Here is a 57,671-nt window from a genome sequence, read left to right as displayed (position 1 = left end):
TCGGGACAAGAACAAGAAATCCGTAGTATTAGCATCCGATGTGCCAGCGGGGTAGAAATAGAAATACCTGTTTAAATGTTTGGATTAGGAACTTCGCACCATTTTCAGCTATATAACCATCCAACGGATATGCACTAGAGCTTTGATAGCCTTTATGAGCTTTAAAAGGGGATTTGGCTCAGGATCCTACGGGTGGCACAGTATATATCTTTATCAACAAGGTTAGAAACAGGGCAAAAATCTGGCACTGGCAATCTGATGGATTTGCCTTGTACTACAAGAGGCTAAAATCTGGCACTTTTGAACTGCCAAAATATGATTTGAAAGTAGGAAGTCTGCGTTTAAGCTATGCCCATCTGATCTTACGGGTTGGCGGCATCGCCATTACCAACATCACAAGGAGAAAACGTTACAAAAAACGTGATTTTGGGTTGCTTTTTTACAAGATAGTTTTTATTTTAGCTTTACAATGACCTATAATGAACTACTTGTCGAGAATCAAAATTTTCATCCACTATTAGGTGGTCACAAGAAATTATTGGATCACTTGTCAAAAGAAGGACCATTCGTCCAAAATATGCCAAAGCAGATGGCGATCGGCGGAAAGAATTATCTGTTCTGCGGCTCACACAGAGCAGTACAAAATGCTTCCATGCCATATTCATTCTTTGGCAACTGCAAAAGGCAGCACATAAATCCAAGGGAATGGCCTGCCAATACACTTAACAGAATACCAGATCATAGCATCCGAAAACTGGAAAAGCTATTGCCTGGCCATCAAAACAACCCATAATAGCACTCCTTATGACCAAAAATGAAATCAAAGAAAAACAGAATCAATTAATAGAACTAACGGGAGCGTTTTGTTCCCAAAAACTTAATGATGAATACTTTGAGCTTTGCGAGAAACTCATCAACAAAATGGGAAGAAAAAGAGAAGCACCTTTTAAAAGAGGTAAACTCGAAATATGGGCAGCCGCAGTAGTACAAACAATAGGCTCTATCAACTTCCTATTTGATAAATCTTTTGAACCTTACATTAACTCAAAGCAGATCAATGACTATTTTGGAACCAAAGCCACAACAGTATCCAATAAAACTCGAATCATAAAGGATATGTTTGACTTAGGGTATTATAGCCCAGAATTCTCTACCGCAACAATGCAACAAAATAATCCGTTTAATAATATTGTAATGGTCGATGAGATGTTCGTACCCCTAGATACTCTTCCAACAGAAATGCAACAAATGGTACATCAAGCCAGAAATGAAGGAAAAGATATCACATTTACTACAACATATGATGATGAATAACTAAATGTAGTTACTGGGATGCTTGCAGATGTTTTTTAACTGAATAATGATTCAGTCCTTCAATATTAATATTGAAGTGATTTAATCTTTTTTAAAAAAGTAAGACATGGCTGGACTGTTTCACAAAGCACCTTCAAGGGCACAAGGGCGAACCCGATCTTTCCAGTGTCCACCTCGACGGAAGCCATACCCCAGTGATAAGGGGCGGCCAGTGCGCCGGGTACAAAGGGCGGAAAAAGCGCAAAACCACCAATGCCCTCTATTTTTCCGACAGACAGGGACTGCCCCTTGCAATGTCAGAGCCCGTAGTGGGCAACCACAATGACCTTTACAATATCGAGGTTCAGTTTGAGATAGTAATGGCTATCCCTGAAAAGGCAGATATTTCTGTGACGGGATTGTTTTGGAATGCTGACGCAGGGTTTGATTCCAAAGAATTCAACAAAGCTTGCTTCAAAAAGGAAATTAACGGGAACATCTGCTTCAACAAACGCAACGGAAGTGCTGATAGGGCCGAATATTTTGACCAAGAACTATATAGAGAGAGATATTCCATAGAGCCAACAAATGCCTAGATAGACAGTTTCCGTTGATTGCTTAACCGATGTGATACAACAACACAGAGCTAGAAAGGATTTAATTACTTGGCTTTCATCGTTATTGCACTCAAAAGATCCAAGAAGAACCTAAAACAAAAGCTGAAACCAGTTCAGGTTATTATAATGAATCAATTTATATAATTATGATGTTTTACGGACAATCAATATAATGAATTATGGTTACGAGACTATTGTTGTTCATCAGATTATATTTAGAGTCCTAAAATTAGTTTATTTTAATAATGAATGAATAAAAAACCCCAACCGCCAACAAACCCAATGCTATCGCCACAATGGCAGAAATGTCGTAGGATTGGCATAGCAATGACGCAACACCTTAAAACACATCAATCTATCTTTACTGAGTAATCATTAAAACATATTGAAATGAATAATCAGAACTTATCAATTAAAATAAAAGACCTACGAAACCGAAAAGGCTTTTCCCAAGAACAATTAGCTGAAGAATCAAAATTGAGTCTCAGAACCATTCAACGAATTGAAAAGGGCGAATCCACTCCCAGAGGAGATACATTACTAAAATTAACACAAGCACTTGGAGTAACGCCCGACGACCTATTAGAGTGGACCGATATTGAGGACAAGGGCTATTTAACGCTTCTGAACTTAAGTGCTATGAGCATTTTAATTCATCCTTTATTGGGGATCATAATTCCACTTGTCATGTGGGTTTTAAAAAGGGAAAAGATAAAATTTGTAGATGATACCGGCAAAAAACTAATAAGCTTTCAAATTACCTGGATACTGACAGTCTACACTGTCTTGATTATAGCCTTTAAAGGAGCCTTTTTACCATTTAATTTTAGTATATTAAATGCCTTTTTTAACTTCATCACCCAATTCTCATTTATAGGTTTGGCACTTTTAATTTTGTATCTATATAATATAGTTTTTATTATTGTCAATATTAGAAAAAGTCACAAGGGATTAAAAAACATATATGTCCCTGCAATACCATTTTTAAAATAAAAAACCGTCATATGGCCAGGTATATAAAAAAAGTGCTTATTTTACCTAAACAAAATTGCGAATGATGCTTGCTTGGGTTTTTATAATGTACTGTAAAAACACATTCAAACAGCAACCAACGTATAAAAAACTATAGATATTACGCCAAAAGAAACTTTCAAAACAAACCCCATATCAACACAATGAAAAAATTAATTATAATATCAGCCCTCATTTTAGGGTCATTCAATGCCATTGGTCAAATAACCAATGTTGAAGAAAAATTTCCATTACCGGAAGTTTTGAACGAATCCTCGGGTACAATATTTTTTAATGATAAACTTATTATCCATAATGATTCAGGTAATGAAAATAAACTTTATGAGTTGGACACAATTTCTGGGTTAGTAAGCAGAACAGTTACTGTTGCCAACGCCACTAATGTAGATTGGGAAGATATTACACAAGACAGTACCTCAATTTATATTGGCGATATAGGTAATAACAACGGCAATAGAACCGATTTAAAAATCTACAAAATTATTAAAAGTGATTATCTGAGTTCTACCAATATAAATGCAGAAGTGATAAACTTTAGCTATTCAGATCAAACAGATTTTACCACTAGCCCAAATACTACAGAATGGGACGCTGAAGCTCTCATATCTTTGGATGCCGATAACTTGATCTTATTCACTAAAAATTGGGTTAACGGAACTACAAAAGCGTACGCCATTCCGCCAAATGCCGGAACCTATAGTGTAGATCCATTACCAACAACTTTAACTAGTGGAGGATTGATAACTGGGGCCACCTACAATCCATCAACAAAAAAAGTATATTTAATAGGTTACACTAACATATTACAACCCTTTGTATGGGCGAGTGAAAATTTTACAAGTAATGATATCTTTTCAGGCACCAACACACAAACATTGCTTCCAAGCCTAGGGTTTGAACAAGCAGAGTCTATAAGCCATATTGGAGCCAACAAGTATTTTATAACGTCCGAATCCTTTACTATTCCTCCGATATCTGATTATGCTAAATTAGTTTCATTTACAACCAATGACAAAATTTTATCACTAATAGAACCAACCATCAACACTGTTGGTTTATACCCAAACCCCGTTAAAAATATCTTTTACATTGATGTGCAACAATTTGCGTCAGTTGAAATGTATGATATCAAATCTAAACTCGTGTATCGAGGAAATAAGCAAGAAATAGATGTTTCAAAATTTAATAGCGGTTTATATTTGCTTAAGATTTATTTAAACGATCATACCCATATTGTCAAGAAAATAATTAAGAACTGATGCGCCATTGTTTTAAGGAGCAACTCCTACTCTTGATTAATTCTTACAAACAGGCAGTTCTGCATATATTTCCACTAGAGAAAATAGGAGACACAAAAATGGGTTTCAGGAGAGATTAGGGACTTAAAATTGTCCTACATCAGTCTTCATGAGGCCAAATTTACATATGGTTTATAGTAGCTTAGTTGCTTAATAATTCTTAAAACATTACCGTTGCCAATCATGATGCAACGTACTCTCAACGCCTAATTAAATGATTAAAAAACTTTTGGGAATTGACTTTTTATTAGTCGCATCCTATTTTACAATAGCCATTCTTTATAAGGTTTTCACTTATCAACATTGGTCGCCATTAATTACAAACTTTTTTAGTGGCTATTTTGGAACCGCATTTAGCATCATTATAGTAGGAATCAATCTAGCCTATGTGTTGGGTATTGGCTTACTATTTAAATATGGAATAAAATGGACGAAAAGCTTTTAAAGAGATGTTACAACCAAAAATAATTAGATTAATTAGCTACTTTTATGTAGGTTTTCAACCTATTTAAGGCATCTAAAAACCAAAGCCTCTACATTTCTGTAAAGGCCGTGTATAATTATGTTCTTTCATATTAAGTGAAGAGTGTCATCGGAGCTAAGAATAAAAGTAATCTAAATTAAGATGTTAAATGCTCGCACATCTATTTTAAGACACTCCTTCTAAACTATAGGGTAATAGTTTTATAGCCGCTTTCCTGCAAACCAAACATATAGACAAACCCATCAGGTGTAAACGTGATCGTAGCGTCATAATCGGTTTGTTTCAATTTAAAGTGATTCATAGCCGCTTCACAAACTACAATCCTGATTCCTGATGCCTCACTAGTTTTTATAGAAGACTTCAAACTCTCATCAGTAGCCAAATCTTTAACTACGGGACCTACCAATACCACTTCAAAATCCATTTCAGGAGACTTGGCTTTTAGTCCTTCTCCGGTTCTTACGGCTGCTTCAAAGTAGCGCGCATTTGAAACAAGAATGGCATATTTTCCGTCCTTTTTAACAGAATTTTCAATAGCTGAAACACTTAAGGATTGTGCCGTAGCTGGAGTATACATAACAGATCCTACAAAAACAAAAAGGATCATTAAAAATTGGTTTTTCATACTTTTAAAAAATTTGGATTATTGATTATTACTGGGTGAATTGATATCACCAAAGATACATAATCCATATTGTTCCAACTGTAACCTAGGTTACCGTTTAAACTTTAAAAGTAAAAGCCATGAAAGTAGATTTAGAATACTAAATTTGAAGGAGAACATTCAATTGGTATATAAGTAGATGGGGAGTCTATTTCAAAATAAAGCACATCCCAGTAAAAGAAATTCCCTTATAAAAAAAACATTTCACTATTATAATTTGATTAATGCATTAGGATGAGTACTTTGATCGCTTAGGTTATACTGACCTGTCTTGGATTATTGTCATAATTAGATTTTTGAAAAAAACAGTAGACCCTAAATTAGAAAAAAGTCTTAGCAATACAATACATATGATGCACACTAACAAAAAGATAACTATAGAAAGGCCAGATAATCTTGTTGAACTCTTTGAGGCATCAACAGCAAAGTTTACCAACAACAGACTTTTTGGAACTATGGATCCACAATCTGGAGCGTTTAAATGGGTCACGTATGGTGATGTTCGTACACGCGTCAATCATTTCAGAAGTGGTTTAGCACACCTTGACATCCAAAAAGGAGATGCGGTGGGCATTATTTCTAGCAACCGCGTGGAATGGGCTGTAGCAGCTTTTGCTACTTACGGATTGGGCGCCCGATTTGTACCGATGTACGAAAGTGAAAATTACAGAACTTGGGAGTATATTATTAAAGATGCCGGAATTAAATTTTTACTCGTCTCCTCCCCTGCTATTTATGAGCAAATCAAACCCTTAAAAGATAAAATCCCTTCCTTAGAACATATTTACATTATTGATACCACTGGCGCGCAAAGCATGAGCCTTTTAGAATCTGTAGGCGAACAACATTTGGTTGCGTCTAAGATTCCTGCCGCTACAGATATTGCAGCACTCATCTATACATCTGGCACAACCTCAGAGCCAAAAGGTGTATTGCTTACCCACGGTAATTTTGTTTCAAATGCAAGAGCCGGTTACCGCCGTTACAGTAATCACCTCGACCAAAATTCAGTTAGTCTGTCCATTTTACCTTGGGCACACAGTTACGGGCAAACGGCCGAGCTTTACAATTGGTTCTTTGTTGGAGGCTCCATTGGTTTTATGCAACGCATGGAAACGCTTGCCGATGATTTTATAAACGTAAAGCCCACATTTCTCATTGCGGTACCGCGCGTCTTCAACAAAATTTATGCTGGTATTCATCAAAAAATGGAAGATGAAGGTGGTTTTAAGTTGAAGCTTTTTAAAAGTTCTTTAAAAGCTGCCCGTAAATACCGTCTTAACAATGGCAAAGTGGATCTCGGCACAAAATTGAGATATTGGATAGGCTCCAAACTCGTGTTCTCTAAAATTAAAGAGCGCTTTGGAGGCCAATTAATAGGAAGCATTACCGGCAGTGCTCAAATGAATGAAGAAGTGACAAGCTTTTTTGCAGACATTGGTATTTTTGTATACAATTGCTATGGATTGAGTGAAACATCGCCTGCAATAACCATGAACAGTCCTGAGTTAAACAGACAAGGCAGTGTGGGGAGTGCGCTGGAATTTATTAAAATCCGCATCGATAAATCGGTAGTTGATGACCATAGTGACGATGGAGAAATTCAAGTCATGGGCCCCAACCTTATGGTAGGCTATCACAACAAACCCGAGATTACCAAACAAGTGTTTACGAAAGATGGTTGGTTGAGAACTGGAGATCGCGGAAAATTGGATGCCGATGGATTTCTGTACATCACTGGCCGATTAAAAGAGCAGTTTAAATTGGAGAACGGTAAATACGTTTTTCCGTCGGCTATTGAAGAAGACATTGTTTTATTGCCTTATATAGAAACCGCAATGATTTATGGTGATGGCAAACCGTATAACATTTGCATTGTGGTACCCGATCAGGATGTTTTGCGTAAAACCGCCCAACATCTCCATCTTAAAACAGAGGTTGAGAAGTTGATCCATTCGCCACTTGTTCAGGAATTTGTAGGGATTGAAATTAGAAAAAGTTTGAAGGAGAAATATGGCGGATATGAAATTCCGAAGAAATTTATCTTCTCTGAGGAACCTTTTACGGTCGAAAACGGATTTTTAACCCAAACCTTAAAACTAAAAAGACGCTTGGTGATTGAAAAATTTAAAGATCAGATGGACGCTTTATATCAGGACTAAGAAACCACAATGAAGATGGCAAACTGAAAAAGTTGCGCAACCCTCTTTAATTGTAACGGCATTTTAAAGTACGGAAACACCTATGGTTCTAAAATTGCCTGAGATTTGTAGAATAACACTACACTCCTTCTCTTAGTGCTCTTGATCAAATTCTAAAATATCTTTGGAGTTGAACCCAATATAGATGGTATCTGCAATGTTTTTATCTTGGGTCATTACGGTCAGCTGCTCTCCTGATTCAAGCTTTAGTAGCAACTGAATGGAATCTCCAAGTTCAATTTTTTTGATGACTTGGGCTGCTGTGAGATATTCACAATCAGAATCGACAGACGAAGGACTCACTTTAATCTTCTCGTTCCTGATGGCATGGCAACAAGTTTCCTTTAGTGGACACCTGAACGCATTTTGTAGGTTTTTATTAATATGCACGGTGCTTCCAAATAATGAAGCAACATATAAAGTGTTGGGGTTTACATATAAATTTGCAGCCACATCTTTTTGAATGACTTTACCATTTTGTAAAATCAAAATTTCATCGGCTACAGAAAGCGCATCTTGTGTATCGTGGGTAACGAATAACACGGTAACTTCTGTTTTTTTTATAATATCGAACACTTCATTTCGCAGCTGCGTACGCAACATGGTATCGAGGTTACTAAAGGGCTCATCTAAAATTAACAAAGAAGGTTCTGGCGCAAGGGCCCTCGCTAAGGCAACACGCTGCTGCTGTCCACCCGAGAGCTGGTGCGGGTAACGCTTGCCCAAATCGCTCAAACCAACCAAATCGAGCATCTCTTGGGCTCTATTTTTCTTGTCCTTTACTTTGGAAATCCCGTATAACACATTTTCCAAAATCGTTAAGTGCGGAAATAATGCATATTCCTGAAAAACCAATCCAATTTTGCGTTTTTCCGGTTGTACAAATTTACTTAAAGAGGCAATGACTTTCCCCTCCATGGTGATGCTTCCATGGTCTGGCCGTTCTAGCCCTGCAATTAAGCGCACCAAGGTTGTTTTCCCGCTTCCGCTCTCTCCTACAATGGCACACACCTGTCCTGCCTTTAAATTAAAGGTCACATTTTCTATGGCGTAATTCTTGCCTTTGTCAAAACTTTTAGAAAGCGAGTTTATTGTTAACATGGTTATTTTTTGATCAATAATTTATTTAAAAATATCACGGGAATCATAGCTGTAAAGATAATGAAAAGAGACGGGATTGAGGCCTCCATAACCATCTCATCACTAGCGTATTCAAAGGCTTTTACCGCTAAAGTATCAATATGATAGGGCTTTAAAACGAGTGTTAAGGGCAACTCTTTCATAACATCGATAAACACCAAAATAACGGCACTGAATACGCCTGTTTTAATTAGCGGGAATTCAATCTTAAAAAAGGTTTTCAGATTTCCGACGCCTAAAACCTTGGAAGAATCCGGAATGGAATTGTCCACTTTTAAGGCTGTGGAATCTATCGGATTATACGCCACCGCCAAGAATCGAACGGCGTAGGCATACAATAGCGCAATCAACGTGCCGTTAATGATCAACCCCGAATCAATTCCAAAATTACCAAGCATTTTAATCAGCCATTTGTCTAAGGCGAGCGTAGGAATCATAATCCCGATGGCAATGACCGCCCCAGGAATGGCATATCCCAACACACCAATTCTAGAAATATTTTTAATGGCACTAAGCGTGCTCCATTTTGAAAAATAGATCAGTAACAGTGCAAAGAACACGGTTATAATGGCAGAGGTGATGGCGATAGCGAAGCTTTGAAGTGAAATAATAATAAATTCTAGGTCAAAAACGGTCGATGCGGTTAATACGGCCCAATAGATCAACTGTGCAACAGGCAACACAAACCCCAATAGAATAGGTAGAAATACCACAGAAAATATAAGCCAATGCGTCGATCCTTTTGTTTCTCTTCTCTGAATTTGGGTGCTACTGGTTTTTGAAGATGTGAATTTTATCTTTCGCACCTGCCATTTTTCAAAAAGTATCAAAGCAAAAATAATAATGATCAATAAGGCCGATAGATACACCGCCGTTTGGGGTTCTTCAAGTGAAAACCACGATCTAAAAATTCCGGTGGTAAACGTATTTACACCATAATATTTAGCCGCACCGTAATCGTTAAGCACTTCCATTAAGACCAAAACCAACCCGGCAACAATGGCAGGTCTGGCAAGTGGCAACATCAGTTTAAAGAACGTTTTCACTTCACTGACTCCCAACATTTTTGAAGCTTCCAATAGATTATTGGCCTGATTAAGAAAGAAGGCCCTGGCACTGACGTATACATAAGGAAATAATGAAATGCTTAATACAAATGCGAGTCCCGCCCTATTCATAATATCAATGCGGATAAATTCCAAGCCGAGCTGTCTGAACAGAAGATCCATACTGCCTCCATAATCAAAAATACCAGCATACGCATAGCCAACAATATAGGAAGGGATGGCCAACGGAAGGATTGAGAGCCATTCCATCTGTTTGCGGAACATAAAATCGAACCGCGACACAAACCAGGCCGAAGACACCCCAAAAACCAAAACGAGAATACTACAAAAGAAGACCAGGTAAAACGAATTCCAAATATAATCTGGCAATAAGTATTCAACAATATGCCCCCATGTTTCACCAGGACCAGCAAACAGCTCTACACCAATAAATATGATGGGTAGCGCCAAGAAAAAAACAATGGCCAGTGTAAATACTGACCACTTGTTACTATCTCTTTTAAGTCTTTTAATCCTCGTTTTTAAGGAAAAGGCTTCGTCTTTATTTCCACCCTGCTGCATCAAATATCAAAACTGCTTTTTTGTTATATTCGCCTAACTTATTTAACCCTAAGTTATCTTCTTTAAAATCGCCCCATGCCCTAATGTCCTCAACCGGTGACACACTTTCTAAAATTGGGTATTCATAATTGGCATCCGTAAATACCTGTTGCGCTTCTTCACTAATTAAATATTCAATAAATAAAATAGCATTTTCTTTGTTTGGAGCGTATTTAGCAACCCCTGCGCCACTCACATTAATGTGTGTACCTCTATCCTCTTGATTAGGGAAAAACAAACCAATTTTTTGCGCGGTTTTTACTTCTTCAGCATCAGGTGAATTGAGCATTTTGCCAATATAATAGGAATTGACAATTGCCAAATCGCCTTCACCCGCTACCACGGCTTTAACTTGGTCTCTATCGGAACCTTTTGGAGAACGCGCCAAATTTGCAACAATCCCTTCAGCCCAACTTTTAGCAGCTGCCTCCCCATTATTGGCAATAATAGACGCCATCAAAGATTGGTTATATATATTTGATGAAGACCTTACCAAAATTTTACCTTTCCATTTTTTATTGACCAAATCTTCATAAGTAGATAGATCTTCTGGGTTCACGCGGTCTTTTGCGTACGCGATAATCCGCGCTCTTTTGGTCAACCCAAACCATTGGTTGTCTATATCCTGTAAATGTGACGGGATGGAATTTTCTAAGAGTTCAGAGTCAATACTTTGTAACAAACCTTCATCTTTAGCACGACTCAATCTACCTGCATCTACGGTTATCAATACATCAGCAGGCGATTGTTTGCCTTCCATTTTCATTTTCTGAATCAACTCATCTGCACTGGCGTTAATCACCTTTACTTTAATACCCGTCTTCTCTTCAAACATTTTGAAGATATTCTGGTCTGGCTCATAATGACGGTGCGTGTACACATTGACCACTTGGTCTTTATTGGCTTCTTGCCCTTCAGTATTGTCTGTCTTTTTGTTCTCGTTTCCACAAGCAACCAAAAGCGAAAATATTGCTACTGCTAATATTGTCTTCATAATATGTTTTTTCGAAGTACAAAGATAACAATTTAGAATGAATATAAATAACAGGTCGATTTTAATATTTAAAATCCCTCAAAGTTAAATGGGAAGTGGTGTTATAAAGACGATCTACTTGACGAATTGTTATCGCAGCATTATCTGCCTACAATCCTATTTGATTAGGTCGATTAAGGCGATATAAATAAACGCACTACCAAAGCGAACGTTGCTAGACATCATTCTTGGCTTGCGTCACATCGCGAAAAGTTGGCAAATTCTCGGTAATTCTGCCCGCATCCTTTTTATTGATTTTAAAAGTGACATCCTTTGTGGTGGTAAATAAAAGCACAGACCAAAAAGACATTTTAAGATGCGATTTTAAAAACACAAACGCCTCATCTAAGGTCATTTCGTTTTCTACATCTTCCGTTTCTTTTAATTTGTAGCGCATTTTCACTAATACCTTAAAGCCCTCCTCTGAATAGATTGGTCGGACAAATATATTTTTTAAGTCAGGCTTACCTATGGTTTTGGCCATGGTTAATTTGGCAAAGCGGCCTTCTTCAATACTTTCTTTTACTTGCTCCCAGAAAAGAACAAACACATCTCGATACGGCATACACTATAGATTAATAACAAACAATTTAGGATTTCAAAAGTAACGTTTATAAGTCAGAACACAATTATGAGAACCATAAGAATCAACCACTAGTTAACAGGCGCTAAAAAACAGTATACAGTGTGGTTACAATCACCCCTCTACCCTGATTTAACTTTACAGAACTCAATATTTTTTCTGCCTTAACCTTAAAATTAAATGGTGAGACCACGAGGTTCAGGCCGCTTTCTTTTTTGAGTCGCGTGCCTTGTCCTGATATAATGTCCTTATTGGGGATGAAATCGCCTTCCGGCAGATGTTCTGTAACAACAATATTTTTAAAATTAGCTAATTTGGGTACGATACGCTGTATTTCAGCATTGGATAAATGTTGCAGTACTTGTCTTATTATAGCACAATCCGCAACGGGCAAAGCATCTACGGCGATATCCAGACACTGAAAGTCCAAATTATCTTCTTTAAACTGTTCTTTATTGTGCTCAATAAGATCTGCTACAATGTCTACCGCAATGTATTGATCAGTAAACTTGACCAAGTCCTTGCCAACATTAAAATCGCCACAGCCTAAATCGCATACCACCAGCGGAGTTTCAAAAGAAATTAAAAACCGTGTTAAAACATCGATATACGGATTCACTAAATCTGGCTGATGCGACCCTTCACCAGAATAAAATTCAGAGTGATTGTTGCCCCACAGTTTCATGGCATACACCTGTTCCATAGCCTTCTTAGTTGGCCAAGGGGTTTTTACTTTTTTAGTGATATGGGCTTTCTTTTTCATAACCGTTAATTGGTACCTGCAAATTATAAAAGCATATAAACAAACCTACAGATTATAGGTAAACTTTTGACGGCATTTATACATACTCAACAAAAAACTACTTGATAATAAATAAGGACAACCCCGCTTCCCATTCTCACACGCTAAAAGAAGTCACAGTGTTGCAGTACAATACATCAATAGCCACTCAAAATAAACCACTATGGATTAGAAATCCATAGTTTTAAACAAAAGAATGAAATTCTTTTCTGAAAATAGTTTGTCATTCCGAATGAGGCACGAAGAGGAATCATATTATTATAAGATTTCTCGTCACTCGTTCCTCGCACTGTCGATATGACAACATACGCTTAAAAGCTTATAAAAACTAAAGCAACTGCACTCAAATTACAGGGTTTTAACCTTTAACTAGATCATAAAAAAGATCAGGTTCAGTATAACCATAAAACTCCTGGTTAAAAAACGGCATCCCGAACCTGTAAACAAAGTCCGAAAAAACGATTTTAATCAAGATCAGATCTTTACCAACCAGATCAGGCGAAAAAAGCTACAAAAAATACAATTAATTCATGAGTGTCCGGTAAAACAAGTAAAAAGTTTACAAAGCCCATTAAGGTAAGACCTGGTAAGAGATATTAAAAATGGTACCTTGCTATTTGAAATCAATCTCACTTAGAGTGATTGGGCAAATTTAATTTAGAATAACGATTGTTTATCAGTCAGTTATAATCAAATCTCTGTTCTTTTCCCGATAGCCATCGGGACTATAAGCGCAGCGCCTGCCTGCCGGCGAGGCAGGATCTTTATTCTTTATCGGACAATAATGAATTAATTTATATAATGATATAAGAATACATTTATCTTTAGCCTACAAAATACCAGACATGTCCCATCTGCCCATCCGGCGGGTAACTTATTACCGTCAGATCCTTTAAATAAGATTATGAATACAAAATGCCGGCTACTAATAATCACTATTATATTTTTCTTTTTAGGAAGTGTTCATCACTCTAGTTCTGCTCAAAACACCAAGGTATTGGCTCAGGATTCATTGGCGGGCTTAAATTCTAAGCTTTCCATCCTTGAAAAGGAAATCAATTACATCGCTCCACAATCCGGTTCGGTTTATCTGGCATGGTCTATTGAAGATCTCCCATTGGGTGAGCTTGCTGCGTTAAATGATAACACAAAACTTACTGACGGACTTTTATACACTCCCATGTATGCTTCTGGAGATACCTTTAAAATAAAAATAAAAATTCCACAAAATTATAAACTCAACTATAATTTTTGGATTACTAAAAACAAACAAGGCCATTATATTGATTATTGGGATTTAAAGTCCAATGGACAGATCCTAATTGTGGATGATGCTCCCCTCACAAAGACTGCCCACTATGCTGAGGTGCGTCATAAAACTGAATCAAAACTCTTAACAAAAGGTTGGCTGGTACTAATTTTCTTTACAGTGGTTTTGCTTGTGTTGTATATCATACAGAAAAAAAGGATGGGTCATATAAAGCCACCATCTCATTTTGAAACTATCGTGTTTCTTAGCATTAGTTTAATCCTACTTCAAGCGCTTGCGCGTTCTGAAATTGTTGGGTTTGATCCAGTGAGTTATACCAAAAACCCGAAACTTATTGTTAAAGTTATTAGAGCTAGTTTTAGTGATTTTAATTTTGTGGTCAGTATTACAATTGTAGTTGGTCTGGCCACACTATTGATAAAGAGTACTAAAATCAAAAATGCAATTAGAGTCCTATTTATACTGTTTGCCGTTCTTGCAACGGTTGCAGCATTTTCAAATATTACCACTGTTATTTTATTAGGAAAACCTTTTACTTACCAATGGCTCTATTATTCGGATTTTTTGGGTAGTGATGAAGCAAAAACCGCTTTACAGGAGAATATATCCATTAGCATTATTGTAAATTTAATAGCCTATTGCATTTCACTATTTCTATTGGCGAAAATATTACATGGCTCGTATAAACTATTGACTGCAAAAAAGAATTTAAAATACATTACACTATCACTTCTGGGCTTAACGATGGTGGTATTAGTGTTTTTTTCATTTAAAACCCAAGTCATTTGGTCGAAAGGACAGGCAGAAAATCCTATCACAGCATTTGTTCATTCCATGGTAACCGCCAATTCAAATGCCTCTTTTTTCGTTACAGATCTCAGTGCAGATGAAGCGCCTTTTGATCCTGCCAAAAGTACGCCTCTAAAAACGCCGCTGATCCTTGCAAAAGATCATCAAGTAAAGAACGTACTGTTTATTGTACTTGAATCTGCCGGGTCTGCGTATTTTGATGCTTATGGCGGAAACTTCCAATTAAGCCCAAATTTGAACAAGTACGCCAAACAAGCCTTAATTTTCGATCAGATGTATGCGCACAGTCCCGCAACAAATTTCTCCCTGGTTTCAATTCTTGCGTCAATGTATCCTGATTTATCCTTTAAAAGCATTACGCAAGAAAATCCAGATATTGATCATCCAACACTATCTTCTTTACTTAATGATAAGGGTTACAGAACCTCTTTTTTCACATCCGCTGATCTCCGATTTCAAAATTGCGACGCGTATTTGGCCCATCGGGGGTTCGACACCGTCGAAGATTTCTCAAAGATTAGCTGTGACGACCAATTCCATTTAGCTGATAAAACCTTTACGGAAGGCAATGGAATCAACGATTTATGTTTAGCAGACCGATTATCAAGTTGGCTCGACACAGATACAACCCAAAACTTTTTCTCCATGCTTTGGACCGTACAAGGTCATTACCCTTATTTCTTTGAAGATGAAGAACAGGATTTTGGCGTGTCGAACCTTAGTTTCAACAGGTATCTTAATTGTTTGAAGCGCAATGATGAACTTGTTGGTATGGTGATGCAAATGTTGGAAGATAGAGGATTGGCAGAAAGCACCCTAGTTGTGGTTACGGGCGATCATGGGGAGGCCTTTGGACAGCATTCACAATACGGACATGGAAGCGGTATTTACGAAGAAAATTTAAAGGTGCCATTGTATTTTATAAATTCCACCTTGTTTAATGGTGAGCGCGTTACAGATATTGCAAGCATGAAAGATCTGGCTACAACGGTACTTCCTGTGATTGGCGTTGACATACCTGAAACTTGGCAAGGACGTGATCTATTGAGCACCTCTTCAACTGAAGGTTTTTATTTTGCACCGTGGTCTGATTATCTGTTTGGCTATAGAAATGGGGACCTCAAATATATTTTTAATGAAACTGAAAATACGGTTGAAGTCTATAATCTAAAAAAAGATCCCAAAGAGCTCAATAATCTTTACACTACTGAAATGGAAGTAGAACTGATTAATGCGAGAAGTAAAGTAGCTGCCTGGGTCCAGTTTCAGGATAAGTTTATGAAACAACTCTTAAAAGAAGACCAATAAAGTATACAACCATGCCCTCTTAATTGTTGAAGCTATTTAATTTAAAACACCCCTTTTATGAAGAAAATTTTTCTATACATACTCACTGTTGGTGCACTCCTATTGCTTATAGGCTACTTGGCCATCCATTTCAATATTATCTCTAATCTCTTTGGAAAAGATAATACCCTTAAAGCAAATCTTTCGGTACCTATAGCGGAAGTTTCGTTTACATCAGAAACGCCTTTCCAAACTGCTGAAGCTTTTTCTCATTTTACTTTAAAGCTTTATAATAAAAAACAATGGCCTATTCAAAAGGAAGCGTTAGCTCAAATTCCTGAACATACTCCTGTCATGATTACTGTTGAAACCTGGGCGAAGAAACACTTTACTTACGGAAACAATCCGCTGTCAGATGTGGTCAACGGGAAGTATGACAAAATTCTCCAAAAAATGTGTACTGATTTAATTGGAAATCGATCAAATATTTACTTCAGGTTTAATCCTGAAATGGAAGTACCTGTAAAATTATATCCTTGGCAACTGGAAGCAAAGTATATAGAAGCTTTTCAACATTTTTCAAAATTGTGTAAAACCTATGCTCCGCAGGCAAAGATAGTTTGGGCACCAGCTTCCTATCCAGGTGCCATGGAATATTACCCAGGCGACGAGTTTGTGGATGCGGCTACCGTAACCCTAAACAGTGCTTCGGAAAAGTTACTTCAGGTCTATCCAAACGATTATCCTATTCACTACGATATCATGAGACGCGTACATCGCTTAAGATTTATTGATAAACCCATCTTTGTGTTAGGGTCAAACCCAAGTGTAAAGGATGCTGTTAATGATCAACTGTTTGCTGAGCTGTCCACTCACATTCGTGAAAACAGAGACATCATCTATTCAAATGATAATTTCCAGCGGTTTGAATTGGATGATGAACTTGAGCAACAGCGGCATATTGAAATAGGACTTTACGATCCACAATCACTCTTAAATGAAGAAAAACCAGTAACTGTAGAGCATCTTTTTGCCGATTTCAGTAATCTTAGCAATGGCTCGTTCCAAGAAAGTTTTAACAATGTGGAAAAACGCGAACATGATATCATAGTTACTTTTGAACCGTTTCGAAACACCAATGGAGAAACGGACCTAAACGTTCTGCAGCAGGTAACTAAGGGAGAATACGATAAGGACATCAGCCATTTGTATGACATCATTTTAGCCACAAAAAGAAAGGTGTATTTGCGTTATGCCCACGAAATGGAAATTCCAATTACCCGCTACCCATGGCAAAGTCAGAATCCGGTTGATTACATCAAGTCATTTCGTTATTTCATGAATTTTAAAAATCCACTTCCATCCAATATAAAGAGAGTTTGGGGTCCCGCTGGAGACAGGGGTTCTATTGAATGGTGGCCTGGAAATGATGTTGTTGACTACATCAGTATTGCCATATACGGCCTACCCGATAAAAACATTACCGACCCTAAAAAACAAGAAACTTTTGCAACCATTTTTAAACGTAAATACCGGCGTATGCGTTTTATAAATAAGCCTATTTTTATTACGGAATTTGGGGTAAAGGGGCCAGAAGACTTTCAGACCAACTGGCTAGAAGACGCTGCAAAAGTCATCCGTAAACATGAACAGATAATTGGAGTGAACTATTTTAACATGTCGGACACTCCCAAAGCTTGGGGTGATATTAAACCGCCGGACTGGAGCATCTCTAAAAAAACATTTTATCATTTTATCGAAGTGCTGGAAAAAGATTTATAATGACATCATTATTTGGCGTTAAGCTCAACCCGTCAATTAATAGAGTTATTTTATGAGGAATTACTAATGGTGCTTTCCAAATTAAAATATCTGGTAATCAAGTCTTGAAGTGATCCCTTAAAAACTCCTCCTCCTCCTCTTCTCAGTACATTAATTTTTCTATTTTTTATAATCTGGATCCATATCCGAAGTGCGTAGTCCAGCAACTTCATTGGCCATGAGGATAAATACATTCCAACTCAAGCCTCGGGTGGTGGGCCACCAAGAATCGGTAGTTTTCCATTTTGTGGGAATAAACTCTTTGCTATAGGGCCAATTCGGATTGAGGTTGATTTCTGCCCAAGCCCGGTTTTCCATGAGGGCTTTTGCCTTCTTCCAGCCGTGTCTGTGTCCAACCACATACGCGCAATATTCCGGTCGTAGCCAACTCCCGCCGTTATAATAGAAGCCATCTCTGGCACCGTCTTTATAATTAGCTTCTCCAAATTCTCTAAACGGCTGATAATCTGCGGTCATATAAGAGTAACCCTTGTCACTGTTATCCAATCGAATACATACGGGCGCCGTGGTTCCAAACTCAGGGTGCGGCGAATTTGGCACTTTATTTAAGATGGGCATCTGCTCCAAATGATGGATCACCATGTCGTCCGTCAACATAGGTTCATTGAACAACCATAACGAGAAAAATTCGGGTTCTAAATCGGTCATGGTTATGATATCGGGAAAATCGCGATCAAATATTAAATGTTTGCGTTCTACATCATAAAAATTGAGATAGCCTGCCACAGCTTTCTGAATATATTCATCGGATAGTTCGTAGCCCAGTTCCCTAATGGTTTTTAATGCAATGGCAAACATCCCCTGATTGACCGCCAGTTTATCCGTTTTAGGTTCGTATATATTAATATCGATTTGACTTAAAGTGAAATGCGACTCACAGATCCCATCTCGATCTGGGTCAAATTCATTGAGGACATACGACACAGCTTTATCGATTTTGTCTTTAGGCAAGGTCACATCAAAACGTCTTTTATTGAGCAAGGCCCAAATTAGAAAGTGAATCGTGGCTTCATTGTCTTTAGCTTCAATCGTTCCCATATAGGGGGTTATGATGGTCGCTACGGCACCCTTGGAATTTTGGGTTTTTGCCCATTGCCCCCAAATTTTCAAATTTAAGTCTTCATTATAAGTGGACACTATGGAAAAGAACGCATCCCGATTATACATGTCCGGGGCATAATTCATATTAGGAACATTCAAAGGCGTAACATCAGCAATAGAAGTGATCCATGTGAGCATATTTAAGTTGGCGTACAATAGTTTCTCAATTAACGACCCTTTAAATCCTTTTCCTTCGGCAAGACGGGATTGTGAAGAAATCACAAAATCATGATGGTCCACCCAGGGCTCAACAAACACATAACTTGTTTTTGTGGCCTTCTCACCCATTTCCATTTTGTTGTAGGGTCGTTTTAAAGGTTCATGTTCTACAATTTGTAAATCTTTAACCTGTATAGTGGCTTCTTTTTCAGATTGGGTTCCAAGAAACAGGGAGACACTATCATTTTCAATATAAGGAACCAATACGCTGCCTTTAAAAAGTATCCATTCATTTTCTTTAATGGGAAATTGATCGATGTATTTAATACCATGCTCTAATTCTACTGTCTTTTGACCGTTTTTAATTCTGAACAGTTTCAGAGCTATGGGAGCATTTCCCTTGGAAAGAAATGAGATAGTATAGGTCTTTTGATCTTCAAAAGGCACGATGACTTCAAAACCAGAACGACTGCCAGGTTTACCATGCAGTGTCAGGGATTCTGATTGCTGTTCCATCTCAACACCTTCAACATTTTGTAAATCGGAAGTGATTTTTAAGTCGATTTTCGTTCCCTGATCCAAATCGTAGCATTCCCCAAATTTCTGTTGGATATAATGATTCCCATATGCTCTTTCATCCATTGTGGCTACGGAAACCAATTCTGGATCAGGTAATTTTCGCATGCCAACAAACCCACCCCCATGACCGTTAAATCGTCTCCGTGTGGAGCGTGTATAATGGTTTTTATACCCAGCGTCCATCAAAATGCCTACCAACAGATTGTTAGAAGTCACAAAGCCAGCGGATGGGAACAATTCATGGGCAAATCCACCCGGAAAATCATCATGTTCAAAAGTGACATATTTAATGGGTTGATGTGCCGGTTTAAAATTTTCTTTAAGCGTATAATATAAGGTTGGCATCCCCGATTGAAATAAATCAATGGTCTTTTTGACGACATTGGCATTGATAACTTCATAAGTGACCGTCATGGATACATTCAAATCGAAATCTGATAAATAGGTCTCTTTTGAGAGGATTATCAAATTGGCATCACCCGTCCATTCTGAACCTTTCCAATCTTTGATTTCGGTGGTTTCACTAAAATCCAAATTGGTGACTTTAAGTTGAAATTCTTCGGTGTTACGAAGCATTAATTGGCTACCCTTATAAATATCCACCATAAAGCCTTCCTGAGCATTTCCAATAACTTTGAGGTTAAGGTCTTGGCTCCACCCTATGGTTCCTATAAAACAGAACACTAATAATAGCCATAGGGTTCTTATTTTAATATAAAACGCGATCATCTTTCAAGCCGTTTAGTTTTCTGAATATCTATAATCTATCACAACATCATCGGCATATAATTTACCGTTCTTTTCTAATAAGATGGCGGTTTGAGGTACCATCACCAAGAGCGCTGCATGTTCCTTTGGGATATTAAATGTGAAATCACCTTTTACATTTTCTTTAAGAAACTTTCTTTGTACGGCATCATAGATCTTTAAGGATTGTTTGCCGACAGAAATGGTAACCGTTTTAGTTTCCGGATTGGGATTATAATAGAGATACGACGGGAATGCTGCTTCTCGGTAGAAATCAGTCGCCAATACATCCAATTGCAGTATATTTTCCACATTCGTTTTGGAAATAATGGCACCAGCAATACCCACGTGCCCGCTTCCATAAACGCTAAACTGCGATACATCTGGATTACCCTCTACCCAATGGGGACCATCACCAATGGCGATGGGGGCGGCGATTTGTTCATATTGCTCAAAATGTGAGTTTTTAATCAGACCTTCATAAGCGATAACCCCTTTGGTATGGTGTTTTAATTCGGGGATGGATTGATGTTGGTCAGGCATTTCGTAAGGATAAAATAATTTTAAGGCATTGCTGGCGTTTAACATCCATTTGCCTATCGCATTGGCGTAACGCTGGTCGTATCTGACCATAGGCACCAGTGGCCACATAGTGTCATAAGTGTTCATCAAAAAACCAAATCCGCCATGATCCACCGTACTTCCCACAATTCCAGAAACATCATACCCGTTCCAATTGCCCACCAACACACCCCAACCTTCCCTACAAACGGAGGTACCGTTAAAAGTCCAATCCAGAATTTTAGTGTAATTGTAATCTGTTCCTTGTTCAGCATTTAAACGTGCTGCCACATAGGCTCCAAATGGCATTAAAATTTCATAAAATCTGTTATCTTCCTGTGCGAGAAGTGCTTCTAACGCATTTTTGGCACCCTCCAAATACTTTGGCTCCTTAAATTTCTGATAGGCCGCATACAATACGTAGGCATGGCCTGCGGCAGCATCTTCTTGTTTACAGATCCAATTATCTTGAGGCGCTAATGTGGCGTAATCAAAAAAGGAATGCGAATAGTTTCCGGCTAAAACCGCATCGGCTTCATAAAATTTATCAGCCACCGAGCGCAAAATTTCGTTATAATCCTTTTCGTCAGGATAAAAATTTGCCAGACCATAAAACAACACATTTGGATAGACATCATACCACCAATCCCGTCCATAGCCCCCACCCAGCATTGCCACCTCTGGAGACGTGTTGTTCATTACAATATTCCATTTGGTTTCAGAATTATAATAATTCTTCAGCATGGCAACATAATTCTTACCGTGCTGATCTGACTTATCGATTCCTACCAAAGTTGCTCCAAATACAGAGCCTACCGTTGCCAAGGATTCATGAAAGATACCCTCGTTATGTTGGGGTCCCTGTCTTAAATCGCCCATCGCGGTATAAATCCCAAAGGTCTCTTGATCAAAGTTTTTACGGGAGTCATCCGTCCAAATGAGGGGCCAATAGTCTCCCGTTTGTGTCTCATCATACACCAAGGCGTCAAACTTTTTTGCCATTTCCTTAAAATCCATGATCTTAAAAGGTTCTGGTAAATTAGGCATCGCCTCTACTCTACTTAACTGAATTTGATGGATTGAATGTTCACTAACAAACTTAGAAGATCCCGTTTTACAAGACAGAAACTGTAATCCAATGAATAGAATTAGAATGAATTTTTTATCAATCATTTTATTTTGTGCTTATAGGGTTAGAAATTACTGGGGTTTCTTCCAAAACCTCTTTATCCAACAGCTCCTTTTCCAAAGTTGCTTGCTGTTTTAAGAGTTGCTTGGCAATCAGTATTGAAAGCAATTGTAGACTTCCGATAATGAGTAAAGCGTATCTTAAAGCAATATCGGCATTAACAAAAAAGGCGATACCCAAAAAGGTTCCCGCTCCTATAAAACGTCCAACAAACAGGCCAAATTCATGATTCAAGATATAGGAAAATTCATTTCTATTTTCCAATTTTGATAGGACATCAATAACTTTTAGCTGAATAGGAAAGTAAGCAATATCCAAAATAGGTCGAGCAATCAACAATAAAAACATAAATAAAATCACCCCAGTGGTATTGAACAGCAGACCATTAAAGAACGCAGCGAGAAAAAAAGAGATCAGTCCAATACTAAAAATAACCAATCGGTGTTTGGGTTTTGAGTATTTCCCCAAGATTAGCATGATGACTGCCGCAATAATAGCACCTATAGAAATGGCAGACCCTAAGGCGCCTTCAGAATGGAAGAATTTCATCATCAACATGGCTGGTGCTGTAACAATAAAACCTTGAGCCAGTCCTTTTAACACGGATAACTGAAGCATTTTTTTCCAAAGCTTGTGAAATTTAAAATACAGAAATTTTTCACTCTTTGGCTTATCATAAGTACCAAAATGAAATACAATGGAGGCGAGAAGCGTAATCAAAAACACGATAGTGGTGATCACTCGGTAGCCAGAATTTACGGCTTCATTAGACATGGTGTCTGAATCTGCATGGCCTTTCATCAAATACCAACCAATTAAAAACGGCACCGTTGATGCGATGATGGTATAAATAAAAGTTTCCAGACCATAATAAAAATTCCGGGTTCTGTCCTGTGTGGTGGAAAGCACCAAATAGTCGCGGTTAGCCCAATACAGACCAAAGGACATCCCCATAATCAGTCCTGCACCTATCAACCCAAAGTAATCGATTTCCTTTAAAGACATCATAAACACCATGGATACACCGCTGAGAAGCATCCCTAATGAGAACAGTTTTTTAACATTGACTTTATTCAACAAATACCCATTGATGAGAAAGGTAATGGGAATACCAACATAGATGGCCAATTGGTATAGGATGACCTTGGAAGGATCATTTGAATTTCGCATAATATAGGAAGCCACGAAAATATCAATCACCGGCAGTACAAATGCATAAATTGTATTGGTGATAATTAATATTTTCGCACTTCGTGTAAAATCCCTTAAACCTACCCTTGCTAAATCTATCATTAGTGTTCTAGTGTTTTTAGTATTTGTCTTATTGAAAAGTTGGCCAAACACACATGTTGGTCTGATGCCCCATAATACATTCTAATAGTATCTCCATCAACCACATGGCCATTGGTGAAAACCACGTTCCCAAAAAATCCCGTTTGTTCGTAATCGGCAATGGGTTCCATGATGGGTGCCTCGGAACGCGCAAGGACGATGGAAGGATCATTTAAATCCAACAACATAGCACCCAAGCAATATCTATTTTTTTCAGTGGCCCCATGATAAATTTCCAGCCAGCCTTTTTCTGTTTTTATAGGAGCTGCACCAGCGCCCAATCGTTTACTATCAAACTTTCCGGTACGAGTTTTTGCAATGCATTTATGATTCCCCCAATGAAGACCGTCTAGCGATTCTGCCAACCAAACATAATTGCCTCCCAATTCCGGACTGCTGGGCCTGTGGAGTGCGTAATATGTACCGTTTATTTTCTTTTCAAAAATGGCGCAATCTTTATTGTGGGGACTAAAAATCATGCCTTTCTTATCAAAATGCTTCCAATCTTTTGTAATGCGAAGCCCTACCCCAACCCCGTTTGGTGAGACCATGGTATACGTTAAATGGTAAGTATCCTCAAGTTGCGAGACTCTGCAATCTTCAATACCATACGATTCGTATTCTCCTTCTCCAAAAAGCGATGGATACGACGTATGCTTAGAGAAATTGATGCCATCGTCACTCCATACAACCCTTAAATGCGAGATGGTGGTGAGATAATCAACGCCATCGTAGTTGATCACGCGGGCATCTGAGGCCTCCAATTTGGGGTCATCCAGTTTGAAGTTCAACAGTTCAACTTTGCCGAAATTATCATATATGGGTACCGACAGAAAACCCTCTTTTTGAATGGTCCTTTCGGCTACCCTAACCACCAATCCTATTTTGCCCTTAAATTTAAAAACACCCGGATTGAGCAAACACTCAATCATCATCTTTGGATTGCTGGGGTTTAGATCTTGAGGAGATAAAATTGGATTTTGCTTGTATCTCATTGCAATGTCGCTCATTTCATATGTGGTTTATTGGTTATTGAAATGGTTTTTAAGATGGCCTAAGTCTAAAGTATTACACCCAGATCCCTCTAAAAATCCAGATTCTCCTAATCCCTATCGGGACAACTTAGATCTTTTGGTGTGATCAGTTTTGTATATTCGTTTTTTGCCATACTAGTAAAAAAATCTGCGGACATCTCCGTAATCAGCGGGAAATACAACTAAGCGTATGGAAAAATTAACCCACAGATCTCGCAGATTTACGCGGAAAAAAATCAAATATTTGTTTTTTTTTGATGATATATACATGTTAGTGTAATGAATCAATTGATATCATTATGATGGTTTACGGACAATCAAGTATTGGTTTTAGCGCGATTCCAAAAATCGAATTTCACTCGAAAAAAAAGAAGTAGAATATGGTAGATAAACTACTTCTTTAAGATTACCTATAACTAACTCAAATAATCCTTAATCTTTGTTCATTTAGTAACCTGGGTTCTGGGTAATGGTGCCTGCCGACTTGTCAACTTCGCCCTGTGGAATTGGATACAGATAATTTTTGTCCTGAAAGTTTTTTCCAAGTCCTGTTAAAAATGCTTGGGCAATTCCCCATCTTTTTAGATCATTGAATCGTTGCGATTCAAAACCGAGTTCCACGCGTCTCTCATGCATTAACCAATTTTTTATTTGTACAGGGTCAGTAGAATTTGGTCTGGCCGCCAAGGTTCCGGGAGGTGTTACAGAGCCATCAGCAGTGGGTGTCGTTCTGGCTCTATTTCTTATATCATTTATCACCGCGATGGCGCCGCTATAGTCGCCTGTTTCATTCAGAGCTTCTGCTTTCCAGAGTAAAACATCTGCATAACGTATAAATATTTTATTGCTTGGTGCATCATCATTCCCTTTGTCATCCCCCACAGTATTTCCCAATAATTTTGAAACATTCTGGTTAGGTACGTCTACGGTATACAGCAATCTCGGATCGTTGGGCTCAAATTCATTTATAAAACTTTCTGTTGGCGCAACAAATCCCCACCCTATCAATGCATTCAAACCATTTCCTTTTCTCGGATTTTGATTTGAAATATGATCGTAAGCGAAAATCACTTCGTTATCGGAAAATTCTTTATCCACATCAAAATTGTCAAAATAATTGGCATTCAGACTATAAAAACCAAGCGCCTCCAATTCGTTTACGAAGCTAATGACGCTTCCCCAGTCTTTATTATACAAAGCCGCTTTGGCCTGCAAGGCAATGACTGCTCCTTTTGAGACTCTCCAAGGTTCAGCGGGGGATGGATATTTAGCATTTGGCAACAAGGCTTTGGCGGCAACCAAATCAGCATTTATCTGTTCCCAAACTTCAGTCTCGGGGACTCTGACCGCCGCCTCATAAGCCTGAGCAAAAGAAGTAAGAGGCTCTGTTAACAGTGGCACTCCGCCAAAATTGTTTACCAAATCAAAATAATAAAAAGCTCTTAAAAAATACGACTCGCCCAGCAATTGGTTTTTGCGTGCTTCGCTAATCCCAACCGACTGGATTATTTCTGGATTTGTCAAATAACTTACTGCCAGGTTGATTCTGTTAATCCCCTCATAATCATAAAGCCAGATCCCATTAAAAGCACCGTTATCTGCCGTAAAACTATAAGCACTTATTTCATCCATCCAGGCTTGATCTCCATCTGGATTCCATTTTTTGTTCATGTCTCCTGAGGCAATGTCATGCAAAATAAAATCATTCCGAGTAACCGTTCCATCATCCCACTGCCATTCGCCCACAATGTTTAAGGTGCTGGAAAGCAACTGGTAAGAAGAATTTACCGAAGATTCCAAAGTGTTTATGGTAGGATTGGTGTCCACCTGATCTAAGGTCAAAAGCCCGATGGGATCCTTTGTTAATTCGTCATTACACCCCACAACTATTAAAAAGGCACCTACAGCAATTAAACTTTTATATATTGTTTTCATAACTCGTATTTTTAAAATATTAAAACTTAACATTTACGCCAAATAAGACCGATGATGAGGATGGATAAGTGCCCTTATCAACCGTATCAGTAGATTCTGGATCTAAACCTGTATAGTTGGTTACTGTGAATAGATTTTGACCAGATATATAGAGACGGATATCCTGTACCCCCATCATCCCATTTAAGGTATACCCAATTTCCGCATTTTTAAGTCGGAAATACGAGGCGTCTTCAACATAAATACTGGATTCCTTGCTACTGCCGTTATCTTCAAACGTCACTCTTGGTATTGTATTACTACTGCCTTCACCATCCCAAGCTCCTAAAATATTTGTGGTATAATTGAAGGGTCTGGTATCATAATCCACTATTTTCCTAGCATCATTATATTTGTCAACGCCTTCTACGCCTTGAAAAAGACACGAAAAATCAAAGCGTTTATATTTTGCCGATAAAGACAGTCCATAGGTAAGATCTGGAATGGCGTCACCTGTAAATGTTCTATCAACCGAATTGATGATACCATCATTATTTAGATCGGCAAATTTAATATCTCCAGGCTTTGCAGTTGGGTTTGGGGTGCCGCTCAAATAGCTATTAATTTCGGCCTGATTTTGGTAAATACCAACCATTTTATAACCGAAAAAAGAATTTAATGATTGTCCAACCTCTCTCGTCTGCAATCGTTCAACACTGTTGATCAAGGTTCCAAAGTTTGCATTGATGCCATATTTAAATTCGTTATCTGAATTTCTATAGTTTAAGGTAAATTCGAAGCCTTTATTGAGCACTTCACCCGCATTTACAATAGTAGGTGAGACATCTCCAACAATACTTGGGAGGCCCACGGGCAACAAAATATCTGTTGTTCTTTTTACGAAATAATCCGTAGAGATGGATAATTTGTTATCAAAAAAACCAAAGTCAATACCAAAGTTGCTCGATTCAGAAGTTTCCCATTTTAAATCGTCATTTCCGTAGCGTTTTACAACAACTTTACCATCTGTTTGACTTATTAACGTTAAAAAGGCATAATTATCAATTTCCTGATTTCCCAATCGACCCCACCCTGCTCTCAACTTTAAATTCGATAGCCATGACACATCTTTTAAAAAGTTCTCATCTGATATTTTCCAACCTGCCGAAACAGAAGGGAAATACCCCCATCTATTATTCTCAGAAAAACGCGAAGAGGCATCAGCCCTAAAGTTTGCCGTCACCATATATTTGCTGTCATACACATAAGTGCCCGATCCAAAAAATGAAAACAAGGCCCATTCTGAAGCACTTCCACCATTCCACAAATCAGTTTCCGTACCCCCGTAATCTATATATCTAAAGGTTTTGTCCGTAATATCAAACCGCATTCTACTGGCTCCAATTGAGGAGTCATAATTATCAATAAACTCAGTCCCCACCAATACACTAATGTCATGTTTGTCATTGATGGTTTTTGCATAATTAAGCGTATTGTTAAAGGTAATGGTACGGGATTCGCCACGGTCTTCATTTAAATTATTTGGACGGTTCTGTCTTCCCAAACCTTGGTCTGTTTCATTTCCGCCGCCATCGTCATCGCCAAAGTTTTCATTAAATATTTTATTGTGAAAAAACGATAGATCAACCCCAATGTTGGTTCTAAAAGTGAGTTACTTCTCTTTTAAGAATGCATATTCAGCGTAAATATTTCCGAAAGTTCTAAAATTACGTCGTACATCGTCTGTAAAATATGCCAATGCAATCGGATTTTGAGACCATTCATACTTATCACTTTCCCAGCCGCCATTATCTCTATTTTTATGGACATAAAAAGGCAAATCAGTAAACGGATCTCTTACAGAATAGGTTGGGTCATTGATATCCTTATAGACGCCTAATACCGGCGGTCTTAATAAGGCATGCCTGATAATACCAGGTTCATCACCTTTAGACGATAATTTATCTTGGGTAGCGTAAGTCAATTGAAGATTCGTTCCAATTTTCAAACGTTCTGTGAGATTCACATTGAGGTTGGTTCTATAGTTTAATCGCTTATAGCTGTCATGATCATATACCACAATACCATCTTGATGATAATACCCCAATGAGGTCAAAAATTGAATTTTATCACTTCCGCCACTTGCTGTAAATTGCAAGTTTTGGGATTTTCCTGTTTCAAACAATTCATCGAGCCAGTCTGTATCTGAGAAATCAGCCCTTCCTCGATCTGCAGTATAAGGATTGGTGCCCGTTCTACTGGAATTATTCCAAGCTTTTTCCACCGTATTGATATACTGTTCTGTATTGAGCATTTTTGGAAGATTAGAAACATAATGGATCCCAGTATAATAATCCACATCAAAACTCACTTTCCCTACCTGGCCGCTTTTGGTGGTAATCAACACGACGCCACCAGAGGCCCGCGATCCATAAATAGCGGCCGCAGAAGCATCCTTTAAGATGGACATGGACTTGATATCCGCTTGGTTTAAAAAACTGATGTCACGCGTAGGAATCCCATCTATAACATATAACGGATCGTTATTCCCTATGGTCCCTTCGCCACGAATACGCACTTCTATGGGGTCTCCAGGAGCTCCTGTACTGGCAGTTACCTGAACCCCGGCAACTTGACCTTGCAGGGCTTGTGTAACATTGACAACTCTCGTTTTTTCAAGATCGGTCATATCTACCACAGAAACAGCACCAGTTAAGGTTGATTTCTTTCTTGAGGAATAGCCCACAAGAACCACCTCATCCAAGGCCTGTAAATCTTCTGTCATTAAAACGTTAATTACAGTCTGCCCATTTACAGCAACCTCCTTGGTCTCATACCCCAATTGGCTAAACACTAAAATAGCCTGAGGGTCAATGATGGTAATGCTATAACTTCCATCAAAATCGGTGGCTGCACCATTGGTAGTTCCTTTTACAATAATATTTACCCCGGGCAATGGACCGTCAGCTCCTGAAACAACACCTGTAACAGTTTGTGCATATATAGCACTTCCAAAGCACAAGACCACAATTATTTGTAGGCAATACTTAATTTGCGTTTTCATAATAAAAGTGAATTAAACCAGTTAATAATTTGAGTATTCTTTTTCATGATTTTAGAGATATAGGTGATTTGACATAACCACTATTGTTGTTTATCAATTGAGAGAACAAAGCGTTACCTAAAGATATATGGGAGTCCTAAGAAATACTGTACACTATTTAATCAAAAGTGTACACCAAATATTTAATACTCTAAAATTAAGATAGTTAACTATGTGTCACTGATGTGTTTGTTGCGAAGTTGAAATTCTTTGGGCGTCGTATTATAGGTTTTTTTGAATTCCCGATAGAAGTAAGATCGGTTATTAAATCCGGATTGATAACACACTTCAGATACGGTAAGATTGCTTTTTATTAGGAGTTCTGCCGCATGCTTTAAGCGAATGGTCCTGATTAAATCTCCTGGCGAAAATCCAAATATTTGTTTGATCCTTCAATATAATTGCGAACTACTTATGGCTAATTTTTCTTCAATATAGGAGGCGTGCAAGTGTTCATTCTCGATATTATCACGAATAATGTCAATAACCTGAACTAAAAACTCCTTATCATCAGTATCTACAGGGAGTTTAATAAGGCTTTCGACGATAGTATCTCGAGTAAAATGTTTTAAAATCATTTCTTTTTCCTCAAGAAGCTTATCAATTCTAACTAATAAATGGTCCGGATGGAACGGTTTTGGAATATAAGCATTTGCCCCACTTTCTAGGCCTTGTATGCGGTGTATCACGTTGGTTTTTGCCGTGAGCATAATAAAAGGAATATGGCAGGTTTTGATATCGCTTTTAATTTTACAACAAAGTTCTATCCCATCCATTCCGGGCATCATGACGTCACTAATTATGAGATCAGGTTCATCATCTTGTATAATTTTCATGGCCTCCACGCCATTAAAAGCAGTAACTATGTTATAGTGGTCCTTTAATAATTCATTTAAAAACCCATGGATTTCTTTCTCGTCTTCGACAATCAAAATAGATCTTTTTCTATTTAAAAGGTTTTCGAGAGCAGATATTTTTTTGAGACCCAAATGAGACCTTCCGGTTACATCTTCTATCATATTTTGTAAATGGTCCGAAATCAACACCTGAGCTTCATCATAATCCAATTCTTGATCCTTAAAAGCAGATTGACTACAAGGCAGCCAAACTTTAAACGTAGTGTCTCTAAATTCTTCGCTTGAAACACTTACGTCTCCTCCCAATAGGTTCACCAATTTTTTTAAGTACGCCAATCCAATTCCTGTTCTGAACTTCTCAGTACCCGCTGTATTATCAGCCAAGAAGAAGCGGTCAAATATGGATTCTAATTTATCTTTAGGAATGCCCTTTCCTGAATTGATCACTTTAATGTACAAAGTGTTTTGTTCACTCCCTTCCAGAGCTAAGATCAAAGTGATCTTTCCGTTTTCAGGAGTATATTTAAAGGCATTGGACAACAGATTGAATAGAATGATTTCAATTTTATCTTTATCATACCAACCCCATAATTCTGAAGGAATTTCCACGTTGTAGTCTATATTCTTTTGAAATGCCCATTCATCAAACAATTCAGCAATTTGCTCAGCCAGATTCACAAGGTCAAACTGCTTTATGGATACTCCCAAATGTCCAAATTCCGCCTTTCTAAATTCGAGCAGCTGTTGGGTCAAAAACAGTAATCTTGAAGCGTTTCTTTCAATCATCCTGACAAACTTTTGATCTGTGCTGACCATATTTGTAGATTTTGAAAGCTTCTGAATGGGGCCCAAAATCAATGTGAGGGGTGTTTGAAATTCGTGGGCAACATTGGTGAAGAAATTAAGTCTGTTTTGATGAATTTCTTCTTCTCTCTGTTGAGAAACAATGTTTTGTCTCAATTTATACTGCTTTCTAAAATAGCTCCACACGAAAAGAAGAAAAAGGAGCAGTAAAACACCGTAGCCCACTATTGCTACATTAGATTGCCAAAACACAGGCCTAATTTGAATATTGATCGCGCGAACTGGCGCCCCCCAAACACCATCGCTATTGGACCATTTAAGCCATAACGCATAGTCTCCCTTTGGAACGTTGGTAAACGAAAAAGTGCGTCTATTATTTATGACATTCCAGTCTTGGTCAAAATTATCCAGTTTGTAAGCGTATTGGCTCTTTTCATTATTGATATAGGTTAAAGCCGATAATTCGAGATCAAAGAAATTTTGATCATGGTTTAAAACAATAGAAGGACTTGTATTTGAATTTGGAGCTATTACCAAGCCTTGATAGTAGGGAACGTCCTCATTCTGTCCGCTAATTTGATCAATTAGGATGTTAGGAATAACGTCTGACTCTTTAATACGGGAGGATCTAAAGTAATTAAAGCCTTTAACACCTCCAGCAAAAATATAATCAGACCCGGGAGGTTGATAGATGGCACCATCTGAAAACTCATTATCCTGTAAGCCTTCGTTCTTTGTATAATTAATGAATTTTGAATCTTTTACAATGAAATTAGACAACCCGGAATTTGTACTTAGCCAAAGATTGGAGCTTTTGTCTGACACAATACCATGAACCGTATTATTGCGAAGTCCGTCTTTAGTTGTGAAATTTTGAAATATAGGAGCGGAATCTCCCTTAATTTCCTTTAGCAAATTGAGTCCTAAACTCGTCCCGACCCAGAGTCTTTTTTCTGAATCTGTATGGAGGTATAAAATATCATTGTTTGATAAACTTTGTGAATTGTCTTTAATATGTTTGAAGGTTCTAAATAGATGGGTATCCTTATCAAAAAGATGTAATCCACCCAATCTGGTACCAATCCAAAGTTCATCATTATTTTTAGGCACAATTGAAAAAACGATGTTGCTACTTAAAGCCCCCTCTAAGTTGCCTTGAGCCAAATAATGTTTAAAATCAGCTATTTTTAGATCATCCCCAAAACGGGATAACTTAAAACGAATCATCCCATAACCATTGGTACCCACCCAAATAAATCCATGTTCGTCTTGATAGATAGCATAGGTAGATTTAAAAAAGGAACAAGATACACTCCCTATGATCTCTGCCCAACTGATGAGCTTATCCCTTTTCAGATCAAAAACACTAATGCCATTGCCATCAGTACCAATAAAAACAAGATCATCTTGACCTTTACAAAGCGAAAACACAGCGTTGTTTATGGAGCTATTACTTTCATTGTAATTTTGATAGTTTAAAGTTGCATTGGGGTTTAAATAAAAGTTACTGGGGAAACGGAGCAAACCATTTCCTTTTGTCCCTATCCAAAATGAATGCCCTTCTATTTCCAGAAAAGAACGTATGATGCCGCCTTCTATTTCAGGGACTTGTGATTTGGAAATTAAATGGAATACTTTTTTTTGTGGATAGGATTTAAAAAGTCCGTCGCCATCTGTTCCTGTCCAAATAATATTTTCAGTGCCCTGTAAAACCGTTGTTATTTTTTGTTTTTTAAGTTTCTCAATCCATGTATTAGAAACAATTTCACCAAGATTATTTACCATAATATAGCCTGAAGCATTATGTAACAAAACGCCCTCTTTAATTTTGGAGATGATACTTTCGGAATGGATTTCTTCTAGCAGTTGGTGTGTTTCAACTTGAATGGAGTACAACACTAAATTTTTGGATTCCGTAATATAGCAAATTTCATTTTTGGAGAACAGCTCAAAGTCCGTTGCACGATTAGAAATCTCATCAATTTGGGTCGCTTTTTTAACGCCATCAGAAGACGTTTCAATTTGAACGGCAAAAAACCGATTGTTGTTCAGTAAGATAAGCAGTTTCCCGGTTGGAGCAAATGCCATTTTCTTAACGGAATGTTTCGGAAGCCCCTCACCCTTCAGTTTTTGAAATGCCGTACCATCATAATAACCAATGCCCCAATCTTTAACGGCACAATAGACATTTTTGGAAGCGTCAAGTGCCATATGGAATTCTGATTCTGACAGTGGCGGTTTGTCATCTCTCGAGAAGAAGTATCTTTTAAAGGTGTTCGACTTTTTATGGTATTTATTTAATCCATGAATGGTCAATACCCAAATAAACCCAGACTTATCTTCATCAATTTTAAGTATGACTTGGTTGGTAAGACTATTCTCATTGTTCAATTCCGGTCTAAATATCTTAAAACTATTCCCGTCATATCTGTTTAAGCCATCCCACGTACCGATCCATAATAAATTGTTCGAATCTTGAAAAATAGTGTTCACTGAACTATTGGAAAGTCCATTGGTGTTATCTAATTGTTCCGTTGAATAGGTGAGATCAAAAGAAGGGTTTTCCAGAGGAGCTGATAATTGGGAAGAATATGAGACCACATCATTTCCTGAAGGATAGCTTATTAAAACAGTATCATTTTTTCTATTACAACCAATAATTGCAATAAAAATAATAGTCTTTATTAATAAGTTAGACTTCAAAATCTTACAGTTATTTATTGTTTATCTCATAAAGCTAACGAAAAAAATAGATCCAACTATTAACTATAAGTCATAATCAACACAAAAATAAGAGTTTAGCGAAGGTCTATTTAAAAGAATTGTTTTTGTCAAGGGTTATAAAACATACAATAAGTTACTTAAATAAAAAACTAAAATGCCAATCATAAAAATGACCAGTCGATTAAACACCCTACAATATCAAACTTTTAAACTTAAAAGTTACTGACTGATTACAGTTCTCAAACATCATCCCAATCCAACCGAAAGTAAAGTCAAATTAGGGCCTTCAAGACGAGATTAATTTAAAACATGATTTTTATCATCAGTGTCCGGTAAAACAGGTAAAAAGTTTGCAAACACCCATTAAAGCATGACCTGGTAAGAGAACTTAAAAATGACAACTTGTTTTTGAAAGCAATTTCACTTAGAGTGATTGGGCAAATTTAATTTAGAATAACGACCGTTTATCAGTCAGTTAAAATCAAGTCTTTGTTCTTTTCCCGATATAGCTATCGGGACTATAAGCGCAGCGCCTGCCTGCCGGCGAGGCAGGATCTTAATTCTTTATCGGACAATAATGGATTTTTATGAAATGACCTACGTCATTTTAAATATGCAACTAAAATGCCAACTTTATAGAATAACCGCTTAAGACAAATTATAATGACAACAAAAATTTTATACAACGACAATATGCATTTTGAACACCAACAATGGAAAGGAGAACTCGATTTTTGGAAGGATGAGTTGAAATCCTTTAACCATAGATTGAGTGAGTTGGTGACACGCTGGACAGACAAAGACATCCTTGTACAACTAGAACATTACCAAAATCAATTTATCCTTCATGGAGGTGTAATTGAAGATTTAGAAGAAACCATTGAAAAGCACGAAACACGTATTGCTGGACTAAGCGAAGCAGGTTCGGATGTTTTAGACACACGATTAGCGAAACAACATTATGAGTTTAGAAATGACATCGAAACGCAAAGGGATATATATGCAGAACTTAAAAAAAAGTTTTTTAGATTTCTTGAAAAGTATATGTAAAGCAATGATTACAATTAATAGCGCTAAGCTTTTCTAAACTAAAATTCATCTAAACCCATCATATTCAAAAGGCTTCAATTTAAAATTTACATAATTAAGCAGTCTGATAAAAAACCATTTCAATGGGAAAGGCTAATACTAATTTTGATTATTAACCCTTAAAATAAAATCATTATGAAAAAGGTAGTAATTTTATGTTTTATGTTCATCATTGCTCCACTTCTTATAGTTGGACAATCTCTTGAAAATGTGGAATTCATTTCACCATTTCATGATGATGTTGCAGCCATTAAAAAAGATGGAAAATGGGGCTTTATTGATAAGCAAGGTAATCTCGTTATAGATTTTAGAACCGATTTGGTCAATACAAAAACTGATGACGGTGAGTATCCAATGTTTTCTTACGAAAGATGCAAAATAGTTGAGGTTAAAGCTGGAATCTCATATTTCGGATTTATAGATACATCTGGAAAAACAGTTATTGAGCCCCAATTTTTAAATATCACCAACTTTAATAAAAATAATGCGATTGCCTTAAAGCTGGACAAACAAATCATTTCCAGAAACACGGCTTTAGATAAGGATATGGTAAATTATAGATATTTTGAAGTGCTTATAAACACAGAAGGAGAAATTACATATTATCTTACTCAAGACGCTGTTAATATTGTTTTAGACAAAAGTTTTTTGAGAGCAGCACCTCAAATTACTTCTAAACTTCTAACGGACGAGCTTTATGCAGTTATGGGCAAAAACAAAACATGGAATATTATTAAGGTCAAACAAGAACTGTAAATAGGTTGAAGAGAATAGTAAAATTAAGGTAAAAGGGTTTTTGGTGATCATGAAAAACAAAATTTAAAACTTAAAAATCCAAGCTCTCAAGTTTCAACTAAAGTTACTCATCTTGATTCCTTCTCCTCTGATGAAAAATCCATATTCATGTTTTTCAATACCTAAGGATTATCCATGTTTATTTCTAATGAAAATACTTCTGAGGTTTACTTAGACGACAGACAAGTCTTTATTTAATAAATGGTTTGCTCAATACTCCATATTTAAACTTTGATTAAAATTCATTATTGTCCGATAATGATAAACACTAACGTTTTTCCTAAATATTAGCCATTGCAACATTGGATTTTAAGCGTTATATTTTGAGTTGATTCAAAGTAAGAAGATTTTTGATTTTCCTTTTCTTACTAGTATGACAAAAAGCGGAGATACAAATAAAATAAACAGTCTTTCAATTTAAAATAAGTCAATAAATATGATTGATAAAATAGGTGTTCTAGGCTTAGGGAAAGTTGGTAGTCTTGTGGCTACCTTGCTAAGCACAAAATATATAGTAGAAGGGATGGATCGGGGTGAACCTGATAATACGTTTCCTTTTAAAATGATAAAAGGAGATGTTTCCAAAGACGAAACCATTCGCAAATTTCTTAAAAACAAGCAAGCGGTAGTTTCTTGCTTGCCTTATTTTCTCAATATAAAAATAGCCCAAACAGCGGCCGACATGGGTGTGCATTACTTCGATTTAACCGAAGATGTGCCCACACTGAACGCTATTCGCAAATTGTCAAAAGGCAGTAAAGCTGTTTTGGCGCCACAATGTGGTTTGGCGCCCGGTTTTATAGGAATTCTCGGGGCCGGATTGTATGCCCAGTTTTCTGAAATTAGATCTGTGAAGCTGAGGGTCGGAGCCCTTCCCCTTCACCCTATGGGGCAATTGGGCTATAGTTTTACGTGGAGTGCGGAAGGCGTTATCAATGAATACCTTAACGATGCCGAAGTGATTCACAATAGCCAGCGTAAAATGGTAAGTTCCCTCGACGATGTGGAATCGATCAACATAAACGGACGCCAATACGAGGCTTTCTCCACTTCAGGTGGGCTGGGGACTATGTGCGAAACATTAGACGGTAAAGTGGATACCTTAAATTATAAAACCATGAGATACCCAGGACATCGGGACGCCATGAAATTGTTGCTTTACGACCTCCTGTTAAAAAATGATCGAAAGTTGGCAAAGGAAATCTTAAATAATGCCTTGCCTCTAGTTGATGATGATATTGTTTTAGTTTATGCTGCTGTTGAAGGAACGATAAATGGCAAGTTAAGAAGAAAAGAATTTAGCGAATCTTACCGCAAAATCAATTTGGATGGTAAAGATTGGCGCGCTATTAGTTGGACCACTGCCTGCAGCATTTCGGCAGTTGTCGACCTGATTTCTGAAGGTAAATTAAAAAATAAAGGTTTTATAAAGCAGGAAGACATTCCTCTCGATATGTTTTTACAGTCGCATTTCGGATCTATGTATGAAACCTATAAAGACCCTAAATAAATCGAAAAAGTGTTTTAAAACGTGTTAGCCTGTGATTGATCGTTTTATGATATTTTAAAACATTATTGTCCGATAAAGAATTAAGATCCTGCCTCGCCGGCAGGCAGGCGCTGCGCTTATAGTCCCGAGCTATCGGGAAAAGAACAAAGACTTAATTGTAACTGACTGATAAACAGTCGTTATTATAAATTAAATTTGCCCAATCACTCTAAGTGAAATTGGTTTCAAAAACAAGGTGTCATTTTTAAGTTCTTGAACCAGATCATGCTTTAAGGGGGTTTGCAAACTTTTCACCTGTTTTACCGGACACTGATGATTAACAGAGAAAAACTATATTTTTTACCTATCCTAAAGAAGTATTCGAAGGAGATGGCACTATGATTATTCTACCTTCTTTTTTCCAGTTTAAAATTTTGAGAATTTGCCACTAGAAAGGAGGTATTGCTCGATACAAATCCATTTCTACGAAGCCCCACATCACCTGATAGTGCTCATCAGTCAAAAAGCAATAACCTCTGCGTTCCAAAGGCTCAACGTTCCTGAACCAAAGGAAACTAGAAAAATCAGGTTTAGATTTTGCATTTCAGGATGGATCCAAACAAACAGGCTAAAAGAAATCAGGCCCGTACTAAAGGTATGAAGAACGTAGTTTAGTTATATGAAGTTATAAAATCCACACTATTAATACAGATACCTCTTATAGTCATTATTGATGTTAATAGTTCTTATCCATAATACCAAAACACGCTTTGGTAATGGTTCTATATTTCACAATCTTATTGTTTTCAACAGTAGCTAGCACCTCTTTGACTATCAACAGGTTTAATATGATTTATCGTTTTAGAGGCTTTTACAAACCCCTACCTTACCGTATCACTCAAACTTTCGGAAGAGTTTCCTAATACCACTTTTACTTTTAGAACTGACGTAGCTTATAAGTTTAACTATCCATATGTAACTTGATTCACGCAGCAAAATATTAATCCACTGACCTGCATCATTTTAAGACATCCAATATTGAAGTATTTTTAACCTTATTAAAACTAAAAGTATGGAGACACGTATAAAAAAATTCGGCGAAGTTGGTATTAAGGATGTTGGTAGTGTTGGAGGCAAAAACGCATCTTTAGGAGAAATGTATAATGAATTAACCTCAAAAGGTGTCCGTATTCCAAATGGTTTTGCAACAACCTCGTTTGCTTTTTGGGAATTTCTGAAGAAGAACGATATTCAAACACAAATAGAAAACATTTTAAATGAATTGGACAAAAATGCCTATTCTAATCTCGAAGACATCGGAAAACGGACAAGAGATCTTATCTTAGGGGCTACTATTTCCTCAAATTTTAAAGAAGAGATTATATCTGAATATACTACTTTATGTGGTAAAGAATTAAAAGAGGTTGCCGTGCGAAGCAGTGCTACAGCCGAAGATCTTCCAGATGCCAGTTTTGCTGGACAGCACGACACCTATTTGAATATAAAAGGAAACGACGCCTTAATTCAGACTGTTAAAAAATGTTTTGCTTCTTTGTATACCAATCGCGCCTTAAAATATAGAGAGGATAAAGGTTTCAAACACCACGATGTTGCTTTGTCTGTTGGTGTGCAACTTATGGTAAGAGCAGATAAAGGATGTTCTGGAGTTGGGTTTACCATCGATCCGGAATCAGGATTTGAAAACATTATGCTACTGTCCGGGGTTTGGGGATTGGGAGAGAATATTGTTCAAGGTGTTGTTACCCCCGACGAATTCTATATTTTTAAACCGAGTTTGGCACAAGGTTATTACCCAATTGTTCAAAAGAATATGGGTGATAAAAAGTTAACCATGGTGTATGCTAATGAAAAGGAAAAAACAACCATTGTAAACATAAAAACAACAAAAAAGAAACAGCTGCGATTTGTCTTGTCAGACAATGAAATCATCGAATTGTCAAGGTGGGCAAAAATAATCGAAGACCACTATAAAAAACCGATGGATATAGAGTGGGCAAAAGATGGCATCACAGATGAGATGTTCATAACACAAGCCCGTCCAGAAACAGTACACCAGACAGGGAGTAAAAAACTCATTATTGAATATACACTTTTAAAGAAGGGGCAATTATTATCTCAAGGCAATGCCGTAGGGTCAAAAATAAGCATCGGTAAAGCCCAACTGTTAAAATCTCCAAGAAATGTAGGCATCTTACCGGTCGATACCATTATTGTAACCGATACCTTAACTCCAGATTGGGATCCATTGTTAAAACAAGTAGCCGGCATCGTTACCAATAAAGGTGGCCGAACAAGCCATGCCGCCATTGTGGCTCGTGAGTTAGGTGTCCCCGCAATTGTAGGCTGTGGTAATGCCACAAGAGCCATTGCAGAAGGTGAAGATATTACTATTTCATGTGCAGAGGGGAATGTTGGGTATATATATCAGGGAAAAGGCACATATAGCAAAAAGGAAATAAATTTTTCCAATATTAAAACGCCTAAAACTGAAGCAAAACTAATACTCGCAAATCCCGATAGTGCTTTCCAACTATCCCAATATCCTAATAGTGGTGTAGGTTTATTACGTATGGAATTTATCATTACCCATCATGTTAAAGTACATCCTATGGCATTGGTAAAATTTAATAAGATCACAGACAATTCAATACAGAAAGAAATTAAAAAAATTACCGAAACATACCCAGATAAGGAGGATTATTTTGTCGATAAATTATCGCAAGGTATCGCCACTATCGCTGCGGCCTTTTATCCAAAAGAAGTGATTGTACGTTTAAGCGATTTTAAAACCAATGAATATGCAAACCTCATTGGTGGAAAAGATTTTGAACCTCATGAAGAAAACCCGATGCTAGGTTTTAGAGGTGCAGCACGGTATTATAGCGATTTGTACAAAGAAGGTTTTGCATTGGAATGTAAAGCCATTAAAAGAGTACGCGAGCAAATGGGATTAACTAACTTAAAGGTGATGGTTCCTTTTTGTAGAACCATTGAAGAAGGCAAAAAGGTATTGACTGTAATGGAAGAAAATGGATTAAAACGCGGTGTCAATAACCTTGAAATATATACAATGGTAGAACTCCCTAGCAATGTGATTTTAGCCGAACAATTTGCCGAGATCTTTGACGGGTTCTCAATTGGCTCCAATGATCTCACACAACTTACACTGGGTATTGACAGAGATTCTGAATTATTGATGAACCTCTTTGATGAGAATAATGAAGCACCAAAGCAGTTTATTAAAATGGCCATCCAGTCTGCTAAAAAAACAAATACTAAAATAGGGTTATGCGGTGAAGCACCAAGTGACTACCCCGAATTTGCCTCATTTTTGGTCAATGAAGGCATTGATAGCATTTCTTTCAATCCAGATGCTCTTTTGCAAGGCATAGAAAACATCAATAAAGCTGAAAAACAAATGGCTAACAAAAATATGGTTCATGGTTAGAGAATTAAACGACTATCATTTTCACCAATCAATCCAACTCATATGAAAGTTAAAAGCACTACAGTTATTGAAATGTTATCTCGAATGCGTAAATATTTTCAAAAGCGCAATGCCTTTTTAAATTCTACTGCGTCAGATCCCATTCGCTCAGAATTATACAACTTCGACCAAATGATAACCCATGCCAGTATAGTGGCACGGTCTCATAAAACCTTCAAGGGCAAGCGCAGTGATAAGCTTTTAAAAAGATTGGATGACAATGAAAGCACCCTCATTGAGGTCCGGAACTTATTGGTTGAAAGCATTCAATTAGGCCAGGTAATCACACCTGCGGCAGAATGGCTCCTAGATAATTTTTATTTAATTGAGGAACAGATTGTTACTTCTAAAAAACACCTACCTAAAAAATATAGCGAAGGTTTGCCTTATCTGGCCAATGGAAGCTCCAAAGGTATGCCCCGGGTGTATGATATCGCTCTCGAAATAATTGCACACAGTGATTGCCGCATCGACTCAAATGGATTAAAAGGTTTTATCTCGGCTTATCAATCAGAAAAAATTCTGACCCTAGGAGAATTATGGGCTATCCCGATCATGATGAAGCTTGCTGTTATCGAAAATCTTAGAAGGATTGCTGAAAAAATAGCTCTTGATATGATTGACCATAACATAGCAGATTATTGGAGCGATAAAATGATCGAAACAGTAAAAAAAGATCCTGTCGATTTGGTATTGACCATTGCAAATATGGCCAAATCCGACATTATTTTAAATAGTCCGTTTGTTGCGGGATTTATCCGAAAACTGCAAGGAAAAGGCCCCGCCTTTGCTTTACCGCTAAGCTGGATGGAGCAACAATTATCCAAGGAGGGGATTGTTGGTGCTGACCTGGTTTATCACGAAAACCAAAAACAGGCCGCTGATCAGGTATCCGTTAAAAATAGCATTGGCACGTTGCGCTTCATCGGAACAACTGACTGGCGTAAATTTGTAGAAACCTCAAGTATAGTAGAGCAAACCTTACGGAAAGACATCACAGGTATTTACCCACAATTGGATTTTACTACACGAGACAGATACAGGCATGTGATTGAAAGTATTGCTGCGCACAGTGCTCTTTCTGAAATAGAAATTGCAGAGAAAACTATTGAATTAACTAAAAAATCCCATGCAACAGCTATACATCCTGACAGACAAAATCATGTAGGTTATTACCTGATAGGTGAAGGCTTTTACCAATTAAAGGATGCCACGAAGATGCGCTTTAATTTAAAGCAAAGTCTGACCAGTTTCATGGAAAAAAGACCAGTTTTCATTTATCTTTCTTTAATATCCTTTCTTACATTGGCTTTTGCTTTTGGGTTGCTCTCGGTAGCTTGGATCCATGGCGATTTTAGCTGGCAATTCCTTATTCTGTTAGCGCTTTTATGTATGGTTGGCTCGGCTCATTTGGCTATTTCCTTCTCCAACTGGCTGGCAACTTTATGGATAAAACCAAAAATTTTACCTAGACTGGATTTTTCAAAAGGAATCCCTGTTGAATACCGCACTTTGGTAACAATTCCGTCAATGCTTTCAAGCAAAAAGGAAATTGAAGATAACGTGGAAGCACTCGAAATACGCTTTTTGGCAAATCGTGGCGAAAACTTACACTTCAGTCTTTTAACCGATTTTACCGATGCGGACTCTGAAACAAAACCCGATGACCAGTCGTTTCTAAATCTGGTGAGTGAAAGAATCCAACAATTGAATGAGAAATACAACCAGCCAGGACAGCCGGATATTTTTTATCTTTTCCACCGTGCGAGAAAATGGAACCCAAAAGAAGATAAATGGATGGGGTATGAGCGAAAAAGAGGGAAACTGTCCGCCTTAAATGCACTGTTAAGAGATGAAGATAAAAATGATTTTAGTCGGATTGTTGGAGATTACGGAGATCTAAAAAGTATAAAATATATAATCACTCTTGATACAGATACTAAGTTGCCAAGGGATACCGCTTGGAAATTAATTGCCACTATGGTGCATCCGTTGAATATTGCGGTCTATGACGAAAGAAAAAAGCGGGTGGTACAAGGGTATGGAATTTTGCAACCAAGAGTAGCCTCAGATTTTCCTAAAAGTAAAACGTCTCTTTATTTGCGCCTACAAGGGGACATGAAAGGGATAGATCCTTACACCCGGGCGTCTTCTGACGTTTACCAGGACATCTTTGAAGAAGGCTCTTTTATTGGGAAGGGTATCTACGATGTCGATATATTTGAAAAAGTTGTGGGCAACCTTTTTCCCGACAACCGGATCCTTAGTCATGATCTATTAGAAGGATGCTATACGCGATCAGGTTTGTTAAGCGATGTTATATTATATGAAAAGAATCCTTCCAGCTATGAAGAGGATATAAAGCGCCATCATCGCTGGATCAGGGGCGATTGGCAAATAGCCGCGTGGATATTGCCCTTTGCGAGAAATAAAAAGGGTGAGTTTGTCAGAAACAACCTTTCTCTTTTATCGCGTTGGAAAATTGTGGATAATCTGCGCAGAAGCGTGTTGCCTCTTTCTCTTTTATTGATTTTTATTCTTGGCTGGTTCATCTTGCCCAAACCATGGTTTTGGACACTTACCGTTACTATTATTATCCTATTACCAGTAATGGCTGCAGCTTTTCTGCGGTTAATACGTCGTCCGGAAGATATAGACTTTAAAGCCCATCTTTCCGAAGTAGGTAACTCTGTCAAGGAAGTATTATTGCGCTTTATATTTGGGATAGCTGTATTGCCGTATGAATCGTATCGGTTCACAAATGCGATCATCCAAACCAACTGGAGAATGATTGTTAGCGGTAAAAAACTTTTGGAATGGACACCATCTGCCGCCGCTTCCAAAGAATCAAAAAATAATTACTGGTTCATTTATCGAAAAATGTGGATTGGGCCAGTGTTGTCTTTTATCTGCCTTGTATTATTTCTATATTCAAATTTACCGGCGTTTTTTGTTTCCATTCCTATTCTTACTTTATGGTTTCTTTCGCCCACTATTGCCTGGGGATTAAGTCTGACGGAAAAAGAAGAAGTTCCCGATCTTACCCGGACACAAAAAATATTTCTTCATAAAGCGGCCAGAAAAACATGGCGCTTTTTTGAACACTTTGTGAATAAAGGCGAAAACTGGTTGCCACCGGACAATTTCCAACAGCATCCTAATCCAGTAATCGCCCACCGTACCTCGCCTACCAATATAGGCCTCTCTTTGCTGGCTAATCTTACAGCATATGATTTTGGGTATATCACAATGGGGCAAATGCTTTCTAGATGCAACAGCACCCTCAAAACATTACATGAGATGGAGCGCTACAAGGGCCATTTTTATAATTGGTATGACACCCAATCCTTAGCTATCATGAGACCCGCGTATGTATCCACAGTGGATAGTGGCAATCTGGTGGGGCATCTTCTTATTTTGCGACAAGGTATTTTAGCGTTTAAATCCAATCCAATTTTCAATATTGAAAGCTATAATGGTCTTTACTCTACAATAGGAGTTATAAAGGATTTGCTGAAAGATGAAAAGGATGAAACTATAGAAACTATAGAAAATTTACTAGGCAATGCTATTCGTGAAAAGAACAAATCTTTGTCAGTAATAAAGAGAAATTTCGATGACCTGATGGCTCTCGGCGAGAATCTCACAGTGTTTGATGAGCATTTGGAAATCGGTAAATGGATGCTTCAATTAAAAAATCAAATTGAAAACACTCGAGAAGATTTATACAGACAAATTCCTTGGTTGCATCTATTGCCCATTCCGGAATCATTTACTGGTTTATCAAAATTGGACTTTAATCATTCGCTTCTCTCTCTTCGAGAAATAAATGGTGAGTTAAGTCAACAAATTGATCAATACAAAAATGAAACAAGCGGGGAGGCTGACTGGCTGATAAAAGTAGAAACTGCTTTAAAAAATGGAGTCGATTTTATTCCGGAAAAACTCACTTATATTGAAGAATTGGCCGAGCAATTGGAGCAATTGAGCATTGTGGATTATGAATTTTTAATAGATAAAAACACTTATCATCTTTCCATAGGTTATAATGTGGATGAGTTGCGGAGAGATGATAGCTTTTATGATATGCTGGCTTCAGAAGCGAGAATGGGCGTTTTTGTGGGCATTGCACAGGGACTATTATCTCAGGAAAGCTGGTTCTCCTTGGGCCGTTTACTCACCGATTCGAAAGATGGGGCTATTTTACTCTCTTGGAGCGGATCGATGTTCGAATATTTGATGCCTCAATTAGTTATGCCAACCTATGAAAACACGTTATTACATGCTACCAATATTGCTATGGTAAAACGGCAGATAGAATACGCTAAAAAACGTGATGTGCCTTGGGGCATCTCCGAATCTGGTTATAACAGTGTGGATGCCAGCTTGAATTATCAATACCACGCTTTCGGGGTGCCAGGGTTGGGATTGAAGCGCGGATTAGAGGAAGATCTAGTCATAGCACCGTATGCTAGCATGCTGGCTTTAATGGTTGCGCCTAAAAAAGCCGCATCTAATTTAGAACTTTTATCGGAGAAAGGTTTAGAAGGGGAATACGGTTTTTTAGAAGCCATTGATTATACCAAAACACGTTTACCTCGTGGCGAAAACCATGTGCTGATCAATTCCTTTATGGCTCATCATCAGGGGATGGGATTCTTATCTTTTGCGTATGTCTTATTAAACAAACCAATGCAAAATCGATTTGCAGCGGAATTGCGCTTTCAGGCGACATTGCCACTATTGCAGGAACGGATTCCTAAGCGATCCATTTTTCATGCGCATACGGCTAAAATTACTGAGATACACACTACGGAAGCACATGCACAATTAAGAGTCATAAATACACCCAATACACCTATACCCGAAGTACAATTACTCAGTAATGGTAAATACCAGGTCATGGTAACCAATTCAGGAGGAGGCTACAGCCGCTGGAAAAACATATCAGTAACAAGATGGCGTGAAGATGCTATTAAAGATAATTACGGCATTTTTTGTTATATAAAAGATGTCGATAGTGGGAATTTCTGGTCTAACACCTACCATCCCACCCTTCAGTCTTCCGAAAATTATGAAACTATATTTTCTCAGGGAACCATCGAGTTTCGACGGCAGGATTTTGGTTTTGAAACTAAAACCCAAATTGTGGTTTCCCCTGAAGATAATGTAGAAATAAGAAAAATAAAAATTACGAACCGGTCGAAATCCTCAAAAATTCTGGAAGTTACGAGTTATACAGAGATTGTTTTGGCAACCCAGGCCTCTGACGAAGCTCATCCTGCATTCAGTAATCTTTTTGTTCAAACAGATATCCAACCTGAATATAATGCTGTTTTTGCCACAAGAAGACCGCGTTCCAAAGATGAAATGCCACCCCATTTATTCCATTTAATGGATGCCTATGGAGCGGAAGTGGAAGAAGTGTCGTTTGAAACAGACCGCATGCAATTTATTGGTAGGGGAAGAACCTTGGCTAATCCTCAGGCGCTTGATATCGGTAAATTAGCTGGCAACCAAGGTGCCGTTTTAGATCCTGTAATGGCTACAAAATACCGGATCACCATTAAGCCATTCAGCACTGCAACCATCGACCTTATATATGGTATTTGTGAAAGTCGCGAAGAAAGTGAATCGCTCATGCATAAATACAGGGATAAGAATCTTAAAAAACGAGCACTGGATCTTTCCTGGACGCATAGTCAGGTTTTGTTAAGGCAAATAAATGCCACGGAAGTGGATGCCCAACTATTTGGAAAATTAGCCGCTTCGATTATTTATTCAAATCCGGCTCTGCGCGCCAATGAGACCGTGATCAAAAACAATTTCAGAGGTCAGTCAGGACTTTGGAGCCATTCAGTATCCGGCGACTTGCCGATCGTTTTGTTACAAATATTCAACTCGGAAAATCTGGATTTGGTTACACAAATGATTAAGGCTCACGGGTATTGGCAACTAAAAGGCTTGACCGTAGATCTCGTGATCTGGAATGAGGACCATGGTTCATACCGACACGAATTGCAAGACCAGATCTTAGGAATGATTTCAGCTGGTGACTCATTGACCAGCCATATCCCAGGAAAAATATATGTAAAATCAACCGATCAAATTTCCTCAGAGGACCGTATCTTATTTGAAAGCGTTGCCAAAATCATTATTACCGATACTGATGGCTCCCTATCAAAGCAAATATCAAGGCAGTACAGAGAAATAGGTTCGTCACCTTTATTAGATGTTAAACACCAAACTTCCGAAAAAATTAGTGTTGAAAATGTAGTGATGCCACAAGACCTTAAATTTTTCAATGGAACGGGAGGTTTTACGTCAGATGGAAAAGAATATAAAATTCTAATTGATAAAGAGGTAACTACGCCGGCACCCTGGGTGAACGTTATTGCAAATCCTACTATTGGAACAGTAGTTTCTGAAAGTGGCTCAGCCTACACTTGGGCCGTGAATGCACATGAATATCGCATTACTCCCTGGCATAATGATCCGGTGACAGACATGGGAGGTGAAGCTTTTTACCTGCGTGATGAGGATACCGGACTATTTTGGTCGCCGGCGCCATTTCCTATAAAAAGCGAATCGAATTATATGACGACACATGGCTTTGGTTATACCGGTTATGAACATATAGAAAACGGCATAGCATCCAAAATGAAAGTGTTTGTGGACAAGGAGGCACCCGTAAAGTTTGTAGTGCTTACCATAAAAAACAATACAGACCGATTACGAAAACTTTCTGCTACAGGCTACCTAGAAATTATATTGGGTGATGTCCGCTCTAAAACCAACATGCATGTTCTTTCAGAGTATGATGTACAGTGTGGCGCTTTGTTCTTTCGTAACAATTACAATGATGCTTTTGCCAACCGGGTAGTGTTTTTTAAGATTATTGGTGTGAATAAATACAGTAATACCACTGACCGTTCGAAGTTTATTGGCCGAAACAGGAATCTTTCCAATCCCCAGGCTTTATACCGTCAAGATCTTAGAGGGAAAATTGGGGCCGGACGAGACACCTGCGCTGGTTTACAAGGAAAATTTAATTTATTGGCAGGAGAAGAAAGAGAGGTTGTTTTTCTTATTGGTAGTGGCGAGGACAAGGCCTCAGCTATAAAACTCACTCAGGATTTTTCAAACCTGAATGTAATTAAACAATCTTATGACCAGATGAAGGACTACTGGAATGAGATCGTAACTACGGTGCAGGTTCAAACCCCAAATGAGTCTTTAAATCTTTTGGCCAATGGATGGCTTACCTATCAAACCATCGCTTCTAGATTGTTTGCACGTAGTGGATTCTATCAATCCGGAGGCGCCTTTGGTTTCAGAGACCAAATTCAGGATGTGCTGTCCTTATTGCACAATAAACCTGAGTTTGCCCGTAAACAAATTCTTTTAAATGCCTCCCGACAATTTACGGAAGGTGATGTCCAGCATTGGTGGCATCCACCGGTAGGAAGAGGCGTGCGCACCAATTGTTCTGATGATTTGTTATGGCTGCCATTTGTGGTTTATAGATATTTAAATGCTACTGGTGATTTGGAAATACTGAATGAGCAAACCGGATTTTTAGAATCCAGACTGTTGCTTGAAGGCGAAGACTCCCTATATGATTTACCAATCAGTGGAACTTCAAGTTCCAACTTGTACCACCATTGTCGTCTCGCTATAAATCATAGCTTCCGTTTTGGAAAACACGGCTTGCCGCTAATCGGTTCTGGTGATTGGAATGACGGCATGGATCAAGTAGGGAATGAAGGCAAAGGAGAAAGTGTTTGGCTGGCATTTTTCCTTTATGATATTCTAACCAATTTTGAGCAAGTCGCCACTAAATATGGTGATACTAAATTTGCTTCAACCTGTAAAGAAGAAGCCATTAAATTACAATCCAATATTGAGAAGTCTGCTTGGGACGGTGAATGGTATAAACGCGCCTGGTTTGATGACGGAACACCTCTAGGATCAAAAGTAAATGAAGAATGTCGCATTGATGCCATCTCCCAAAGTTGGTCTGTATTGACTGGCGCTGCACCAGAAGACAGAAGGAACCAAGCCATGGATTCCTTAAATAAAAACCTGGTCAAAAGAGATATGAAAATCATCCAGCTTTTAGATCCGCCGTTTGACACCTCTGATTTGAACCCGGGATATATCAAAGGATATGTGCCAGGCGTAAGAGAAAATGGAGGGCAATATTCGCATGCTGCTATCTGGACTTTAATGGCTTTTGCAGCGCTGGGAGACAGGAAGACAGCCTATGAACTCTTTAGTATGGTACAACCTGTTAATCATGCCTTAAATCAGGAGGATGTGCAGACTTATAAAGTCGAGCCTTATGTGATGGCTGCTGATGTTTACGCCAATGAAACCCATCGAGGCCGTGGCGGATGGACCTGGTACACCGGTTCCTCAGGTTGGATGAATCAATTTATTATTGGTTCCTTGTTAGGTATGGAACTTCTCGTGGATAAACTGAAGTTCACACCCTGCTACCCTGAAGAATGGCCTTCAGTAACTATTAGTTACCGTTTTAAAACTACTCCGTACAATATCACAGTATTTCAGGAAAAAGACACTGAAGGATCGTGGTGGAAAATGGAAAATGAGCAGGGCAAAGGGAATATTTTCCCACTAAAAGATGATGGTATACTCCATGAGGTCGAGGTTCATATCTCGATTTAGGAGATGCCCCATCTTCCTAACCTTTTCAATACTGAAGGTTGTCACTCATTACCATAAAACAGAAAGTTCAATAACATAAAAGCAGTTATAAAATGGCGACACTGACCTGGGTCATTTCCAAAAGCAACAAACCATCGTAAATTAGCAGTAGAATTAAAGATTACAATGTTCTTTGATGATATAAAATAGAGATTCCTTGCTGTAGCTGTACAGAGGAATCGCAGGTGTCAAAAAATTCTTAAGGATTGAAGTTACTATGTTGACTTTCTATAAGGTGCATATAACATTAAAAGATTCTAAAGAATAATTTGCACCAAGAATCTGGGACGGTAAAATGTCCCAGATTCTTTTTAAAAAATTGATTATAAACTACTGTAAAGCAAGTGTAACCAGTATGAGGCCATTGAATTTATTTTACCAGAATCGACGATTTCTAAAATTCTAGAAATGGAAGATTTGATTGGTTGTTTGGTAGAGATAAAATGAATCGTCTCAAAAAGAAACTGGAAGTTTCGGCTTCCAGTTTTTATTAAAAAAAAGATCCAAACTGATTCAGGTCATTTTATATGGGGGTAAACTGCTTTAAATTAGCAATTTAATTAAAGATTGGATAGTTCTTTGAATTTGAAAATATAAACAAAGGTTCCTTGCTGTAGCTGTACAGAGGAATCGCAGGTGTCAAAAAATTCTTAAAGGTTGAAGTTATTATGTTGACTTTTTATAAAGTGTATATGATATCACTAAATTCTAAAGAATAATTTGCACCAAGAATCTGGGACGGTGAAAAGTTCCAGATTCTTTTAAAAAATTGGTTATAAACTACTGTAAAGCAAGTGTAACCAGTATGAAGCGATTGAATTTGTTTTACTAAGATTGATTTGTCCAAGTATTTTAGAAAATAAAATGCGTAAAGAATTGATTGGACGTATAAATAAAATGAATCGTCTCAACAGGAAACTGGAAGTCTCGGCTTCCAGTTTCTATTTTTAAAAATTTGACGTCTATTTTACGTCATTTGTCCATTTATCTTATAGCGTTAAATGACAACCTAATTACCGAGATAGTAATTTGAAAACATACAGGTTCCTGGTGTGAGATCGAGCAACAGACCTAGTTGGCAAAGCGTTCTTAAAAGCTTTAAGCGTATCGTATTGACTTTTTATTAAGTGTATGCAATACCTAAAGGTTTTAGAGAATGCGTTGTACCAAGAATCTGGGGCAGTAAAATGTCTCAGATGATCTTAAAAACATTGATTATTTATGCTATAATCAATATGAAGCATCTCTTATAGATCATCAACATTTTAATTTGTTTTAGTAGTCTGGAAAGATATTATTTTAAACACTTAAAAATTGGTAAACATATGAGAGTGCTTCATAAGAAACGAGAAGTTTGGGCTTCTCGTTTTTTGTTTTTATGCTGTGTAAAGCAGCAAAACTATTTTGAGTTATTTAAATTTCGCATATTCTATAGGATTATTTAGTAGCTCATCCAATTCTTGTGTTTTATCTTCAAAACCTCTTAAAATCAATAAGTATTGTCCACTATTCAACTGTTTCAGATATGTTGTTGCTTGTGCTTCACTCCCACCCATTCCTCTAAAAATACCATATGGTCCAGAAGATAAGGTAGCGAGACACTTCCCGTTTATTTTATGAAGAAATGTGGTTACTAAAGCGCCTGCAATAAATACAGAACCACTTTCTGGATTGTAAAAACTTCCAAAATTCACCCTCTCTCCTAATAAATCTTCCCAATACGCTTTTATCATATTGGTATCCTTTGAGATTTCTATGTTTTTATCACCATAAAATTGAGCCACGCTTCCCAGTACTGAAACCTGAAAGTGAGAAGTCTTTTCTTCTAAGTGTTTTAAATCATTCTCTAGTTGTGAAAGATCTTGATAAGCTCTTAAATAAATCTGTTTTTGCTCTATGTTGCAATTATCTGTCATCCTTATAAAAAAATATGTATTGAACCAAATATCAATCGAATATAACCTAAACTAAAAATATTAAAAATGATGTAGGTCAATCGCCCAAAAACCAGTCTATACTCATATGGTTAAAAAATAACCTACCCAACATTAACAACTGATCTACATCATTTTATACCAAACCATCTCTTCATACATTTACCGTACAGAAATTACCATAACTTAAATAATCAATATCATGGAAAACAGAAACAGAAAAATGGCGCTGGTCCTGTTAACAGGTGCAGCTGTTGGTGCAGTAATTGGCGCAGGAATGGGAGTTCTTTTTGCTCCACGCAAAGGCAGTAAAACCAGAAGAATAATAAGACATTCAGCAGTAGGTACTAAGCATGACGTTTCAAACTGGTTGAAACATGCCAAAGATGAACTCACCAAAACTGCACACGAAAAAAAGGAAGCCTTTGCTAAAAAATTAGATGAGACTGTTTCTAGCATGAGCTATAAAGCAGAAGATATCATTACATCCTTAGAAGCTAAACTCGAAGATCTTAAAAAGAAAAACGCGCAACTACAAAAATAGAGCTATATTGCTTCTGTTGAATTTAAAAAACGCGATGCACTAACGGACATCGCTTTAACTAAATTTGAGACCACTTAACAAACCCATAATCAGGCTTTTTTTCTCTACATGGTATTTTGATGGATTATGACCCCAAAACAACACCATCGTTTTGAAGAAAAGGACAAGCTTAGATGCTCCAGAGTTGTCAGATTTTAAAATAATTTTGGTTATCTTTTAAGAGCTTTTGAATAAATTATCAATACTTAAAAGGCATTTAAGGCCTTGCTGGATAAGAACTCGGCTCGCTTTGGGAGCTATCCAAATTAGAGCTTTGAAAGGTCTCAATCATGATAGTTTTACCCAAATAGTGCAATAGCCTTAAGGGCCTCTTTATCTTCTAATACTATTTTTCTGGCATTGCCTATGGTTATTAAACCTTCATCCTTAAATTCAGTAAGCATACGGATGGCTGTTTCTGTTGCAGTACCAATAATACCTGCAAAATCTTCTCTAGCGATGCTTATCCCATTATCTTCCTTATTCATTAAAATACCTTTATTATGTATGTCCAATAATGCTTTTGCAACACGCTGTCTTACGGTGGCATATGCCACATTTACCATTTGGTCCTGTACATCTACCAAATTGCAGGATATTAAACTTACAAACTTATTAGCCACATCTTTGTTTGAATTTAGAAGCGTTATAAAATCTAATTTGGGAATTTCATAAAGGTCAGCATCTTCAAGTATTGCAGCAGATTCAATATAGATGCCATGATCTGATAATAGCGATAACTGCCCCACAAAATGACCGGCGCCACTCAAACCTGTCACAAACTCCTTCCCTTTTTCGGTCGTTTTGTAAGTTTTTACAGCACCATTTTGTATATAATATAAGGAATTGGCCGTATTGCCTTCCATATAGATTACCTCTCTCCTATTGTATTTTTTTGGCGTATAATCTCTGGATAAATGGTCTAAATCCAAATAGTTTGAAGCGGCTTCAATAAATTGGGAAACGCCTTCAATGGTTTGAGAGTACTCTTTTTTTAAAAAGTCATGTTTTTTCAATCGGCATTCTATAGCCTCCAATAATTCATTTTCACTAAATGGTTTGGTCAAATAATCGTCCGCACCTAAATTCATACCTTTTCGTATGTCTATTTTTTCTGTTTTGGCAGTCAGAAAAATAAATGGAATACTGGCTGTTTTGGTGTTCTTGTTTAAATCTTGCAATACCTCATAACCATCTAATTCTGGCATCATAATATCACATACAATAATATCAGGGAGAAGTTGTTTGGCAATCGCAACCCCTACTTTTCCGTTTTCGGCTGTAGCAACTTTATAACCTGCAAGCTCTAAAATGTCAGCTGTGTTCTCACGCACATCTGCATTGTCTTCAATAATTAGTACTTTTTTCATAGAACAGTTATTTTTTATCACCAAGTTATAGGGAATCTCATTAGTTCATTCCTTCTTACCTATTGGAAACTCAACCCAAAAGGTTGTGCCACTATTTAATTTACTTTTTAAACGAATGGTCCCATTCATTAATTCAGTATAGTTTTTCACAATATTTAAACCCAACCCTGTACCTTCAATATTGACCGCATTTTTAGCTCTAAAAAAACGGTTAAATAAATGCCCTTGCTCTTCTTCTGGAATGCCAATTCCTTGATCTGAAATTTCTATGACTACTTTTTCTTGGGTTTGGAATATTTTAAAATCTATCTGGTTGGCATCTGATGCATATTTTGAAGCATTAGACAAAAGGTTATTGAGGATATGACGTAATAATTTTTTATCTAAAGACACAAAAAGCAATTTTCTATCACTCTTTAAAACAATATCTTGTCCTTTTTTTAAAGTTGGATTAATTCCTTTTATTATTTGTTTAGAAAAGGAAACTAAGTCAATCCGTTCTGGTGTTGAAACAACTTTTCCTTCTTCTAATTTGCTTAATGAGAGAAAGTCATTAAGGATAACCACAAGATTATTTACATTTTTTTCAATTTGACTCACATATTTTTGTCGTTTAGCCTCTTTTCCATGTTCATTTTGCCTACCAATTAAAATTGCCGATGTAAGTATAGCACTCAATGGGGTTCTAAATTCATGAGATGCCATAGCCACAAAGCGCGACTTCAATTCATTTAATTCTTGCTCTTTTTTTAAGGCATTTTGAATTTTGAACTCAATTTCTTTTTGGTGAGAAATATCGTTATATACATGCAGTGCGCAGCTTATTTGATTATTTTCATTAAATAAAGGGGCTGTATTTGTAGCAAAATATCTGCTTTTATAACAAACTTCAAAAGCGAGATACTGCCCACTAAGTGTTTTTCTGAAATTTTCCTTAATTCGAGATTTTCGTTTTTCAGAAAAAACAGTGATATCATTAACAATTGTACCGTTAGTAATAAACTGTTTTAATCCTAATTGAGCCAATGCTTCACCTTCAGCAAACAGCACTGTTAAATCTTTGTCCACAACAACAACAAAACCATTTGGAAAATTTTTAGCAATTTCTGAAGCAATATTTCTACTGGTAATCGCCTCACTTTCTATTTGTTTGGTAATGAGTACTTGATCTTCCAGATTAAGATTGGATGCTACCAATTCTTTTACGGTTGCCACAACTTCTTGTGTGCGCTCTTGCACTTTGTCTTCCAATTCTTGAGCGTATAGTTCTAACTGCTTTTTATTTTTTTGCAGGATTATAGTGTGATTATAATTTTCTATGGCAATACTTGCCAGATAGGTCATATCTAAAAGCATCTTTTTTTCGTTAGCCAAAGGTTGCCTTACAAATGCACTATAAACACAAAATGTTCCCAGCACTTGATCTGAAGATGACATAATAGGAAATGCCCAACATGATTTTAACCCATTTTTCAAGGCCTCTTCTCTATAATCTTCCCAAAGTGCACTTGTTTCTATATTAGAAACGATGACCTCTTTTTTTAAGAATGATGCAGTACCGCACGAACCTATTTTAGGACCAATAGCGCCCCCTTCAATGTATTCGCAGTATGCTTTTGGCAAATTTGGTGCTGCCAATTTGTGTAATGTTTTAGTTTCCTGATCCAATAGTAAAATAGAACCAACACAATCTTTAAGATGTATTTCTGCCGTATCAATAATTGTTTTAGCAATAGTTTTTAAAGGCTTGTATTGGGCAATTAATTCTAATATTTTTTGCATTCTATCTTTAAGATCTTCTGCTTTAGCCTTACTTGTAACATCGCTTTGTATCCCTATAAAGTGTGTTAATTTAACTTCTTTGTTATATACTGGTGTAATGGTTACATCATTCCAAAAAAGTGTTCCATTTTTTTTATAATTACGTAAAACCACATGACAAGCTTCGCCATTTGCAATCGCTTTTTTCATTATGTCAATCTCTTTTTGATCTCTGTCATCAGATTGCAACATATTGCAGTTTCTACCCAATATTTCTTCTTTGTTAAATCCTGTTAGTTTTTCAAACGCTTCGTTACAATAAATTATGGGTATCCCTAGTTTTTGTGCATCAGCAATTATGATACTATTACCTGCAGAAGCTAAAGCTCGGTCTTTAATGAGCAATTCTTCTTCTTGAGCTTTTTTATTTGTAATATTACGTGCAATGCACAGTGTTTTATTCTTACCAAATGGAACTAAACGGGCTTCAAAAATCATGAGTCCAGATAAAGTATCTCTTTCTATCTCAATAATTTCCATGGTTTTCGTTGACCCGACTCTCCTAAAAGCTTCAATAAGTTGTTTTGAGACTATCAATGGTGCTATTTCCATGATATTTTTGCCAAGCATCTGTTCTTTAGGCTTCGGCAACCACATAGGGTTTGGGGCATGCAATTCAAGGATGTTTTGGTGTTCATCTTGTACAGAAAACAAATCTGGAAGTGCGTTTAAAATAGCTTTACTTTTTAATTCTTCCTCCTCTATTTTATCTTTTAGCTTTTGTTTCTCTGTCGTATCTCTAACAATGGTTAAAAGCTTATGGTCGTTCATAAGCACCACACGTGCCTCATAATGTTCAATTCCATTTTTTCCTTGAACGCTATACTCTGTAGTCTGTAAGTCACCAGAAGTTATGACATTTTGATGGGATATTTTTATTTTTTTATAGATATAAGACGGTAATAGGTCTTTCATGTTTAGACCAATAAATTTTTCTGGTATCATAAACAATTTTTGAGGACTGTTGGCATACCAATCAAGATACACACCTTTGTGATCTTGGATAAACATCATATCAGGAACAGCCTCTAATAAAGCTTTTATTTTTGCTTCGCTACTGCGTAATTCCAATTCAGTTTCTTTCTGTGGTGTAATATCACTTATAAAACCTTCCAATGCTACAACTCCACCTTGGTCATTATAAACTGCCTCGCCTCTTTCCCAAACATATTTATTGGTGCCATTTTTATGGGTAATGTGATACTCAACACTGTACGGTTTTTTCAGCTTTACTGCACTTTGTATTCTTTCCCAAACAGTATCACGTTCTTCTACCAAAATGAGTTGACCATAAGCTATAGTGTAGTCTTTAAATGACTCAAAAGGATAGCCGGTAATTTCTAAACAGCCTTCGCTGATATATTCTATATCATAATTCCTGTTGTTTTTAGAACGGAACACAATTCCCTTTTGGTTATTGATCAAAGCATCAAACTTTCGGTTACTTTCTATCAGCTTGGCGTTTGTTTCTTTAATTGTTTTTAAATCGTTTTTCTGTTGCGTAGCATCACAAAAAAAAGCGATGGTTGCATTTTTACCGTCAATTGCAGTAGGACTCAAGCCGATGTTGACACTAAACGTGCTGCCATCCTTTTTCGTCCCCAACATATCAGTATTTTTTTCTGGGTGAGTGACATGCTTTTTGATATGAATTTTATATTGACGCTTGAGTTTTTCGGGAATAAGAATTTCGATATTCTGACCTAGTAATTCACCGGATCCATAACCAAATAGTAGTTCGCACGCAGGATTTGCTATCAAAATAAGCCCTTTTTCATTCACTACAATAATACCTTCTACCGAGGCTTCAAAAATATTCTGAAACAAATCTTTATTGTGAGTTGTGTTTTTCATCCGTATTAAATATTTTGAAAGAACAGAAAAATACTACATTCATTTAAGATGAATAATGACCACCAGAGTCTAAGAAATCTACCTGGCAAAATATTTAACTATAAATTTAGCAATGAAAACATTGATTTATAACCACTTATAACTATGTAAAGTTAATGGACTTAGAAATCATTTAACATGATATTCATCATAATAAATGATCTGGGTCATTATCTTGGTGAGAAGCCAAGACTGTTAATTTAGGGGTGCGGGGCTATACTATCTTCTAAACTTAGCATTCAAAATAAGACCTATTAATTTAAACATCAGTGTCCGGTAAAACAGGTGAAAAGTTTGCTATCCCCTTAAGCATGATCTGGTTCGAGAACTTA

Annotated in this window: 33 protein-coding genes and 1 pseudogene (1 of these 34 running past the window's edge); 17 read left to right on the top strand and 17 right to left on the bottom strand. The window is 37.4% G+C overall.

The features are described 5' to 3' along the window. The 8 genes from JEM65_RS23535 to JEM65_RS05955 all read left to right on the top strand — a co-directional run. Positions 1 to 75 carry the 3' portion of a hypothetical protein gene (locus JEM65_RS23535; RefSeq protein WP_439953502.1) on the top strand. The gene continues 96 nt to the left of window position 1, outside the view, so only the last 75 of its 171 coding nucleotides appear in the window; its start codon lies off the left edge, out of view; it ends in the stop codon at positions 73 to 75. 98 nt (positions 76 to 173) lie between these two features. Beyond that, positions 174 to 473 (top strand): IS66 family insertion sequence element accessory protein TnpB, encoded by a 300-nt coding sequence (gene tnpB / locus JEM65_RS05985; protein WP_199598026.1) that lies wholly within the window; start codon positions 174 to 176, stop codon positions 471 to 473. Then, positions 470 to 793, top strand: a complete 324-nt coding sequence (locus JEM65_RS23050) for a transposase domain-containing protein (RefSeq protein ID WP_199598025.1) — start codon at positions 470 to 472, stop codon at positions 791 to 793. Before tnpB ends, JEM65_RS23050 begins: the two co-directional genes overlap by 4 nt. Positions 794 to 804: 11 nt before the next feature. After that, positions 805 to 1,314 (top strand): DUF6398 domain-containing protein, encoded by a 510-nt coding sequence (locus JEM65_RS05975; protein ID WP_199598024.1) that lies wholly within the window; start codon positions 805 to 807, stop codon positions 1,312 to 1,314. 293 nt (positions 1,315 to 1,607) lie between these two features. Then, entirely contained in the window at positions 1,608 to 1,889 is a 282-nt protein-coding gene (locus JEM65_RS05970) for a hypothetical protein (RefSeq protein WP_199598023.1), read from the top strand. 411 nt (positions 1,890 to 2,300) lie between these two features. Beyond that, positions 2,301 to 2,903: a helix-turn-helix domain-containing protein gene (locus tag JEM65_RS05965; RefSeq protein WP_199598022.1), complete on the top strand. Its 603-nt coding sequence runs from the start codon at positions 2,301 to 2,303 to the stop codon at positions 2,901 to 2,903. Between the two features lie 182 nt (positions 2,904 to 3,085). Next, positions 3,086 to 4,201 (top strand): T9SS type A sorting domain-containing protein, encoded by a 1,116-nt coding sequence (locus tag JEM65_RS05960; protein ID WP_199598021.1) that lies wholly within the window; start codon positions 3,086 to 3,088, stop codon positions 4,199 to 4,201. Between the two features lie 253 nt (positions 4,202 to 4,454). Continuing rightward, entirely contained in the window at positions 4,455 to 4,685 is a 231-nt protein-coding gene (locus JEM65_RS05955; protein WP_199598020.1) for a hypothetical protein, read from the top strand. A 223-nt stretch (positions 4,686 to 4,908) separates the two neighbouring features. Here JEM65_RS05955 and JEM65_RS05950 read toward each other — a convergent pair whose 3' ends face one another. Then, a complete protein-coding gene (locus JEM65_RS05950) occupies positions 4,909 to 5,349 on the bottom strand; it encodes a DsrE family protein (protein ID WP_199598019.1) in 441 nt (146 codons plus the stop codon). A gap of 389 nt (positions 5,350 to 5,738) precedes the next feature. On the opposite strand from JEM65_RS05950, the gene JEM65_RS05945 reads away from it, so the two are divergent. Beyond that, complete coding sequence (locus JEM65_RS05945) at positions 5,739 to 7,550, top strand: AMP-dependent synthetase/ligase (protein ID WP_199598018.1); 1,812 nt, start codon at positions 5,739 to 5,741, stop codon at positions 7,548 to 7,550. Between the two features lie 132 nt (positions 7,551 to 7,682). Here JEM65_RS05945 and JEM65_RS05940 read toward each other — a convergent pair whose 3' ends face one another. From JEM65_RS05940 to JEM65_RS05920, 5 genes are all read right to left on the bottom strand, one after another. Beyond that, the gene (locus JEM65_RS05940) at positions 7,683 to 8,690 is read right to left on the bottom strand and encodes an ABC transporter ATP-binding protein (RefSeq protein ID WP_199598017.1); all 1,008 of its coding nucleotides are present in this window, start codon (positions 8,688 to 8,690) and stop codon (positions 7,683 to 7,685) included. 2 nt (positions 8,691 to 8,692) lie between these two features. Continuing rightward, positions 8,693 to 10,357 carry an ABC transporter permease gene (locus JEM65_RS05935; protein WP_199598016.1) on the bottom strand — a complete coding sequence of 555 codons (1,665 nt, stop codon included), beginning with the start codon at positions 10,355 to 10,357 and terminating at the stop codon, positions 8,693 to 8,695. Beyond that, positions 10,338 to 11,390 (bottom strand): Fe(3+) ABC transporter substrate-binding protein, encoded by a 1,053-nt coding sequence (locus JEM65_RS05930; protein ID WP_199598015.1) that lies wholly within the window; start codon positions 11,388 to 11,390, stop codon positions 10,338 to 10,340. Before JEM65_RS05930 ends, JEM65_RS05935 begins: the two co-directional genes overlap by 20 nt. A gap of 214 nt (positions 11,391 to 11,604) precedes the next feature. Then, positions 11,605 to 11,994, bottom strand: a complete 390-nt coding sequence (locus JEM65_RS05925; RefSeq protein ID WP_199598014.1) for a hypothetical protein — start codon at positions 11,992 to 11,994, stop codon at positions 11,605 to 11,607. 103 nt (positions 11,995 to 12,097) lie between these two features. Then, entirely contained in the window at positions 12,098 to 12,775 is a 678-nt protein-coding gene (locus tag JEM65_RS05920; RefSeq protein WP_199598013.1) for a class I SAM-dependent methyltransferase, read from the bottom strand. A 943-nt stretch (positions 12,776 to 13,718) separates the two neighbouring features. Here JEM65_RS05920 and JEM65_RS05915 point away from each other — a divergent pair. Continuing rightward, positions 13,719 to 16,202 carry an LTA synthase family protein gene (locus JEM65_RS05915; protein ID WP_199598012.1) on the top strand — a complete coding sequence of 828 codons (2,484 nt, stop codon included), beginning with the start codon at positions 13,719 to 13,721 and terminating at the stop codon, positions 16,200 to 16,202. Between the two features lie 57 nt (positions 16,203 to 16,259). After that, entirely contained in the window at positions 16,260 to 17,963 is a 1,704-nt protein-coding gene (locus JEM65_RS05910) for a hypothetical protein (RefSeq protein ID WP_199598011.1), read from the top strand. A gap of 159 nt (positions 17,964 to 18,122) precedes the next feature. On the opposite strand, the gene JEM65_RS05905 is transcribed toward JEM65_RS05910, so the two are convergent. The 8 genes and pseudogenes from JEM65_RS05905 to JEM65_RS05870 all read right to left on the bottom strand — a co-directional run bounded on the left by JEM65_RS05905 (position 18,123) and on the right by JEM65_RS05870 (position 34,106). Beyond that, positions 18,123 to 20,591, bottom strand: a complete 2,469-nt coding sequence (locus tag JEM65_RS05905; protein WP_199598010.1) for a hypothetical protein — start codon at positions 20,589 to 20,591, stop codon at positions 18,123 to 18,125. A 12-nt stretch (positions 20,592 to 20,603) separates the two neighbouring features. Continuing rightward, positions 20,604 to 22,343, bottom strand: coding sequence for a hypothetical protein (locus JEM65_RS05900; RefSeq protein WP_233530541.1), 1,740 nt, complete (start codon positions 22,341 to 22,343; stop codon positions 20,604 to 20,606). Between the two features lies 1 nt (position 22,344). Next, complete coding sequence (locus JEM65_RS05895; RefSeq protein WP_199598009.1) at positions 22,345 to 23,652, bottom strand: MFS transporter; 1,308 nt, start codon at positions 23,650 to 23,652, stop codon at positions 22,345 to 22,347. Next, positions 23,652 to 24,701, bottom strand: a complete 1,050-nt coding sequence (locus JEM65_RS05890) for a glycoside hydrolase family 130 protein (protein WP_199598008.1) — start codon at positions 24,699 to 24,701, stop codon at positions 23,652 to 23,654. The genes JEM65_RS05895 and JEM65_RS05890 overlap by 1 nt, the downstream gene beginning before the upstream one ends. Before the next feature lie 471 nt (positions 24,702 to 25,172). After that, positions 25,173 to 26,660, bottom strand: a complete 1,488-nt coding sequence (locus JEM65_RS05885) for a RagB/SusD family nutrient uptake outer membrane protein (protein WP_199598007.1) — start codon at positions 26,658 to 26,660, stop codon at positions 25,173 to 25,175. 19 nt (positions 26,661 to 26,679) lie between these two features. Continuing rightward, positions 26,680 to 29,703, bottom strand: a pseudogene (locus tag JEM65_RS05880) (SusC/RagA family TonB-linked outer membrane protein). A gap of 209 nt (positions 29,704 to 29,912) precedes the next feature. Then, positions 29,913 to 30,122 carry a helix-turn-helix domain-containing protein gene (locus tag JEM65_RS05875; RefSeq protein ID WP_307810544.1) on the bottom strand — a complete coding sequence of 70 codons (210 nt, stop codon included), beginning with the start codon at positions 30,120 to 30,122 and terminating at the stop codon, positions 29,913 to 29,915. 12 nt (positions 30,123 to 30,134) lie between these two features. Further along, complete coding sequence (locus tag JEM65_RS05870) at positions 30,135 to 34,106, bottom strand: response regulator (RefSeq protein WP_199598006.1); 3,972 nt, start codon at positions 34,104 to 34,106, stop codon at positions 30,135 to 30,137. Positions 34,107 to 34,790: 684 nt separating this feature from the next. On the opposite strand from JEM65_RS05870, the gene JEM65_RS05865 reads away from it, so the two are divergent. The 5 genes from JEM65_RS05865 (at position 34,791) to JEM65_RS05845 (ending at position 49,699) form a co-directional block, all read left to right on the top strand. After that, positions 34,791 to 35,177, top strand: a complete 387-nt coding sequence (locus tag JEM65_RS05865; protein ID WP_199598005.1) for a hypothetical protein — start codon at positions 34,791 to 34,793, stop codon at positions 35,175 to 35,177. A 174-nt stretch (positions 35,178 to 35,351) separates the two neighbouring features. After that, positions 35,352 to 35,972, top strand: coding sequence for a WG repeat-containing protein (locus tag JEM65_RS05860; protein WP_199598004.1), 621 nt, complete (start codon positions 35,352 to 35,354; stop codon positions 35,970 to 35,972). A gap of 475 nt (positions 35,973 to 36,447) precedes the next feature. After that, complete coding sequence (locus JEM65_RS05855; RefSeq protein WP_233530540.1) at positions 36,448 to 37,521, top strand: saccharopine dehydrogenase family protein; 1,074 nt, start codon at positions 36,448 to 36,450, stop codon at positions 37,519 to 37,521. 1,051 nt (positions 37,522 to 38,572) lie between these two features. After that, positions 38,573 to 40,969: a phosphoenolpyruvate synthase gene (ppsA, locus tag JEM65_RS05850; protein ID WP_199598003.1), complete on the top strand. Its 2,397-nt coding sequence runs from the start codon at positions 38,573 to 38,575 to the stop codon at positions 40,967 to 40,969. Between the two features lie 42 nt (positions 40,970 to 41,011). Then, positions 41,012 to 49,699 carry a GH36-type glycosyl hydrolase domain-containing protein gene (locus tag JEM65_RS05845; RefSeq protein WP_199598002.1) on the top strand — a complete coding sequence of 2,896 codons (8,688 nt, stop codon included), beginning with the start codon at positions 41,012 to 41,014 and terminating at the stop codon, positions 49,697 to 49,699. Positions 49,700 to 51,147: 1,448 nt separating this feature from the next. Here JEM65_RS05845 and JEM65_RS05840 read toward each other — a convergent pair. Then, positions 51,148 to 51,654, bottom strand: coding sequence for a hypothetical protein (locus tag JEM65_RS05840; RefSeq protein WP_199598001.1), 507 nt, complete (start codon positions 51,652 to 51,654; stop codon positions 51,148 to 51,150). 220 nt (positions 51,655 to 51,874) lie between these two features. Here JEM65_RS05840 and JEM65_RS05835 point away from each other — a divergent pair, with 220 nt between their 5' ends. Next, entirely contained in the window at positions 51,875 to 52,216 is a 342-nt protein-coding gene (locus JEM65_RS05835) for a YtxH domain-containing protein (protein WP_199598000.1), read from the top strand. A gap of 338 nt (positions 52,217 to 52,554) precedes the next feature. Here the strand turns inward: JEM65_RS05835 and JEM65_RS05830 are convergent, their stop codons facing one another. Further along, positions 52,555 to 53,625 carry a response regulator gene (locus tag JEM65_RS05830; RefSeq protein WP_199597999.1) on the bottom strand — a complete coding sequence of 357 codons (1,071 nt, stop codon included), beginning with the start codon at positions 53,623 to 53,625 and terminating at the stop codon, positions 52,555 to 52,557. Between the two features lie 45 nt (positions 53,626 to 53,670). Continuing rightward, positions 53,671 to 57,300 carry a PAS domain S-box protein gene (locus JEM65_RS05825; RefSeq protein WP_199597998.1) on the bottom strand — a complete coding sequence of 1,210 codons (3,630 nt, stop codon included), beginning with the start codon at positions 57,298 to 57,300 and terminating at the stop codon, positions 53,671 to 53,673. Between the last annotated feature and the right edge of the window lie 371 nt (positions 57,301 to 57,671).

The sequence above is a fragment of the Gelidibacter salicanalis genome, assembly GCF_016469035.1.
GTDB classification, from domain to species: Bacteria; Bacteroidota; Bacteroidia; order Flavobacteriales; family Flavobacteriaceae; genus Gelidibacter; species Gelidibacter salicanalis_A.
This window is presented reverse-complemented; position numbering and strand designations above follow the sequence as displayed.

Excerpts from the sequence above, each read along its gene's own strand:
- JEM65_RS05970 (WP_199598023.1), top strand. The coding sequence starts at position 1,608 with ATGTCAGAGCCCGTAGTGGGCAACCACAATGACCTTTACAATATCGAG.
- JEM65_RS05855 (WP_233530540.1), top strand. The coding sequence starts at position 36,448 with ATGATTGATAAAATAGGTGTTCTAGGCTTAGGGAAAGTTGGTAGTCTT.
- JEM65_RS05860 (WP_199598004.1), top strand. The coding sequence starts at position 35,352 with ATGAAAAAGGTAGTAATTTTATGTTTTATGTTCATCATTGCTCCACTT.
- JEM65_RS05975 (WP_199598024.1), top strand. The coding sequence starts at position 805 with ATGACCAAAAATGAAATCAAAGAAAAACAGAATCAATTAATAGAACTA.
- JEM65_RS05920 (WP_199598013.1), bottom strand. The coding sequence starts at position 12,775 with ATGAAAAAGAAAGCCCATATCACTAAAAAAGTAAAAACCCCTTGGCCA.
- JEM65_RS05925 (WP_199598014.1), bottom strand. The coding sequence starts at position 11,994 with ATGCCGTATCGAGATGTGTTTGTTCTTTTCTGGGAGCAAGTAAAAGAA.
- JEM65_RS05940 (WP_199598017.1), bottom strand. The coding sequence starts at position 8,690 with ATGTTAACAATAAACTCGCTTTCTAAAAGTTTTGACAAAGGCAAGAAT.
- JEM65_RS05830 (WP_199597999.1), bottom strand. The coding sequence starts at position 53,625 with ATGAAAAAAGTACTAATTATTGAAGACAATGCAGATGTGCGTGAGAAC.
- JEM65_RS05950 (WP_199598019.1), bottom strand. The coding sequence starts at position 5,349 with ATGAAAAACCAATTTTTAATGATCCTTTTTGTTTTTGTAGGATCTGTT.
- JEM65_RS05930 (WP_199598015.1), bottom strand. The coding sequence starts at position 11,390 with ATGAAGACAATATTAGCAGTAGCAATATTTTCGCTTTTGGTTGCTTGT.
- JEM65_RS05935 (WP_199598016.1), bottom strand. The coding sequence starts at position 10,357 with ATGCAGCAGGGTGGAAATAAAGACGAAGCCTTTTCCTTAAAAACGAGG.
- JEM65_RS05890 (WP_199598008.1), bottom strand. The coding sequence starts at position 24,701 with ATGAGCGACATTGCAATGAGATACAAGCAAAATCCAATTTTATCTCCT.
- JEM65_RS05865 (WP_199598005.1), top strand. The coding sequence starts at position 34,791 with ATGACAACAAAAATTTTATACAACGACAATATGCATTTTGAACACCAA.
- JEM65_RS23050 (WP_199598025.1), top strand. The coding sequence starts at position 470 with ATGACCTATAATGAACTACTTGTCGAGAATCAAAATTTTCATCCACTA.
- JEM65_RS05960 (WP_199598021.1), top strand. The coding sequence starts at position 3,086 with ATGAAAAAATTAATTATAATATCAGCCCTCATTTTAGGGTCATTCAAT.
- JEM65_RS05955 (WP_199598020.1), top strand. The coding sequence starts at position 4,455 with ATGATTAAAAAACTTTTGGGAATTGACTTTTTATTAGTCGCATCCTAT.
- JEM65_RS05915 (WP_199598012.1), top strand. The coding sequence starts at position 13,719 with ATGAATACAAAATGCCGGCTACTAATAATCACTATTATATTTTTCTTT.
- JEM65_RS05900 (WP_233530541.1), bottom strand. The coding sequence starts at position 22,343 with ATGATTGATAAAAAATTCATTCTAATTCTATTCATTGGATTACAGTTT.
- JEM65_RS05910 (WP_199598011.1), top strand. The coding sequence starts at position 16,260 with ATGAAGAAAATTTTTCTATACATACTCACTGTTGGTGCACTCCTATTG.
- JEM65_RS05835 (WP_199598000.1), top strand. The coding sequence starts at position 51,875 with ATGGAAAACAGAAACAGAAAAATGGCGCTGGTCCTGTTAACAGGTGCA.
- JEM65_RS05840 (WP_199598001.1), bottom strand. The coding sequence starts at position 51,654 with ATGACAGATAATTGCAACATAGAGCAAAAACAGATTTATTTAAGAGCT.
- JEM65_RS05825 (WP_199597998.1), bottom strand. The coding sequence starts at position 57,300 with ATGAAAAACACAACTCACAATAAAGATTTGTTTCAGAATATTTTTGAA.
- JEM65_RS05965 (WP_199598022.1), top strand. The coding sequence starts at position 2,301 with ATGAATAATCAGAACTTATCAATTAAAATAAAAGACCTACGAAACCGA.
- JEM65_RS05845 (WP_199598002.1), top strand. The coding sequence starts at position 41,012 with ATGAAAGTTAAAAGCACTACAGTTATTGAAATGTTATCTCGAATGCGT.
- JEM65_RS05945 (WP_199598018.1), top strand. The coding sequence starts at position 5,739 with ATGATGCACACTAACAAAAAGATAACTATAGAAAGGCCAGATAATCTT.
- ppsA (WP_199598003.1), top strand. The coding sequence starts at position 38,573 with ATGGAGACACGTATAAAAAAATTCGGCGAAGTTGGTATTAAGGATGTT.
- JEM65_RS05905 (WP_199598010.1), bottom strand. The coding sequence starts at position 20,591 with ATGATCGCGTTTTATATTAAAATAAGAACCCTATGGCTATTATTAGTG.
- JEM65_RS05895 (WP_199598009.1), bottom strand. The coding sequence starts at position 23,652 with ATGATAGATTTAGCAAGGGTAGGTTTAAGGGATTTTACACGAAGTGCG.
- JEM65_RS05885 (WP_199598007.1), bottom strand. The coding sequence starts at position 26,660 with ATGAAAACAATATATAAAAGTTTAATTGCTGTAGGTGCCTTTTTAATA.